The sequence below is a fragment of the Bradyrhizobium frederickii genome (assembly GCF_004570865.1).
GTDB lineage: Bacteria > Pseudomonadota > Alphaproteobacteria > Rhizobiales > Xanthobacteraceae > Bradyrhizobium > Bradyrhizobium frederickii.
In genome coordinates, this window is record NZ_SPQS01000034.1 from 1 (window position 1) to 55165 (window position 55165).

Below are 55165 nucleotides of genomic sequence, written 5' to 3' on the forward strand. Positions count from 1 at the left end.
GTCTTCGAGGAACCGCCAGTCGATCGAGCCCGACAGTCTGACCAGCGCATGGTCCGGATCGACGATTTGATCGAGCCTCGCCTTGAACAGATCGTTCTGTCCGCTCTCCCGCCGCGCCTTCGGCCGCATTGCAATTGCCCGTCGTTGATTAGCCCGCCGCGACAGAATCACAGCGATCGCCCAAGAGCAATTTGCAAGAAACTGCGGGCTCACCCGCCGAAATCCTGCGAACAGAACCATGTCTGTTCGCCAAAAATCGATTCTCTCTCAACGGCTTGCGTGTTCTTCACAACCGACTTGCTGGACAGCATCACCTGTCAAACCAGGAGATCGCTGAGGTCCCGCCATTCCGGATTATCGCGCTCGATCAGCTCGATCTTCCAGTCGCGCTTCCAGCGTTTGAGCTGCTTTTCGCGAGCGATCGCGTCTTCGGCGCGTTCATACGCTTCGGTGTAGACCAGCCGATGCACGCTGTATCGCTTGACGAACTCGGAGCCCTTGCCGCTTCGGTGCTGCTCCAGGCGCGTCTGGAGCGAGTTGGTCACGCCGATGTAGAGCGTTCCGTGATGGCGGCTGGCGAGGATGTAGACGTAGTACATGCTCGGGGGCGCCTGTCCGGGCTAGCTGGATGGGCCGATGGTTATGGGTCCCTGCGTTCGCAGGGACGACACCATCCTAGAGGCACGACTTCGCATCTCGCTCATGCCCCTTCACACCATCGCTTCGGCCACCACCATGTAGTTGACGTCCATATCCGAGGAGAGCGACCATTTGTCGGCGAAGGGCGAGTAGACCACGCCGGTCTGCTCGGTGATGACGAGACGGTTGTCGAGCAGATATTTCGTCAGCTCGTCCGGGGTGACGAACTTGTTCCACTCGTGGGTGCCGCGCGGCAGCCAGCGCAGGACGTATTCGGCGCCGACGATAGCGAGCGCAAAGCTCTTCCAGTTGCGGTTCAGCGTCGAGACCACCATGAGGCCGTTCGGCTTCAGCATCGAGGCGCAGCGCTTCAGGAAGACGCCGACGTCGACGACGTGCTCGACCACTTCCATCGCCAGCACGATGTCGAAGCGCTCGCGCGGGTCGATCTCCTCGACCGTGGTGCAGCGGTAGTCGATCGCAAGATGGCCCTTGTCGGCATGCAGCTTCGCCGCGGCGATGTTGCTCTGGGAGGGATCGACGCCGATGACCTGCGCGCCGAGGCGCGACAGCGGCTCGCACAACAGGCCGGCGCCGCAGCCGATGTCGAGCACGCGCAAGCCGGCGAGGCAGTTGAGGCTGCGCACATTGCGCTCGAACTTGCGGCAGGCGGCATCGCGAATATAGCCGAGCCGCAGCGGGTTGATCCGGTGCAGCGGCGCCATCTTGCCATTGGGGTCCCACCACTCTGCCGAGAGTTTCGAGAATTTGGCGATCTCGGCGGCATCGACGGTCGAGCCCGGCTGCGGGCTGGCGGAGAGGGAAGTATTTTGCTGCATGCTCATGGTTGCGCGCGGTCCTACCGCGTGGTGATCGAACTACGGAAGGCGAGCGGCGAGGCGATGGTCTTGATCGTCTCGATGCCCTCGCCGACGCCGCGAATCGTCACGTCGCCGTAGTTGAGAATACGTCCAAGAATGGTCTGGTCGACGTCGACGCTCTCGACCTTGTCCAGCGCCATTTCGAAGGTGCGGCGCTTGATGAAGCCGGTCTTGTGCACAACCCGGAGATTGGTGACGTCGGTCTCGGTGGTGAAGCGGTGGAACCAGCCCTTGACGGTCCAATACAGGGCCGCCAGCGCCGCGACAGCTGCGGCCGCGAGACAAAGCAAAACGAGCCAGTCGACGATCGCCTGGCGCGACAGGACCAGCAGGGCCAGCGTCACGATCCAGGCCAGGATGGCCGGAAAATAGAAGATCCAGTGCGCATTGGTCGAATACAGCACCCGCTCGCCCGGTTGCAGGATCTCGTCAATATAGCGCGCCATAACCTCGATTAACCCATTGCCCGGATTGGCCGGAGCAGGAACCCGCTTGCCCCCGGCCCCGCCCCTCTGTATACGCGCGGTCGGTGTTCGCCAGGCCCGTCCAATGCGGGTCACCATACTGATCCTTATGAGGGAATGCACGCGTCGTCATGAGCCGCCTCGTGATGAAATTCGGCGGCACATCCGTCGCCAACATCGAACGTATCCGCAACGTCGCACGCCATGTGAAGCGTGAGGTCGATGCCGGCCACGAAGTGGCCGTGGTCGTCTCGGCGATGTCCGGCAAGACCAACGAGCTGGTGGCCTGGTGCACCGAGGCCTCGCCGATGCACGACGCGCGCGAGTACGACGCCGTCGTCGCCTCGGGGGAGCAGGTCACCTCCGGCCTGCTTGCCATCGTGCTTCAGGGCATGGGCATCCAGGCCCGTTCCTGGCAGGGCTGGCAGATCCCGATCAAGACCAGCGACGCCCATGCCTCGGCCCGGATCGAGGGCATCGACGGCAGCGAGCTCATCAAGCGCTTTAAGGAGCGCAAGGAGGTCGCGGTCATCGCCGGCTTCCAGGGCATCGAGCCCAAGACCAATCGCATCACCACGCTCGGCCGCGGCGGCTCCGATACCTCGGCCGTGGCGGTCGCCGCAGCCGTCAAGGCCGACCGCTGCGACATCTACACCGACGTCGACGGCGTCTACACCACAGACCCGCGAATCGTGCCGAAGGCCAAGAGGCTCGACAAGATCGCGTTCGAAGACATGCTGGAACTGGCCTCCCAGGGCGCCAAGGTGCTCCAGGTCCGCTCCGTGGAACTCGGCATGGTCCACAACATGCCGATCTTCGTCCGCTCGAGCTTCGACAAGCCCGAGGATATCGACCCGCATGCCAACCAGCCGCCCGGCACGCTGATCTGCAGCGAGGAGGAGATCATGGAAAGCCACGTCGTCACCGGTATCGCCTTCTCCAAGGACGAGGCCCAGATCTCGGTGCGCCAGATCGAGGACAAGCCGGGCGTTGCGGCCTCGATCTTCGGCCCGCTGGCGGATGCCAACATCAACGTCGACATGATCGTGCAGAACGTCTCCGAGGACGGCAAGACCACCGACCTCACCTTCACGGTGCCGGCGGCCGATTATACCCGCGCCAAGGACACGATTACCGCCGCCAAGGGCAAGATCGGCTATGCCCGGCTCGATTCCGCCACCGACGTCGCCAAGATCTCGGTGATCGGCAGCGGCATGCGCAGCCACGCCGGCGTCGCCGCCCAGGCGTTCTCGGCCCTCGCGGGGCGGAATATCAACATCCGGGCCATTACAACCTCCGAGATCAAATTCTCGGTTTTGATCGACGCCGCCTATACCGAGCTTGCGGTGCGCACGCTGCACACGCTCTACGGTCTCGATCAGGCCTAGACGAATTTTCTCTTAGCGGTCGCAGCAAACGCCGAGGTGTCCACACTTTCGCGTTTGGCAGGCGTTTTGCTTGGCAAAACAAGCCCCAATTCGCTATACGGCGAACAGGGTGGGCTGCCAGAAACTGTGCCCCAGTTCAGGCGGTGCTGATTCGGCTCAGGCAACCGCCTGAGCCGGCGCCGGACGAGCAAACTTGTTGTTTTTCTGGATACTGGGCGAGCAGCCGCGGCCCCTTTCGGCCCTGGCAGACGGAGGAGATTGACGGTTCATGCGGAGCGCGTCGGGAGGTCCCCGCGTCTTGTTGAGACGGCTCCGCGAAACCATGGCGGAGCAGGTCTCGGCCCAGGAGCGGCTCGACAAGATCGTGGTGCTGATCGCCGCCAACATGGTGGCCGAGGTGTGCTCGGTCTATGTGCTGCGCATCGACAACACGCTGGAACTCTACGCCACCGAAGGTCTCAATCGCGAGGCGGTGCACCATACCGTGCTGAGCGCCCATGAGGGCCTGGTCGGCCTCGTCGCCAGCGAGGCGACGCCGCTCAATCTGAGCGACGCGCAGAGCCACCCGGCCTTCTCGTTCCGCCCCGAGACCGGCGAAGAAATCTACCATTCCTTCCTCGGCGTGCCGATCCTGCGGGCCGGCAACACGCTCGGCGTGCTGGTGGTGCAGAACCGCGCCAAGCGCAATTATGTCGAGGAAGAGCTCGAGGCGCTGCAGACCACCGCGATGGTGCTGGCGGAGCTGATCGCCTCCGGCGAGCTCTCCGCGCTGGCGCAGCCGGGCCACGAGCCGGCGGCGCGCCATTCCGCGCAGAAGGTCGGCGCCATCCTGTCGGAGGGCATCGCGCTGGGCCACGTCGTGCTGCACGAGCCGCGCGTCGTCATCAAGGACTACATCGCCGAGGACCTGCCGAAGGAGATCAAGCGGCTCGACACCGCGCTCGCCAAGCTGCGCGCCGATCTCGACCGCATGCTGGAGCGCGGCGACGTCGCCGAGGGCGGCGAGCATCGCGAGGTGCTGGAAGCCTACCGTATGTTCGCCAACGACCAGGGCTGGTCGCACAAGCTGCACGAGGCGGTCGCCACCGGCCTCACCGCGGAAGCCGCGGTCGAGCGCGTGCAGTCCGACACCCGCGCGCGCATGCTGCGCTCGACCGATCCTTACTTGCGCGACCGGCTGCACGATCTCGAGGATCTCGGCTACCGCCTGATGCGGCAGCTGGTCGGCCAGGACCACGCGCCCTCACGCGAACAGCTGCCCGACAACGCCATCGTCATCGCGCGCGCGATGGGCCCGGCGGCGCTGCTCGACTACGACCGCAAGCGCCTGCGCGGCATCGTGCTGGAGGAAGGCACCGCCAATTCCCACGTCTCGATCGTGGCGCGCGCGCTCGGCATCCCCGCGGTCGGCGAGGTCCCGAACGCGCCCGGCATCGCCGATCCCGGCGACGCCATCATCGTCGACGGCACCTCCGGCTCGATCTATGTGCGCCCCTCTCAGGAGGTCGAGGCGGCCTTCGCCGAGCGCGTGCGCTTCCGCGCCCGCCGCCAGGCGCAATATCTGGCGCTGCGCGACCGGCCCTGCGTCACCAAGGACGGCCAGAAGGTCGAGCTGATGATCAACGCGGGCCTCGCCATCGACCTGCCGCATATCGAGGACACCGGCAGCGCCGGCATCGGCCTGTTCCGCACCGAGCTGCAATTCATGGTGGGCCAGAGCCTGCCGCGCACCAGCGACCAGCTGGCGCTCTATCGCACCGTGCTGGATGCCGCGGGCACCAAGCCCGTCACCTTCCGCACCCTCGACATCGGCGGCGACAAGGCGCTGCCCTATATGGAAGCCGTGATCGAGGAAAATCCCGCGCTCGGCTGGCGCGCGATCCGGCTCGGGCTCGATCGCCCAGGCCTGTTGCGCGGCCAGATCCGCGCGCTGCTGCGCGCCGGCGGCGGCCGCGCGCTGCGCATCATGTTCCCGATGATCTCGGAGGTCGCCGAATTCGACGCGGCCAAGGCGCTGGTCGAGCGCGAGCTCACTTACTTGCGCCAGCACGGCCACACGCTGCCTGAGAGAATCGACATCGGCACCATGGTCGAGGTGCCCGCCCTGCTCTATCAGCTCGACGAGCTGCTGCGGAAGGTCGACTTCATCTCGGTCGGCTCCAACGATCTGTTCCAGTTCCTGTATGCGGTCGATCGCGGCAATGCCAAGGTCTCCGAACGCTTCGACACCATGTCGGCGCCGATCCTGCGCGCGCTGCGCCAGATCGCGCACAAGTGCCATACGGCGCAGAAGTCGCTCTCGCTCTGCGGCGAGATGGCGTCGAAGCCGATCGGCGCGCTGGCGCTGATTGCGCTGGGCTACCGCTCGCTGTCGCTGTCGGCGACCGCCCTCGGCCCGGTCAAGGCCATGGTGCTCGATCTCGACGCCAAGAAGGCCGAAGCTATGCTCGGCCCGCTGCTAGACGCGCCGGCCGGCAGCGTCTCGATCCGGCAGAAGCTGACGGAATTTGCCGAGGCCGAAGGCCTGGCCTTGTAGCGGGCCTGTCGCCGCTTCCTGCCGCCTCGCCTCTTTCCGCCATTTGAGACTGAACCGATGTCGTCACTGCCCGAAGCCAAACTGGACGTCCTGCTCGCCCATCACGCCTCGCTCGAGGCCGAATCACTGGGGCAGCTTGCCTCCGAGCGCTACGTGCAGATCACGCGCGAGCTCGCCGAGATCACGCCGCTGATCGAAGCGGTGAAGGCCTACCGCTCCGCCGTCAAGGAGCTCGCCGACACCGAGGCGCTGATCGCCGATCCCGCGACCGATGCCGAGATGCGGGCCATGGCGGAAGCCGAGCGCGACGAGCTGGCACCGAAGATCGAGGAGCTGGTCCAGAAGATTCGCGTGGCGCTCTTGCCCAAGGACGCCATGGACGATCGCAACGTGGTGCTGGAAATCCGCGCCGGCACCGGCGGCGACGAGGCCTCGCTGTTTGCCGGCGATCTGTTCCGCATGTACGAGCGCTTCGCTGCCTTGCAGGGCTGGAAGGTCGAGGTGATCTCGGCCAGCGAAGGCACCGTCGGCGGCTACAAGGAAATCATCGCGGAGGTGCAGGGCCGCGGCGCGTTCTCCAAGCTGAAATTCGAATCCGGCGTGCATCGCGTCCAGCGCGTGCCCGACACCGAGACGCAGGGACGAATCCACACGTCTGCGGCGACGGTCGCCGTGCTGCCGGAGGTCGAGGACGTCGATGTCGACATCAAGAACGACGATCTGCGCATCGAGACCATGCGCGCACAAGGCGCCGGCGGCCAGCACGTCAACAAGACCGAATCGGCGATCCGCATCACCCACATCCCGACCGGCATCGTGGTGATGATGCAGGACAGCCGCTCGCAGCACAAGAACCGCGCCTCCGCCATGAACATCCTGCGCTCGCGCATCTACGACGCCGAGCGGCAGCGCGTCGACGCCGCCCGCTCCGCCGAGCGCAAGGAGAAGGTCGGCTCCGGCGACCGCTCCGAGCGCATCCGCACCTACAATTTTCCGCAAGGGCGCGTCACCGACCACCGCATCAATCTGACGCTCTACAAGCTGCCGCAGGTGATCGCGGGCGAAGCGCTCGGCGAATTGATCGACGCGCTGACCACCGAGCACCAGGCCGCACAGCTCGCCGCACAAGGCGTGGCGGCGTGACGCGTGAGTAATCCCCTCACCGGACAATCCATCGAGAGCGCGCGGCGCTCGCTGGCTGGACTGCTGAGATCGGCGGGAGTCGAGGAGGCCGAGCTCGACGCCCGTATCCTGGTCGGCGCGGTCCTCGGCCTCGATCTGACCGGCCTGATCGCGCAAGCCGCCCGGCCGCTCACCGACGCCGAGGCCTCGCGGCTCACCCAGCATGCACAGCGCCGCAGCGCCGGCGAGCCGGTGGCGCGCATTCTCGGCACACGCGAATTCTGGGGCCTGCCGTTTCGCCTGTCGGAAGCAACCCTGGTCCCGCGCCCCGATACCGAGACCGTGGTCGAGCTTGCGCTCGAGATCCTTCGCGAACGGAAAGCGGCACCGCCTCCGCGCATCGCCGACATTGGCACCGGATCGGGTGCGATCCTGCTCGCGCTGTTGCACGAAATTCCCGATGCGTTCGGCATCGGCACCGATATCAGCCTGACCGCGCTCAGCACGGCGCGGGACAATGCCGTCGCTCTCGGTCTCGGCGGCCGCGCCGCTTTCGTCGCCTGCTCCTATGCGTCAGCGCTCCGCGGCCCGTTCGACCTCATCGTGTCGAACCCGCCCTATATTCCCTCGGCCGAAATTCCGACATTGAGCGTCGAGGTGCGCGAGCACGATCCGCATCTGGCGCTCGATGGCGGCAACGACGGATATGATGCCTACCGCGCCCTGATCCCGCAGGCGAGCGAGCGCCTCGCCCCCGGCGGAGCGCTGATCGTCGAGGCCGGCCGGGGCCAGGCGAGAAATATTGAAACCCTCATGGCGGCAGCGGGGTTAACGATGGACAGGCCACCCAAGGCCGACCTGGCGGGCGTTCCGCGGGCCGTTTCGGCCCGAAAAATGCCCCCATAAAAGCCGGATTGGCTTGCAAAAAGCTCTTGGAATATCCCTTGGGAACGACTACGTTCCGATCAACACATCGGTGCCGGCCCCGTAGACTTGCGGGTGAAAGCCGGGCTCTCGGGCGAGAGCTTTACTGATTATAGGTTCCAAGCCGCAGGTCCTGTGAAGCGCGATAGCCAGTGGAGCTGCGCTGCTCTCCGACCGCAACGTGAACGAAAGCCTGATATTGCGCTTGAAGACTTACGCAACACCGCTGGGCTTGTTTCGGCAGGCAAAATGAATGGATTCGCTGGCGATCAATGCTGGCGGGTGGGGAACGCGTCCTTGTTGAGCGCGAAGGTCGACGAACATTGGCAGGGTTGGATCCGCTCTTGCGCGCGGTGCGCGCATGCGACGTGAAACCGCTGTCGCCAGGTCACTCCTAGCAATCAGTAATGCGTGCAACCTTTAGGGCTGGAATTAAAGGCAGGACATGAGAAACGGTCAGAACAAGCAGCGGATGCGCAACCGCAACAACAATAATAACAACAACAACCGGCGCAGCCAGAACCCGATGACCCGGGTCTACGAGTCCAACGGACCCGACATCAAGATCCGCGGCACGGCTTCGCACATCGCCGAAAAGTACCTCCAGCTCGCGCGCGACGCCCGCTCCTCCGGCGACCCCGTTGCGGCGGAGAACTACTACCAGCATGCCGAGCATTATTTCCGCCTGATCGCGGCGGCGCAGGAGCAGTTCCGCCAGAACCAGCAGCCGCGCGGTGACGAGCCCATCAGCAGCCCCAGCGGCGACGATGAGGACGACGGCGAGAATTTCTCGAATTTCGGCCAGGAGCCGGGCTTCGTCCCGCAGCCGCCGCAGCAGCCTTTCGCGCGCGACCGCGACGGCCAGCGCGATCATCACCAGCGTGATCATCAGCAGCGCGACAACCAGCAGCAGCCCTATCAGCGCGACCAGCAGCCGCGCGAGCACCGCGAACGCGATCATCGTCCGCAGCCGCAATATCAGCCGCAGCCGCTGCCCGCCAACCAGCCGCAGCCGGTCATCGCCGATGCCGGCGTCGATCGCCTGCCGTCCTTCATCACCGGTCCGCAGCCGCAAGTGAATGTCGGCGCAAACGGCGGCCAGCCCGGCTTCGAGGCTGGCGGCGGCGGCGGTGGCGAACGGTTTCCGCGCCGGCGGCGCCGGCCGCATGGCCCGCGCCCCGAGCGCGAGGCAGCGCCAGCCGCCTCGAGCGACGATCTCGCGACCGGCGAGTAAGCTTTTTCTGATCTTCTGATCTGAACTCGTCCCGGCCTCGCCGGGACGAGTTTTTTCAGCCGCGCGTCACCGTCGAGGACGGCACCAGCACGGGCTTGGCGAGCGAGGGAATCAGCCGCGCCCGCTCGCGCTTGGCGGGGATCGCACGATAGACCTGCTTGGTGGCCTCGACGATGTGCACGCCGGCAAAAGGCAGCGACAGCGCCGCACCGGCGCGCTCCCACATCTGTGCCGATCTCAGCACCCAGCCGCCGGCATAGGGCGGCATGAACAACGCCTCGCCCCACGCGGTCGGCGTGAACCAGGTCTGGCGCAACAGATCGGTGATCTGCGAGCGCGAATAGGGCCGGCCGTGACCGAACGGCGTGCTGTCGGTGCGGGTCCACACCCCGCGCCGGTTCGGGATCACGGCGATCACGCGGCCCGAGGGCGACAGCACGCGCCACACTTCGCGCAGCAGCGCGGCCGGATCGTCCGACATCTCCAGCGCGTGAACCAGCAGGATGCGGTCGACCGCGGCGTCCGGAAGCGGCAGCGAGAATTCGTCGACCAGCGAGGCCAGCGCCGGCCGTCCCGTCGGCCATTTCAGGACGCCCTGGGCCGCCGGCATGAAGGCGATGCAGCGCTCGGCATCTTCGCGGAACAACCCCAGATAGGGCGTGGGATAGCCGAGGCCGAGCACGCGCTGGCCCTCGGCGCTTGGCCAGCGCTCCCTGATGCCGCGATTGATCATTTGTCGCGCCACGATCCCGAGGCGACGCGAATAGAACTCGCGGAGGTCGACGACGTCGATGGTCATGACCGCAATGTAACATGCGCAGGGCTGCGCCTGCGCGCGGAATATTGCATTGCCTGCGCAACGTTAACGCCATATCTGTCTGGCGGGGCTGAGCCCGATGGAGATGACATGGCCGCCGAAATTCGTACTTTCACCTGTTTAAACGACAATTTCGGTTATCTGATCCACGATGTGGAAACCAAGGCGACGGCGTCGATCGACGCGCCCGAGGCCGGCCCCATCATCAAGGCGCTGGAGCGCGAGGGCTGGCAGCTCACCGACATCCTGATCACCCATCATCACGGCGATCATGTCGGCGGGGTCGCCGAACTCAAGCGGAAATACGATTGCCGCGTCGTCGCGCCGCACGACAAGACCACCGCGATCGCGAACGTCGACCTGCGTGTCGCCAATGCCGACGTGGTCAAGATCGGCAATCTGCTGGCGCGCGTCCTGGAGACGCCCGGCCACACGCTCGACCACGTCTCCTACGTGTTCGACACCGAGAAGACGGTCTTCGCGGCCGACACGCTGTTCTCGATTGGCTGCGGCCGCGTGTTCGAGGGCACCTATCCGATGATGTGGGATTCGCTTCTGAAGCTGCGCGCCCTGCCCGACGACTTCAGGCTCTATTGCGGCCACGAATACACGGCCTCCAACGTCAAGTTCGCGTTGACCGTCGAGCCCGACAATGCGGCGCTCCAGGCACGCGCGGCGGAGGTGGCGAAGCTGCGGGCCGAGAACAAGCCGACCATTCCCACGCTGCTGGGCGAGGAGAAACGCGCCAACGTATTCCTGCGCGCCGACGAGCCACAGGTCGCCGCCAAGCTGCACATGAAGGGCGCGGATGCCGCCGCGGTGTTCGGCGAGCTGCGCGAGCGCAAGAATAAATCCTGACGCACAAGTCCTGAAGAACAAATCCTGACGGGGTTCGATGCCGACCGCAGCCGAGATCATCGCGCGCCTTGAACTGCGGCCGCATCCCGAGGGCGGCCATTATCGCGAGACGTTTCGCGACCAGGCCACCGATGCCAACGGCCGTTCGCGCTCGACCTTGATCTATTTCCTGCTCGCCCGCGGCGAGCGCTCGCACTGGCATCGCGTCGATGCGGTCGAGACCTGGCACTATTACGCCGGCAGCCCCTTGATGCTGCGCATCGCCCATGACGGCTGCTCGCAGCACGAGGTGCGGCTCGGCACCGACCTCGCCGGCGGCGAACGGCCGCAGGCGATCGTGCCGGCCAATGCATGGCAGATGGCGGAAACATCAGGCGAGTGGACCCTGGTCGGCTGCACCGTCGCGCCCGCGTTCGAGTTCGCCGGCTTCGAGCTCGCTCCGCAGGGCTGGGAACCGTAGCTTCGCACCGTCATTTCCGGGTTCGCGCTTCGCGCGCCCCGGAATGACAATCATCGCTTCCTCAGCACCATGTCCTTGGCCGCGATCAGGCCACCGCCGGCAATCAGGATCGCAGCGATGGCGATGTTGGCGCTGGCCTTGGCAAAACCGGCGGCGATGAGGAAGCCGGTCGAGAGCAGCGGGGTCGCGTAGGAGGCGGCGCCGAGCACGCGGATGTCGCCGCGCTTCATGCCGATGTCCCAGGCGTAGAACGCGGCGCCGACGGGGCCGATGCCGAGCGCGATCACCGAGAGCCATTGCAACGCGGTCTCCGGCCAGACGGTGGTTTCGAGCAGGCCATGCATCAGCGCGGCCAGCACGGCGGTGGCCAGGCAGAAGCCCGCGACCGCATCGGTCGGCACCGCCTTCAAGCGGCGCGACAGCACCGAATAGGTTGCCCAGACGAATGCGGCGATGAAGGCTGCGATCAGTCCCGGCACCGCTCCCGGCGCGAAGCCGGAGGTGTTGCCGGCGAACAGCAGCACGGTGCCGACGAGGCCGAGCACGGCGCCGACGATGTGATGCAGGGCGAGCCGCTCGCCGGGCAGGAACGACGAGAACAGCACGATCAAGAGCGGCCACATGTAGTTGAGAAGGCCGGCCTCGGCCGGCGGTGCGAAGCGCAGCGCGAGGAAGTACAGCGCGTGATAGCCGAACAGGCCGCCGACGCCGACGACCCAGACGACCAGCGGCTGACGCAGGCTTTTCGCCGCATCGCCGCGTCCGATCCAGGTGAGCAGGCCGACCAGGCCGCCGATCGCGAAGGTCATCGCGGCGAGCTGAAACGCCGGGATCTTTCCGGTCGCCACCGTCATCACCGAGAGCAGCGACCACATCAGGATCGCGGTCAATCCGATCAGCGTAGCGGTACGGGGAGTCATCGGCCCAATGTTTCCGTCATGGCCGGGCTTGTCCCGGCCATCCACGTTCTTCGTGGCGACGGCTGTTGTAAGGCCGTGGAGGCCCGGGACAAGCCCGGGCATGACGATGCGGGAAATATCAGCCGGTGTGATGCGCTCGCATCACACCATGTACTGGCCGCCATTGACCGTCAGCGTCGATCCCGTGATGAAGCCGGACTCGTCGGCGGCGAGGAACACGACCGCGCGCGCGATTTCCTCGGGCTCGCCGAGCCGAGCGGCCGGAATCTGCGGGATCACGTTCTTCTCCAGAACGTCCTTCGGCACCGCCTGCACCATTTCGGTGTTGATGTAGCCGGGGCAGATCGCATTCACGGTGATGCCGCCCTTGGCGTTCTCCAGCGCTAAGGCCTTGGTGAAGCCGATGTCGCCGGCCTTCGCCGCGGAGTAATTGACCTGGCCGAACTGCCCCTTCTGTCCGTTGATCGATGAGATCGAGATGATGCGGCCGAACTTGCGCGCGCGCATGCCCTCGATGACCTGGCGCGTCATGTTGAACAGCGATCCGAGATTGGTGTTGATGACGGCGTTCCACTGCTCGAGCGTCATCTTGTGGAAGGCGGTGTCGCGGGTGATGCCGGCATTGTTGACGAGCACCTCGACCGGCCCGAGATCGGCCTCGACCTTCTTCACGCCCTCGGCGCAGGCCTCGAAGCTGCTGACGTCCCATTTGTAGACGGCAATGCCGGTCTCGGCCTTGAACTTGTCCGCCGCCGCGTCGTTGCCGGCATAGCTCGCCGCGACCTTGTAGCCGGCCGCCTTCAGCGCCTTGCTGATCGCAGCACCGATGCCCCGCGTACCACCCGTGACCAATGCAACACGTGCCATGTCGTATTCCTTCCCTTGGACTCTTCGGACGTTTCTGACGTGATCGTTTTTAACGTTGGATTATGCGGTTGGTTTGACGGACATCAAGAGCAAAACGCCCGGCGACGAGCCGGGCGTTTGTATTTAGTCGAGGGCTGCGCGATTGCGAAGAATATTTGATTTGCAACCGCCGCCTTTTTAATCGCGTGCAACGCACTCACTGACGTGTGCAGCGCACGCGCAAACTGCGCGTAAGCTGCACGTCGGCTATCGTCAGTCGCGCGCGATGCACATCGCGATGCCCATGCCGCCGCCGATGCACAGCGTGGCGAGGCCCTTCTTCGAATCGCGCTTCTGCATTTCGTGCAGCAGCGTCACCAGCACGCGCGCACCGGACGCACCGACCGGATGGCCGATTGCGATGGCGCCGCCATTGACGTTGACCTTGGAGGTGTCCCAGCCGAGGTCCTTGTTGACGGCACAGGCCTGGGCCGCGAAGGCTTCGTTGGCCTCGATCAGATCGAGATCGCCGACATTCCAGCCCGCCTTCTTCAGCGCGGCGCGCGAAGCCGGGATCGGGCCCGAGCCCATGATCTTGGGATCGACGCCGGCCTGCGCCCAGGAAACGATCCGCGCCAGCGGCTTCTTGCCTTCCTTGGCCGCCTGCTTGGCGGTCATCAGCACCACGGCGGCAGCGCCGTCATTGATCCCGGACGCAGAGCCTGCGGTGACCGTGCCGTCCTTCTCGAAGGCGGGACGGAGCTTGGCCATCGCGTCGAGCGTTGCGCCATGACGCGGATATTCGTCGGCGCTGACGACGACGTCGCCCTTGCGGGTCTTGATGGTGACGGGGACGATCTCGTCGTTGAACTTGCCGGCCTTCTGCGCCGCCTCGGCCTTCTGCTGCGAGGCCACCGCGAACTCGTCCTGCTGGGCGCGGGTGATCTGCCACTGCCGCGCGACGTTCTCGGCGGTATTGCCCATGTGGTAGCCGTTGAAGGCATCCCACAGACCGTCCTTGATCATGGTGTCGACGAACTCGACGGGTCCCATCTTGACGCCGCCACGCAGATACTGGGCGTGCGGGGCCATGCTCATGGATTCCTGGCCGCCTGCAACCACGATCTCGGAATCGCCGTTGAGCAGCGCCTGGTAGCCGAGTGCGACCGTGCGCAGGCCCGAGCCGCAAAGCTGGTTGACGCCCCAGGCCGGGCTCTCCACCGGGATGCCGGCGGCGATCGAGGCCTGGCGGGCGGGGTTCTGGCCCTGCGCGGCGGTCAGGATCTGCCCCATGATGACTTCCGAGACCCGGCCGGGCTCGATGCCACCGCGCTCCAGCGCCCCCTTGATGGCGATGGCGCCGAGATCGTGGGCGGGAAGGGTCGCGAACGCTCCGTTGAAGCTACCGACCGGGGTGCGGGCGGCGCTGACGATGACGACATCGTCTGACATGGGCATCTCCTGAGGCTTGAGGTTTTTTAAAGGGGGCAGGCGGAGCTTTACGAGAACGGCTCGCCAGTGTCGTGAGCCATCCTGTTAACGTCGTTGAGGCATGTCAATCGGCCGGCGACCGAATTCGTGCCGCAGCGCATTCAAAATAGCGTTCTTGGCGCTTTCGCAAGCAAGATTTTGCTCTGCGATTAACCGTGCCGCACAAAACGGTAGCGTGACCCCTTTGAAAATGCTTATTTTGTTGCGTTGCGTACTCTTCCCGCCCTGCGGCATGGCCCGCCGGGTTCCCGTTCTCCGCGCTTGCAAGTGAGAGCCCATGGCGAAATCAGACCAACCCACCACCATCAAGAAATACGCGAACCGCCGGCTCTATAACACCGGAACGAGCACCTATGTGACGTTGGAAGACCTCGCCGCGATGGTCAAGGAAGGCGAGGATTTCCTGGTCTATGACGCCAAGACCGGTGACGACATCACCCGCTCGGTGCTGGCCCAGATCATTTTCGAGCAGGAGAACAAAGCCGGCCAGAACCTGCTCCCGACCACCTTCCTGCGCCAGCTGATCCGCTTCTACGGCGACAGCATGCAGATGGTGGTGCCGAAATATCTGGAGCAGTCGATCGCGACCCTGACCCAGGAGCAAGAGAAGTTCCGCAAGCAGATCGCCAATACGCTGTCCGGCACTCCTTTTGCTCCTTTGGAAGAACAAGTCCGCCGTAACATGGAGCTGTTCCAGCAGACCTTCTCGATGTTCAAGCCCTTCGTCCCGCCGCGCCCGGCGGCCACCGCCGAGGCGGGGTCGGACGCGAATGCTGAAACGCCGAAGGACAGCAACATCGACGATCTGCGCCAGCAGATGAAGGAAATGCAGGAGCGCCTGGAGCGGATGTCGAAGAAGGAGGAGTAGCTCCTCCTTCGTCCCGTCCCCCGCTTGAGCCGGAGGATATGAGATGTCCGACCGAAGCTCCCATTGGGACAGCGTCTACGCCACCAAGGGCGAGGACGAGGTCAGCTGGTTTCAGAATAGCCCGTCGACCTCGCTCGCGATGATCCGGGCGACCAATCCCGATCGCGGGTCGGCCATCATCGATATCGGCGGCGGCGCCTCGCGTCTGGTCGATGCGCTGCTGGCTGACGGATATCGCGACGTCTCTGTGCTGGATCTTTCCGCCCATGCGCTTGACGCGGCGAAGAAGAGAATCGGCGCAGCCGCTTCGATGGTCGACTGGATCGTTGCCGATGCCACCAGATGGCAGCCGGCGAAGACCTACGACGTCTGGCACGACCGCGCCGCGTTTCACTTCCTGACCGACCCCAAGGACAGGGCGGCTTACGTCGAGCGCCTGCGGTCTGCGGTTGCGCCCGGCGGCCACGTCATCATCGCGACGTTTGCGCCCGATGGTCCGGAGAAATGCAGCGGCCTGCCGGTGCAGCGCCATGACAGCGCCAGCCTCAAAGCGGAGCTCGGGCCGGAGTTCGAGCTGATCGAGACGCGCCGCGAGACGCATCAGACACCGTGGCATTCGACGCAGGCGTTTCAGTTCAGCCGGTTTCGGAAGCGCAGCTAAAAGCCGCTGTCATGCCCCGGCTTGACCGGGGCATCCAGTACGCCGCGACTTCTCGATTCTTTCACGACGGCCTCTGGAATACTGGATCGCCCGGTCAAGCCGGGCGATGACAGCGGAGAGCTCCGCACAAGCCCTCGAAAAACGGAGGAATCGGCGCCTACGCCGCCAGCTTCACCGCATGCGCAAAGTCCCAATAGAGGTTTCGCGCTTTTGCGTAGAACGGACCCGGCTTCAGCTCGCGCGCGTCGATGCGGATCACCGGGGCGACTTTGGCGAAATTGCCGGTGGAAAAGATTTCGTCGGCAGCGAGGAAGTCGGCATAGCGCAACGTCTTCTCGATCACGGTGACGCCGTCGCCGCGAAGCAGGCCTATGACGCGCTGGCGCGTGATGCCGTCGAGGAACGTGCCGTTGGGAACGGGCGTGTAGACCACGCCGTCCTTGGCCATGAACACGTTGGAATTGCCGAACTCGGCGACATTGCCGAGCATGTCCAGCATCAGCGCGTTCTGGAAGCCGCGCGAGGCGGCTTCCGCCAGCGCACGCGAATTGTTCGGATAGAGGCAGGCCGCCTTCGCCTCCACCGGCGCGCATTCGGCGGTGGGCCGGCGGAACGGCGACAGGGTGATGGCGTTGCCGACCGGCTTTGGCATCGGCGCCTCGTAGATGCACAGGCACCAATTGGTGGTTTCGGGATCGAACAGCACGCCGCCGCCCGAGCCGTTCTGCGCCCAATACATCGGACGGACGTAGAGCTCGGCATTGGCCGCGAAGCGTGCGATGCCTTCGGTCGCAAGCCCGAGCCAGGTGCCGGTATCGACCACCTGCTTCAGGCCAAAATTGATCGCGGATTGATTGGCGCGCGCGAGGTGACGGTCGAGATCGGGCGCGACGCCCTCGAACGCGCGCGCACCGTCGAATACCACCGAGCCGAGCCAGGCCGCGTGCGTGCGCGGGCCCATGATCGGCACGTTGCCGTCGTGCCATTTGCCCTCGAAGAAGGTCCAGCTCGGCGAATATTCGATCGGCTTCTTGATCTCGGCCATGACGGCCTCCCCTTGAAAATATCCGGGCACTATTGTCCCAATTTCTAAACGATTTGCTGCCGGACCTGCACCCTCCCCTGGAGGGTAAAACGCGCCAAACAGGCTATAATACGGGCGATGATACGGAGATTGCCATGCCGCTCGATCCGCTCGCAAAGCGCTTGTTGACCATGATGGCCGCGGCTGCGCCGCAGGCGAAAAGCCGGCCGAGCGTGGAGGCGCGGCGGCAATCGCTGGCCAAGCTGATGCAGTTCGCGCGTGCGGATGCGCCGGATGTGACGACGCGCGACGGCGTGCTGCCCGGCCGCGACGGCGAGGTGCCCTATCGCCTCTACACGCCTGCAAATGCCGACGAGCTTGCACCGGGCTTCGTGTTCTTTCATGGCGGCGGCCTCGTCGCCGGCGGCATCGCCACGCATGATCGCATCGCGGCGGCGCTGGCGCATGCCACCGGCTGCCGCCTCGTTTCCGTCGACTACCGGCTCGCGCCGGAGCACAGATTTCCTGCCGCCGTCGACGATGCCATCGCCGCCACCGAATGGGTCGCGCGCGAGGCCGCATCGCTCGGGATCGACCCGGACCGCCTGGTGGTCGGCGGCGATTCCGCCGGTGCAACGCTCGCTGCGATCGTATGCCAGGAGGCGGCGCAGACCGCGGGCCTTGCCATCGCCGCGCAATGCCTGATCTGCCCGGTGCTGGATTTCGAGGAAACCTCGCCGTCGCGCGAGGCCTTTGCCGAGGGTCATCTGATCGATCGCGTCACGATCGAGGCCGATCTTTCCGACTATCTGCCCGAGGGCATCGACACCGCCGACCCCCGCGTGTCTCCCCTGCGCGCCACCCGGCTCACGGGCCTGCCGACCGCGATCATCCACACCGCCGAGTACGACCCGATGCGCGATGAAGGCAATGCCTATGCCCGCAAGCTGCTCGCCGCGGGCGTCGCCGTCGAGCATGTCTGCCACGACGGCATGGTTCACAATTTCCACGCCATGGGCGCGATCCTGCCGCAGGCTCAGCTCGTGCTGTCGCAGATCGGCGAGCAGGTGCGGCGAGCGGTGGAGAGGTAGATCACACGCGCGCGCCGAGCACGGCCCTGGCCGCCATGACATAGTCAGGCCAATGCGCGTCCGCATAACGCTCCGCCTGGCGGGCGCAGGTGACGTCGGGCGCATGCGCTGCGGCAATCATGCGCGCAAAGCGTTCTTCGGCAACCGTCACATCATCGACCACTGGCGCCGGTGCGGCCGCCGCAGCGGTCGGAGCGAGGGCGAGCCCCGCCATTCCGGCGAGCAGGATGCGGCGTGACGTGGTCATGGCTGTCGTCCTCCGTTGTCTGGCCTGCACTCTGGCCGGCGAGAGTGTCGGTGCAGTCACGGCAGGGTAGCCGCGTGCGTCGATACAGTCCATCGTTTACGGATACCGCTTGACCGCGGGAGCGATCACGTTCCATCTAGCGTGCGCTTCCGCCACCAGAGCCTCACGCGTCGGATTGTCACGTGTCAACTCGTAACCCACCGCATCGTCCGGCTTTGCGCGCCGTCGCGCTGGGGCTGGCCTGCGTGACGGTTTCAGCAAGCGCGGCCTTCTCCGCCGAGGCGGACGAGGACGCACCGGCAAAGCCGACTGTTCCGAACATCTACCTCGACCTCCGCACCAGCTACGCGACGATCCCCGCAGGCACGCTCGGGCTCGGCTTCGGCAACACCTCGCTGTCGGCCGCGTTCCAAGCCCTGGCGGCGCGACGAAGCACGACGCTGCCGAACGGCTTGCCGGCGGCGAAGTCGATTGCCGTTGACCTGCCGCTGACTGTCGACGTCACCGACCGTGTCTCGCTCTATGGCGGCGTGTCCGGATCGACGACGGATATCGGCGGCGGCTGGTCGTCCTTCGACATCACCAGCTGGAACATCGGCGTGCAGGCCGACCTCCACCAGCAGAATGGCGGCAAGATCCCGACGATCACGCTGCAATCGACGCTGACGCAGTCGGTGCCGAACGAGCAGGGCATGACGAATTCGCTGAACAACATCCTGGAATTCGACTACGCGCTCGACGAGGACGAGACGCGGGGCTGGCTGACCGGCGTGCAACATACCTACACCACCATCGCCAGCCCGTTCGCCAGCATCCGGCCGAACACGATCCTCTATGCCGGCGGCTATTACCAATGGCCGAGCAATTGGAAGTTCACCGGGCGCGTTGGCATGCAGTCGTTCGGCGGCGCGCAGCTGGCGGGTCGGACGTTTGCGGAATCTTTCACGCAGCCGATCCTGCGGCTCGACCTTGATCGCATGGACGACAACGACAACCGCCTGTTCGGCATCACCGCACAGATCGCCTGGACGCCGAAGCCGTCCTATCAGCTGACGCTGCGAACACCGCTCTACGCCGTGCGCAATTGAGCGTGATCCCGGAAAAGGATCTGCTCAAACGAAACGAAGCCGCTGCTAATCCGGAACCGGCACGTCGAACGTGTTGAGCGTGACCGAGACCATGCAGTAGACGCCGACCAGATAGGACAGCTCGGCCGCACCGTGTTCGCCGAACTCCTTCACCGCCGCACGATAGGTCAGCTCCGGCAGCACGCCACCGCTGACCAGGGCCGAGGCCATGTCATAGGCGACCGCCTCCTGCCTGGTCAGATCGACAGGCCGCTGTCCGGCGACGATGGTCGCCAGCTTCTCGTCGGACAGACCGCGCTGCTCGGCGACCAGAACGTGGGCATAGAGCTCGTAACCGGACCGGAAATGCGAGCCGGTGACGAGGATCGCGACCTCACGCACCGGCGCCGGCAGCAGCGGGTTCGACGCGATCGCCTTGACCAGCTCCCACACCGGCCCGCCGAAGCGCGGCTCGCGAATCCAGGGGTTCCAGGGCCCGAGCAGCGCGCCGTCGTCGCGCATGTTCACAAAACCCTTGAAATGGTCGGTGATGCCGGCTCGCATGTCGTCATAGAGCGGCTTCTGTTCGCCAGTCAGATCCTTGGGATCGAGAATGGGAAGGCGCACGGCAGGATCTCCTCGTTGAGACCACAACCGTCACCTGCATGCGTGCGCAGGGCAAGTGAAGTTGCCGTGACGGTCGTGCCAATTTGGAAAACGGCAGGAAGACGCTGCTATGACGCGGCGGGACTTCGTACGCTCTGCGGATTGAAGACGTCGTCGACGGCAAGCGTCAACGGCTCGCCCGTCGTGAGAAACGACGACAGCGCCGCCTCGAACGGCGCCGGATCGAGCCCGCGCGCCTTCAGCCATTCGGGCTCGTAATAGGTTTGCCGGTAGCGCTCGCCGGAATCGCAGATCAGCGTCACCAGCGACCCCGCGACGTTCGCCTGGCGCATCTCCGAGGCCAGCCGGCACAGCGCCAGGAAATTGGTGCCGGTGGAGCCGCCCACCGGGCGACGCAGCCGGCGCGACAACACGTTCATCGCCGCGATCGTGGCCACGTCCGGAATCTTCATCATGCGGTCGACCACTTCAGGCACGAAGGAGGGCTCGCAACGCGGCCGGCCGACGCCCTCGATCAGCGACGGGCGGTCGCAGACATGCGAGCGGTCCTGCGAGCGGAAACAATCGAAGAAGGCGGAATGCTCGACATCGGCAACGCATAGCCGTGTCGGATACTGCCGGTAGCGCAAATAGCGCCCGATGGTGGCCGAGGTGCCGCCGGTGCCGGCGCCCATCACGATCCAATCCGGCAACGGGCGCGGCTCGCCCTGCAATTGCGTAAAGATCGACTCGGCGATGTTGTTATTGCCGCGCCAATCGGTGGCACGCTCGGCGAAGGTGAACTGGTCCATGTAGTGACCGTTCAGCCGCGAGGCGAGCGCGGCGGCTTCCGCATACAGCGCCCGGCCGTCGTCGATCAGATGGCAATGGCCGCCAAAATGTTCGATGGCGGCGATCTTCTCCGCCGAGGTCGTGCGCGGCATCACGGTGTAGAAGGGCACGCCGATCATCTCTGCGAAATAGGCCTCCGACACCGCAGTCGATCCCGACGAGGCCTCGACCACAGGTGTGCCTTCACGGATGTGACCGTTGCAGAGTGCGTAGAGAAACAGCGAGCGCGCCAGGCGATGCTTCAAGCTGCCGGTCGGATGGGTGGACTCATCCTTCAGATAGATGTCGATGCCTGATAGCGCCGGCACGATCAGCCGGATCAGATGCGTATCGGCGGTGCGGCACTGGTCGGCCTCGATCGCGGCCACGGCCTCATCGACCCAGCCGCGCCGATAGGCAGGCCCGGCCGGGTGGCGGAAGGGAAGCGGCTCCATCGGCATGACCAGGCGATTCCTTGAAAACTGATGTCCATCTAAAGCGCGATGCGACTAGGATGAATCGTCATCGCGCTTTAGGTTGTTGTTTAAGCATGATCTTTTCGGAAAACCGCTGCGCACTTTTCCGGATCATGCTTTAGCACGCGGGCGCCTTGTGTGCCGCGCTTAAAATTCCAGCGGCGCGTTGTCGACGACCTCCTTCATCACAAAGAAGGTTCGGGTCTGGCGCACGCCGGGCAGCGCTATGAGCTGCTCGCCGTGGATGCGGTTGAAATCCTCCATGTCGCCGACGCGGATCTTCAGGAAATAGTCGAAGTCGCCGGCGACGAGGTGGCAGTCGAGCACGAATTTCAGCCTGGCAATCGCCTGCTCGAAGCTGGCAAAGCTCTCCGGTGTGGAGCGGTCGAGCACGACGCCGACCATCACGAGCGTGCCCTTCGCCACCTTCTTGGGGGCGACCATGGCGCGGACGGCCGCGATGAACCCGTCCTCGAACAGGCGCTGGGTACGGCGATGGCAGGTGGCGGGGCTGATCGCGACTGATACGGCCAGCTCGGCATTGCTGAGCCGGCCGTTATTCTGCAGCAATCTCAGGATCTTAAGGTCAATACGGTCGAGCCGGGCTGACATGAATGAAACTTCCATTACTGGCCGATTTTCTGGAAGAATTATTAGCTAAAGGCGCTTCGACTGCAATACATGGCGCAATATGGTCGCAATATTCGAGAGCACATTTCTTTTGCGCGATGCTAGGCAGCTGCCGCCATCAACGCCAATCGGGATGACCCCATGAAGCTCGACAAATTTCCGCGCTACAAGCTGACCTTCGGCCCGACGCCCATCGAGAAGCTGGAGCGGCTGTCCAAGCATCTCGGCGGCAATGTCGAGATCTATGCCAAGCGCGAGGACTGCAATTCCGGCCTCGCCTATGGCGGCAACAAGCTGCGCAAGCTCGAATACATCATCCCTGATGCGATCGCCTCCAACGCCGACACCCTGGTCTCGATCGGCGGCGTGCAGTCGAACCACACCCGTATGATCGCCGCGGTCGCGGCCAAGATCGGCATGAAGTGCCGCCTGGTGCAGGAAGCCTGGGTGCCGCACGAGGACGCCGTCTATGACCGCGTCGGCAACATCATGCTGTCGCGCATCATGGGCGCCGACGTGCGTCTGGTCGACGACGGCTTCGACATCGGCATCCGCAAGAGCTGGGAGCAGGCGATCGAGGAGGTGAAGGCCGCGGGCGGCAAGCCTTACGCCATTCCCGCGGGTGCCTCCGTGCACAAATATGGCGGGCTCGGCTATGTCGGCTTCGCCGAGGAAGTGCGCAAGCAGGAGGCCGAGCTCGGCTTCAAGTTCGACTATATCATCGTCTGCACCGTGACCGGCTCGACCCATGCCGGCATGCTGGTCGGCTTTGCCGCCGATGGCCGCGCCCGCAAGGTGATCGGTATCGACGCCTCGTTCACGCCGGCGCAGACCAAAGCGCAGGTGCTCGAGATCGCGCAGAACACCGCTGAGCTCGTCGAGCTAGGCAAGGAGCTCGTCGCCGACGACGTCGTGCTGATCGAAGACTACGCTTATCCCGCCTATGGCGTGCCCTCGGAAGAGACCAAGGAGGCAATCCGCCTCAGCGCGCGTCTCGAAGGCATGATCACCGACCCCGTCTACGAGGGCAAGTCGATGCAAGGCCTGATCGATCTGGCGAAGAAGGGCTATTTCGAGAAGGGCGCGAAGATCCTCTACGCCCATCTCGGCGGCGCCCCCGCGCTGAACGGCTATGCTTATGCGTTCAGGAATGGGTGAGTGAAGGCGTAGCTCTCGCCTTGTACACAGCTGTCGTCCCGGACAAGCGCAGCGAAGCGAAGCGCTGATCCGGGACCCATAATCACAGGGAGATGTTTGGCGAAGAACGTCTCCTCGACTGCCTCAAGATAGATCACGCGGTATGGATCCCGGATCTGCGCGCGCCTTGGGCGCGCAGATCCGGGATGACGGCTGAGTTATTGACGGACTATCGCGTCCTGACGATCTGCAGCAGCTCGTCGCCGTAATGCTCCAGCTTCTTGTCGCCGATGCCGGGGATGTTGCGGAGCTCGTCGAGTGTCGTCGGCCAGGCCCGGACGATGCCGTCGATGGTGGCATCGTGCAGCACCACATAGGCCGGCACGCCGCGCTCGCGCGCGACCTCCGAACGCCACGAGCGCAGCCGCGCGCGCAGCTCGGGATCGACATCGCCTGGCGCGGCGTTGGCGGCGGGCGCAAGGTCGCCGCGGCGGGACTTGCCGCGGCTTGCGCGAATGCGCGTGCCCGGCGCTTCCTCGCGTAGCCACACTTCGGTTTCGCCGCGCAGCACGCCGCGCGCGGTCTCGGTCAGCTTCAGCGCACCGAACGCTTCGCTGTCGCTCTGCAAATGGCCCATCGCCACCAACTGCCGCAGCACGGTGCGCCACTGCTTTTCGTTGAGCTCGCGCCCGATGCCGAACACGGACAATTTGTCGTGGCCGAACTGCGTCACCTTCTCGGTCAGGCGACCGACCAGCACGTCGATCAGGTGCATCGCGCCAAAGCGCTGCCCGGTGCGATAGACGCAGGACAACAGCTTCTGCGCCAGCACCTTGCCGTCGCGCATCTTCGGCGGCGTCAGGCAATTGTCGCAATTGCCGCAGCTCTCGCCCATCAGGATCTCGCCGAAATAGGCGAGCAGCCGCCGGCGCCGGCAGTGCGGCGTCTCGGCAAGGCCGACCAGCGCATCGAGCTTGCCGATCGAGACCCGCTTGAATTCGTCGGAGGCGCTGGACTCGTCGTTCATGCGGCGCTGCTGCACGATGTCCGAGAGCCCATAGGCCATCCAGGCCGCCGACGGCTTGCCGTCGCGGCCGGCGCGGCCCGTCTCCTGATAATAGGCCTCGATGCTCTTGGGCAGGTCGAGATGGGCGACGAAGCGCACGTCGGGCTTGTCGATGCCCATGCCGAAGGCGACGGTCGCAACGATGACGATGCCGTCCTCGTTGAGAAAGCGGTCCTGGTTGCGCGAGCGCACGCTGCCGTCGAGCCCGGCATGGTAGGGCAACGCCGCAACGCCGGCGTCCTGAAGCGCGGCGGCGACCTCCTCGACGCGGTTGCGCGACAGGCAATAGACCACGCCGGCATCGCCCGCATGCCGCTCCCGGATGAACTCCTTCAGCTGCGACACCGCGTTGCGCTTGTCGACGATCTCGTAGCGGATGTTGGGCCGGTCGAAACTCGAGACGAATTGCGGCGCATCCGCGAGCTGAAGCCGCGCGACGATCTCCTTGCGCGTCAGCTCGTCGGCGGTCGCGGTCAGCGCGATGCGCGGCACGCCGGGAAAGCGCTCGGCGATGATGGAGAGGCCGACATATTCGGGCCGGAAGTCATGGCCCCATTGCGAGACGCAATGCGCCTCGTCGATCGCGAACAGCGCCACCTTCGCTTGCGCCAGCAGCGCCAGGCAGCGCGGCGTGACCAGGCGTTCCGGCGCGACATAGAGCAGATCGAGATCGCCCGCGAGCAGGCGGCGCTCGATATCGGAGGCCTCCTGCGGCGTCAGCGACGAGTTCAGCGCGGCGGCGTTGACGCCGGCCTCGATCAGCCCGGCGACCTGGTCGCGCATCAACGCGATCAACGGCGACACCACGATGCCGCAGCCTTCGCGCAGCAATGCGGGGAGCTGATAGCACAGCGACTTGCCGCCGCCGGTCGGCATCAGCACCAGGCAATTGCCGCCGTCCGTGACATGCCGGATGATCTCGCCTTGGGCGCCGCGAAAACCCGGCAGGCCGAACACCGAATGCAGCACCGACAACGCGTCGCGGCCGTTGGCCGGCGCAGGCAGCGGGGCGGTGGAGGGAACGGACATGAGGGAGCTGGAACCTGGGCCGTGAGATTGTCACAAGGCCAGTCGCATGGCGGCGGGGGGCGTGGCAAGTCCAACTTCTCGCTCCGGCAAGTGGTAGCGGAATCGCATATAGGACTGGGCACAGGCAGCACCCACAGCGTCATGGCCGGGCTTGTCCCGGCCATCCACGTCCTTCCACGCAGCACGGAGAACGTGGCTGCCCGGGACAAGCCCGGGCATGACGACCTCTGCTGAATGCTCAAATGGGATTGCCCCGCGCAAGCGAGGAGAGGTGAAGAGCTAAGCCCCAATCCTCCGCAAGGCCTCTGCGACCGTCACGATCGGCATGTTGCGCTCTCCGGCGGCCTCAAGCGCGTGACGCATCAGGTCCGGAGTGCAGCCATAGGGGCTCGGCGCACTCGCGACGTCGTGACCATAGAAGATCAGCCATCCGCCACTCGCGACCGCCTCGTCGAAATAGCGATCGACGCCCGCTTTATCGATCTCGCGATCGATTAAAGGCGAAGCGCGCAGGAACTGGAGGTCGATGACGCCGCTGTTGACGCCGGGAAGAATGCCGCGCGCCGAACGGAAGGCCTTGGCGAGCTGCGGCTTGCGCCAGACCGAGGCAAGCCCATAGGGATAGGCGAAGTTCTCCAGCCTGATGGAGGAATCGATCGCGCGAAAATACGAGCGGTTCCGCTCGATCTCGCGCGCCATGGCGGCCTCGTCGAGATTGGCCGAGCTCTTGTGCGAGAAGGTATGGCAGGCAATCTCATGACCGGCGCGATGCAGCCGCACGATCGCGTCGTCCGACAACCCATGCCAGTGGTCCGACGACTGACCGATCAGGCTACCGGCGAGATAGAACGTGCCCCGGCCGCCATGCCTCTCAAGAAGCTCGGCGCCCTCGCCTGCGGCGCTGTCGGGAGCATCGTCGAAGGTGAAGCTCACGATCGGCATATGCGACGCAGGCAGCCGGTGCGGCGCGGCGCGGAAATGCCGGGCCAGCCGATTGCTCACGCGTCCCTGGAGTGCCGACCACACGACTGCGTTTCCCGTAATTGACGTATGTCCGCACTGAAACATTCGCGCGCCTAGTGAGGCAAGCCTAACGCTTGGGTAATCCTAACGCGGAATCAATATCCATCGGCTAGCCCGCGGAGACCGACCCACCGGCTTCCACGCTGAGGTACCGCAACCAATTGCGAAAAAGCACTGCCGCCGCGCTGCCTGCACCGATATCAGCGCGCAAATTCAGTCCAGGCAGCTCGTTGGTGAGCGCCGGATGGCGTTGGTGCTCCGCCTTCTTCTGGAAGCGGGCCAGTTTCTCTTCCGTCGCTGCGTCAAAATAGCTCACGGGCAGGCGCGGATAGTTCTCGCGCTCCCGCGCCAGATAGCGGCCGACGTCGCGCAGATATTCGCGCTGGAGCGACAGCGCGTCGTATTCCGGATGGCCCTGGAAGAATACGAAGCGGCTGGCATATTGGCGAATGAAGACATCGACGCCCGCCTGAGCCGAGCGCGTCAGCACCTGATAACCGGCCTGGACCAGGTCGCTCTCCACGATCTCGTTCAGGCGCGAATGCGAGACCTTCAGCGGCGCCGGCGCGGTGCGCGTCAGCGGATCGCGCGTCACCACGTCGCAATCGAAGATGCCGTGGCATTTGCCCGGCAGCCGCCGCCGTACGATGCCGTCCAGGTGCAGCACCGCCGCGTGCGCGGCAAGGCACGACCAGATCGTCGAGCGCGTGTTGGCCTTGGCCCAGTCGATCAGCTCGGTGAGGTCGCGCCAGTACGGCTCCTGGTCGAGCTCGGCTGCGACCGGCTCCGCGCCCGTCACGATCAAGCCGTCGAATTTCCGGCGCTTGAGGTCAGACACGTCGGAATACTCGCTCTCGACATGCCACTTCGCTTCCGGCGAACGCTTCACGCTGGGAAGCGAGAAGCAGTGGAAGCGGATGCGGCACGGGCCGGCTGCGGCCTGGAGCAGCTTCATGAACTGCCGCTCGGTCGCCTTCAGCGCCGGATCCGGCATGTTGTTGACGAGCCCGATCGTGAGCTCGGCGCCGTGATCGCGCGCGAGATCGCGCTCGGTCGGCACCAATGCCGGGCCCGAGATGACTTGATCCCTGTCGATCAAGATCGTCATTGGCGAGGCGGCCTACTCCGCGGCCTCGAGGCGCGCCGACCGGCAGGCCTTGTCCAGCGCCTGGTCAATGTCCTCGATGATATCGGAGACGTGCTCGATGCCGATCGAGAGCCGGATGGTCTCCGGCAGCACGCCGGCAAGGCGCTGCTGCTCCGCCGACATCTGGCGGTGGGTGGTCGAGGCCGGATGGCAGGCCAGCGACTTGGCATCGCCAATATTGACGAGGCGGGTGATCAGCTTCAGCGCATCATAGAAGGTCTTGCCGGCCTCCATGCCGCCCTTGATGCCGAAGGTGAACAGCGAGGAGGCGTTGCCGTCGAGATATTTCTGCACCAGCGGATAATAGGGACTGTCGGCAAAGCCGGTGTAGTTGACCCAGGCGACGCGCGCATCCTTGCGGAGGAATTCGGCGACCTTGCGGGCGTTCTCGACATGACGCTCCATGCGCAGCGCCACGGTCTCGATGCCCTGGAGCAGCAGGAAGGCGTTGAACGGCGACAGCACCGAGCCCATGGTGCGCTGATAGACGCTGCGCGCCCGCTCGATGTAGGCGGTACGGCCGAATCGCTCGGCATAGACGAGGCCGTGATAGGACGCATCGGGCTTGTTGTAGGCCGGGAAACGTTCGGCATATTTGGCCCAGGGGAAGTTGCCGGAATCGACGATGGCGCCGCCGAGCGTGGTGCCGTGACCGCCCAGGAACTTGGTCAGCGAGTGCACGGCGATGTCGGCGCCGTAGTCGAACGGCTTGAGCAGGATCGGGGTTGCGACCGTGTTGTCGACGATCAGCGGCACGCCATGCGCGTGCGCGATTCTGGCCAGCGCCTCGATGTCGCAGACATTGCCGGCGGGATTGCCGATGGTCTCGGCGAACACCGCACGGGTGTTCTCGTCGATCAGCTTCTCGATCGCCTCCGGCTTGTCGCTCTCGGCGAAGCGGCCGGTGATGCCCTGCCTCGGCAGAATGTGCGAGAGCAGCGTATGCGTGGTGCCGTAAAGCTGCGGCACGGAAACGATGTTGCCGCCGTGATCGGCGACGTTGACGAAGGCGAAATGCAGGGCCGCCTGGCCGGTCGCGACCGCGAGCGCGCCGACGCCGCCTTCGAGCTGGGCGATGCGCTTCTCCAGCACCGCGCTGGTCGGATTGGCGATGCGGCTGTAGCGGAAGCCCTCGGCCTCGAGATTGAAGAGCGCCGCGCCGTGATCGGCGCTGTCGAAGGCGTAGGCCGCGGTCTGGTAGATCGGCACGGCAACCGCGTGCGTGGTCGCTTCGGGCTCGTAGCCGGCGTGAATAGCGATCGTCTCGTTGCGCATCGTGCCACCTCCGCGTGGAGCGGTCCGCACTTATTGGCCTAGAATGAGGCATGTGCGTTGTCCGCCGTCCCTCTGTTAGAGGCGGGTGGTAAAGCGGACAATAATTCGCTTAGAGATCGAGGAAGTAACCCTAACCGTTATTGGCGAATTGGCCGGAATTCGGGTTAAATTGCATTAATCAATCAGCGGCGGCGATGTCGGCCACCGATCCTCCATGGGATCAACGGAGCCTTACTCTGCAGCCAATGCCGCTTGCAGGTCCGGCTTCTCGCGCGAAGCCTCATGCATATCGTCTGCGGTCGGCTTGATGCGGAACCACGCGGCATAGAGCGCAGGAAGGAACAGCAAGATCAGAACCGTTCCGAGCGCAGTGCCGCCGATCAGCGTGTAGGCCATCGATCCCCAGAACACGGAATGGGTGAGCGGGATGAAGGCCAGCACGGCAGCCAAGGCGGTCAGGATCACCGGCCTCGTGCGTTGCACCGTGGCTTCGATGACGGCGTGATAGTCGTCAAGGCCCGCGGCAAGATTCTCCTTGATCTGTTCGGTCAGGATCAACGTGTTGCGCATCAGGATGCCCGCCAGTCCGATCAGGCCCAGGATCGCGTTGAATCCGAACGGCTGGTTGAAGATGAGCAGTGCCGGCACGACACCGACTAGGCCGAGCGGTCCTGTCAGGACGACCATCGCCATCGTCGAGAAGGACCGCACCTGCAGCATGACGACAATCAGCATCGCGGCGATCATGGCCGGGAAGATCGTCGCCAGCGCGTCGTTGGCCTTGGTTGCTTCCTCGATCGATCCACCCAGCTCGATACGATAGCCGGCCGGAAGGGATGCGATCAGGGGCTGCAGGGCTGTCTTGATCTCCTTGGAGACTTCCGGAGGTTGGGTCGCCTCATTGATGTCGGAGCGTATGGTGACGACGGGGGTGCGATCGCGCCGCTTCATGATCGGCTCTTCGAGTCGGATTTCCGAATGACCGACCTGGTCGAGCGGAATCGCGCGGCCGTCGCGGCTCATCAATGAGAAATCCGCCAGACGCGCCGGATCGAGCCGCTCGCCACCCGCGCTGCGTGCCACGATGGGGACATTGCGGATGTCCTCGCGGACCTGCGTCACGGCGATGCCGGTGAGCAGGAACTGGAGCTGGCGACCGACCTCGGCCGGCGAAAGGCCGATCAGGTTCAGTCGATCCTGATCCGGCACGAAGCGAAGCACAGGTGTGCGATCGCCCCAATCCCGATTTGCCTGCCGCGCGTCATGAACGCCACGCATCACTTCGAGAGCCTTTTGAGAGATGGCGTACAGTTGCGCGGGATCCGGCCCCATCACACGAAACTCGACCGGGAACGGCGTATAAGGTCCGAACACGAGTTGGGTGACGCGCACATTGGCCTCGGGTGCAAGGCCCTGCGACACGCTTTGTCGGAGCCGGTGCTTCAAAGCCTCGCGCGCTTCCGCGTCAGGCGTCAGGACGATGATCTTTGCGAAGGCCGGATCGGGCAGCTCGGGCGCCATCGCGAAGAAGAAGCGCGGCGCACCCTGGCCGACATAGCTGGTGATGATCTTGGCCTCGGGTTGATCGTGCAGCCAACCCTCGAGCTTCTCGACAGTGGCCGTCGTCGTCTCGATGCTGGTGCCCTCAGGCAGACGAACCTCCACCAGCACTTCCGGGCGGTCAGAGGTCGGAAAGAACTGCTGCTTGACACCACCCATGCCGACGACGGAAAGCGCGAAGGCGACGGCGACGATGCTGCAGGTCAGGAATTTATGGCGGACGGCGAGGGTGATCACGCCTCGCAGGCGCTGATAGTTGGGCGTGCCGTAGATCGCATGGTGACCGCCTTCGACCGGCTTGATCGCGGGCAGCATCTTGACGCCAAGATACGGCGTGAAGATCACCGCGACGATCCAGGAGACGATGAGGGCGAACCCCACGACCCAGAAAATGTTGCCGGCATATTCACCGGCCGTCGAGCGGGCAAAACCCACCGGCAGGAAGCCCGCGATCGTCACCAGCGTTCCGGACAACATGGGTGCCGCGGTGTGGCTCCACGCATAGGCGGCCGCCGAGATGCGGTCCATGCCCTCTTCCATCTTCACGACCATCACCTCGATGGCGATGATGGCGTCGTCGACGAGGAGACCGAGTGCCAGGATCAAAGCGCCGAGCGTGATGCGGTCGAAGAACCGGCCGGTCTCCAGCATGATCAGGAACACGACGGCGAGCGTCAGGGGCACGGCCGCCGCGACGACGATGCCGACGCGCCAGCCGAGGCTGAGCAGGCTCACCAGCAGCACCACGCCGAGCGCCATCGCGAACTTCATCATGAATTCGTCGACCGCCGAGGTGATGTTGACGGCTTGGTCGCTGACCTTGGCCAGGGTCATCCCGAGCGGCAGCGTCCGGGCGATCGCCGCGGACCTCTCCTCCAGCGCCTTGCCGAGCGCCAGACCATTCCAGCCCTCCTGCATCACCGCCGCGAGCATGATCGTGGGCTCACCCTGGTGCCTGATGATGTAGGTGGGGGGATCCTCGTAGCCGCGGCGGACCTCGGCGATGTCGGACAGCTTCAGCGTCCGCCCGGCAGCGACGATCGGCGTGTCGGCGATCGCCTGGACACTGTCATAAGCGCCGTCGACGCGGATGAAAACCTGCGGGCCCTTGGTGTCGATCGAGCCTGCCGGTGTCACCGTGTTCTGCCGCTGCAAGGCAGCAACGATGTCCGTTGCCGACACGCCCAAAGTTGCCAGTTTGGCAAAGGAAAACTCGACGAAGATCTGTTCGGGGCGTTCGCCGAGGATGTTGATCTTCTTGACGCCGGACACGTGCAGGAGATCTTGACGAATGACCTCGGCCTGCCTTGCGAGCTCGCGCATCGGCATGCCCTTGGCCTTGAGCGCATAAAGCGCGAAGCTCACATCCGAATATTCATCATTGACGAAGGGGCCGAGCACGCCAGAGGGCAGCTTGCGCGCTTCATCGCCCAGCTTCTTGCGGGCCTGATAGAACTCCTCCTGCACGCTCGATGGCGGCGTGCTGTCCTTCAGCGTCACCGTCATGTAGGCATAGCCGGGCCGCGTCGTCGTCTCCACCCGATCGTACCAGGTCAGCTCCTGAATCCGCTTCTCCAGGGGTTCGGCGACCTGGTCCTGCATCTCGCGTGCGGTGGCACCCGGCCACACGGTGGTTACCGTCAGGGTCTTGATGGTGAAGGACGGGTCTTCGGCCCGTCCGAGCTTGAAGAAGGCGTAGGCGCCCGCGGCCGCCAGCAGGAGGATGAAGAACAGGGTGACGGCCCGCTCGCGAACGGCGAGCGCGGAAAGATTGAAGCTCATCAGTTGCTCCTGCTGTCCGCGGCAGTCCTGACGTGGGCACCTTCGTGCAGGAGATGAGCGCCGAGTGAAACGATCTGGTCACCGGACCTCGATCCGGAGATAACGGCCGTCTCGCTGGTCGCACGCAGAAGCTTGACGGGCTGCAGGCGTACGGTCGAGGTCGCACCGTCGAAGACCCAGATGCCGGTCGTTCTGCCGTCGTCGAGCACGGCTCCCAACGGCACCTGGACTTCCGGTTGACTGTCCTGGCTTGCAAGCCGAATGGTGACCGTCGCGCCAAGCGGCGCCGCCGCGGCCTCACCATCGAGCACGTAGCGGGCCTCATAGGTCCGCGTCTGCGGATCGGCGGAATCCGACAACTGACGAAGATGTGCGGTATGGCGGCGTCCGTCGCTTCCATACAGACTGGCCTCCGCGAGCGAACCGATCGCCGGCCGGATCGTCTCTGGAAGTGCCACCACGGCTTCGCGAGGACCAGACTGTGCCAGCCGAACGACAGCCTGGCCGGCGGAGACGACTTGTCCGGGCTCACCAAGCGTCTGGGTGACCGTTCCGTCGGCATCAGCAACCAGGACGGAATAGGTCGCCTGGTTCTCGGCAACCCCTGCATCGGCTTCCGCCGCGGCAAGCTGCGCTTTGGCGGTGTCTGATGCGGCCTTCGCCTGCTCGTAGCGTTGCTTTGACGTCCATCCGTCGTTCATCAGATTGGCGTAGCGCCGCTCGTCGGCATCGGTCTGCACGACAATTGCGCGCGCAGCGGCAACGGCGTTGCGCTTCGCGGTGAGCGCGAGACGGAGATCGGTTTCGTCGATCCGCATCAGCGGCTGGCCGGATTTGACCTGCTCGCCGACATTCACGAGTCGTTCGACGATCTTCCCGGCGACGCGAAAGCCGAGATTGCTTTCCACGCGCGCGCCGATGGTCCCGGTAAAACCGCGTTCAGATCCGCCGACCCGATTGGGGGTCACCAGACGGACCATCGGTGGCTCCTGCCTGGGGTCGCTAACTGCGGAAGCTTCATGGGCGGGAATCGCAAGAGCAACGAAAGTCGCCACCCCCGCCGGAATCAGAATACCGGCGAGCACCGCAACACCCCTTTTCATGGCCGTCTCCATCGAGAGTTAGATTACATACGAACTCTATACATAGATTAGATTTCGTTCGCAATCTAAATTGCGGCGGATAACGGGAGCGTGATCCCCCGAGCGGGGGTTTTCCTCGGGCAGCGGTCAAATTCCTGAAGCTGATAGATTGCAGTTGAACTCTATACTTGTTATAGAGGTCAAACGAAATCCAAATGGAGGTCCACGATGCGAGTGAGTCGCACTCAGGCAGCCGAGAACCGTCAAACCGTGATCAATGTGGCCAGTCGCCTCTTCAGGGAGCGCGGCTTTGATGGCATCGGCCTCAAAGATCTGATGAAGGGAGCCGGCCTCACCCAAGGTGCCTTCTACAAGCAATTCGCTTCGAAAGAGGATCTGGCGGTCGAGGCGTCCAGGCGCGCATTGGAAAGCGCGTCCCGCCGATGGTCCGACGCGGCCACGGCACATCCCGATGATCCGCTCGGCGCGGTAATCTCGTTTTACCTCAGTGGCGACCATCGCGGAGAAAGGATGGACGGCTGCCCGATCGTGGCGCTCGGCGCAGATGCCGCCCGACAAGGCCCCGAGGTGAAGGCAGAATTCGAAGCGGGGATCAAGGCGCATCTCGACGTGCTCAGCCGCTTCCTAGCCGGAACCGGCGAGGAGGCCTCGCGCGGCAAGGCCATGGCCATCCTCGCGACGATGATCGGCGCGGTGACGCTGTCGCGCGTCGTCAACGACCCCGATCTGGCTCAGGCGCTGTTGGATGCCGCGGCCGAGCAGGTTCGCGACACCGCAGCCGCTTGAGTGGATGGGCCGGTGTTCCGATTGAATGGGCGAGAGCCCACTCGCTGACTCCAGATAGATGAGAAGAGAACGATGTCGAAAGAAGCAACGGATAGCTTCGCCGGAAAATGGGCGCTGGTCACGGGGGCGTCGAGTGGCCTCGGCCTCGAATTCGCAGATCTCCTGGCAGCGCAGAAGGTCAATCTCGTCTTGGCGGCTCGACGGCGGGAGGCGATGGACAAGCTTGCCTCCGATCTCCGCAGCAAATACGGGGTGGATGTGCTGGTCGAGGCGATCAATCTTGCCGCGCCGGACGCGGCCAGCCGCTTGAAAAGCAGTCTCGACGCGAGGTCCGTGACGATCGACATTTTGGTGAACAATGCCGGCTTCGGCTTGCACGGCGATTTTTTGGACACGCCGATCGAGCAGACCGCGAACATGATCCAGCTCAACATCACCACGCTCACAGAGCTGACCTATCTATTCGGCCGCGACATGGCTCAGCGGCGATCCGGACATATCCTTCTGATCGCCAGCCTCCTGGCCTTCCAGGCCGTTCCCAGCTATGCGGCCTATGCGGCGACCAAGGCTTACGTGCTGGCCTTTGGCGAGGCCCTGCATGACGAACTCCGCCCACATGGTGTGGTCGTGACCAGTCTTTGCCCGGGACACACGGCGACAGGCTTTGATGCGGCAGCCGGCGCAACCGCATCGGGCTTGCTTCGGCTCCTCACCATGAAGCCGCGTCCGGTCGCCACGAGCGGCATTCGGGCGCTCATGCAAGGAAAGGACACCGTGATCGCAGGCCTGTCGAACAAGATGGCTGCCTTTTCAAATCGTTTGACGCCGCGATCAATGCAAAGGGCCACGATGAAGAGGATAATGGACGCCTAACGCCTAGAGCGGCGGCATGTGGGCGCTTGTCGACCCGCGTTCTACCCACGTGGTTCGGACGCGGCTAAACCGACATATGCGACTGTCTCGATCTAGCTCTTCAGCGCAGCAGAGCTTCAGCTTGCCGAGACGCCGCCCGCGAGCCACCCTCTCCCGCAAGGAGATAGGGGTAAGATCATCGCCCTACCCCATTTTCTCCCACAGCCGATGCGTGAGCACGCCAACCCGCTTCTCGATCGCGCCAGCGGCATCGAGCGCAAGATCCTCGCGATAGCGCCCGGCAATGAGCTGCACGCCGATTGGCTTGCCGTCGTGGAGGGCCACAGGCACCACGGCGCCGGGAAGGCCGAGCACGTTGATCGCCGAGATGAAGCGGATCTCGCCCCAGAAGATCTCGCGCACGCGCTCGGCGCTGACGGCGTCCTCGCGCGGGCCCGGCGTCGGCTTCACCGTGGTCGGCGCCAGCACGACCGGATAGTCCTCGAAGAACAATTGCCAGGCGCGGATGTGGCCGTTGCGCGCGGCGGTCGCCTGCATCCAGGCCTTGAGATCGAGCACGTTGGCCTTGGCCTTCATGCCGCCCCAGGCCTTGTGAAAGTCCTCCGAGGTCACCTTCAGCATGGCGGCTTCCTGCATCATCACCGTCTCGTTGGTGATGATGTCGCACCAGGTCTGCCAGACGCCGTTGATGTCGGGCACCTCGACCTCGCTGACGCGATAGCCGGAGCGTTCGAGATGATCGGCGGCCTGGCGCAGCGCCGCGGCGACAGAGGGATCGACGTCCATGTCCTCGGGGATCTTCGCCAGCGCGACCTTGATCGGCCCCTTCGGCTTGGGTCCGATCAGCGGTGCCGGCACCCACCAGGGATCGCGCGGATCGCGCTGGCTCATCGCCTCCAGCGCGAGGCGGACGTCGGCGACATGGCGGGCGAGCGGCCCCTGCGCCGACATCAGATGCGCCAACATCGGCCGCTCGGCCGTTGCGCTTCCGTTGAAGGCGGGGATGCGGCCCTGCGTCGGCTTGATGGTGGCAACGCCGTTGCAATGCGCAGGCCAGCGCAGCGAGCCGCCGATGTCGTTGCCGTGGGCGATGGTGCCGATGCCGGCGGCGACCGCCGAACCCGCACCGCCCGACGAGCCGCCGCAGGTGATGTCGGGATCCCAGGGATTGAGCGTCAGCCCGTGCAGCGGATTGTCGGTGAAGCCGCGAAAGGAGAATTCCGGCGTGTTGGTGAGCCCGATGACGATGGCGCCGGCCTTCTTCAGGTTGCGCACCACGGGCGCATCCGACGGCGCGATCAGGTCCTTGTTGGCGGGCACGCCGTTGAAGTTCGGCCGGCCCTGGTAATCGACGTTTTCCTTGATCGTGATGGGCACCCCATGCAGAAGGCCGAGCGCACCACCCTTGGCGCGTTGCTTGTCCGCGGCGTGCGCCGCCTTCAGCGCCTCCTCCGAGAGATCGACGACGACGGCATTCAGCTTCGGATTGACCACGCGCATCCGTTCGAGATGCGCCTCGACGGTCTCGGTTGCGGAGATCGCGCCGGAGCGGATCGCAGCGGCGGTCTCGACCGCCGACCATTGCCAGATCGACCCCTTGGGACGGCGTGCCGCAGTCGATTTGCGCGCGGCGACCTTCTTGGCTGGCTTGATCGTTTTCGCAGCGACGCCCTTTCGGGCTGAGGTCTTCTTGCTCGATGCCTTCTTGCTCGTCTTCGTTGCCGCTTTCCTGGAAGCACTTTTCTTCTTGGTTGCCGTCTTCTTCGCCACGTCGCATCTCCTGAAATTGTGCGGCGGAGGTTACGGACGACGATGAGGCGTGTACAGCCGCGTTTCTGCATGACGCATTGCGACGGTACACCGATGCGACGAATTGCCTGCGTCCCTGGCCTAAACAGGCGGCGGATTCAGCCGGGCAAAGCCCTGTTGGATGCGATAGGGGTAATAGGGATAGGGCGGCATCACCGCGCTGGCGTCGTCGAGACGCTTGATCTGATCCGCGCTCAGCGGCCAGCCTACTGCGCCGAGATTGTCGCGCAGCTGCGCTTCGTCGCGAGCGCCGATGATGACGGAGGCGATCGTGGGGCGGCTCAGCAGCCAGGCGATCGCGACCTGTGGCACGGTGCGGCCGGTCTCCATCGCGATCGCGTCCAGCACGTCGACGACGGCGTAGAGCGTCTCCTCGCGCACCGGCGGACCGAACTGTGCGGTCGCGTGCAGGCGGCTGTTCGGCGGCAGCGGCTGGCCGCGCCGGATCTTTCCAGTAAGGCGGCCCCAGCCGAGCGGACTCCACACCAGCGCACCCACCCCCTGGTCGCGCGCGAGCGGCATCAGCTCCCACTCGTAGTCGCGGCCGAGCAGCGAGTAGTAGACCTGGTGCGCGACATAGCGCGGCCAGCCATGCCGGTCCGCAATGGCGAGCGACTTCATCAGCTGCCAGCCGGCGAAATTAGAGACGCCGACATAGCGCAGCTTGCCGGCGCGCACGAGCGTATCGAGCGTGGACAGCACCTCCTCGATCGGCGTGAAGGCGTCGAAGGCGTGGAGCTGAAGCAGATCGATGTGGTCAGTGCCAAGCCGGCGCAGCGCCGCGTCGACCGAGGTCAGCAGTCGCTGCCGCGACGAGCCGGCATCGTGCGGCCCCTCGCCCATCGGCAGGCTCATCTTGGTCGAGATCAGCACCTTGTCGCGGCGGCCCTTGATCGCAGCACCGAGAATCTCCTCGGAGGCGCCGTTCGAATAGACGTCGGCGCTGTCGAACAGATTGACGCCGGCTTCGAGGCAGATATCGACGAGCCGGCGGGCCTCTTCGACGCCGCTGCGTCCCCAGGCGGAGAACAGCGGGCCTTGGCCGCCGAACGTGCCGGTGCCGAAGCTGAGGACGGGAATTTTGAGCCCGGAAGCGCCGAGATTGCGGTATTCCATGATCGCTCTCCTATTCCGCCGGGCACGCCGCAACGACGGCCTGCCTGCGGTCGAGCTGAAGGCTCCACAGCGCCAGCACGAGGCCGATCGCGGTGATGCCGGACGCGACCAGCGGCAGCGCGGAAAGGCTGAACCCGCGATCGATGGTGACGCCGCCGGCCCAGGCGCCGAGCGCGTTGCCGAGATTGAACGCGGCGATGTTGAGGCTGGAGGCGAGCGTGCGGCCACTGGGACCGGCAGCTTCCAGCACGCGAAGCTGAAGCGGCGCGACGGTTGCGAAAGCGGCGACGCCGAGCAGCAGGATCAGCACGATCGCGGGGATCTTGGCCGACAGCACCGCAGCAAGGCCGAGCAGCACGATGGCGAGCGCGGCGAGCGTGCCGATCAGGGCGCGCGCAAGACCGCGGTCGGCGAGCTTGCCGCCGGCGACATTGCCAATCGCGAGCCCAACGCCGAACACCAGCAGGATCGGCGACACCGCGGCCTCCGAAAAGCCGGTGAAGCGCGTCAGGATCGGCTGGATGTAAGTGAACACGACAAACAGGCCGGCGAAGCCGAACACGGTCATGGCAAGGCCGAGCAGGACCTGCGGACGGCCGAGCACCGCGGCCTCGTCGGCGAGCGAGACCGGCTTGTCGCCACGGCCGACGTGACCGGGGACGAGCACGGCGACCACCGCGAACGCAATCACGCCGATGGCCGTCACCGCCCAGAATGCCGCGCGCCAGCCGAGCATCAGACCGAACCAGGCGCCGAAGGGCACGCCCAGAAGGGTCGCCACCGTCAGGCCGATGAACATGGTGGCGATCGCGGAGGCGCGCTTGTCCTCGGCGACGAGGCTGGTGGCGACGACCGAGCCGACGCCGAAGAACGTGCCGTGGGCGAGCGAGGTCAGCACCCGCGCCGCCATCAGCAATTCGTAAGTGGGCGCCAGCGCACAGGCCGCATTGCCGAGCGTGAAGACCGCCATCAACGCCAGCAGCACTGCTTTCCGCGGCATTCGCCGCATCGCCAGCGTCAGCACCGGGGCACCGACGAACACGCCGAGGGCATAGCCGGAGATGAGCAGGCCTGCGACAGGCACCGAGACATGCATGTCGGCCGCGACCTGGAGCAACAGGCCCATGATGATGAATTCAGTGGTGCCGATGCCGAAGGCACCGGCGGTGAGAGCTAGAACGGCGGGAGGCATGCGTGGCTCCAATGGATGAGACGAGCCATGCAGATAGCGGCACTGCCGCAGAACCATTAGAATGTCCGCAATCCAATCATTTGTGACGTGAATTCAATATGGCCCGTTTCGACACCAACCGCTCGGCCGAGATGGAGGTCTTCGTCCGCGTCGTCGATCTCGGCGGCTTCACCCAGGCCGCGAGAAGGCTGCGGCTGACCCCGTCGGGCGTCAGCAAGCTGATCTCGCGGCTGGAGGCGCGCCTCGGCGCGCGGCTCGTCAACCGGACCACGCGCAAGCTGACGCTGACGGAGGAAGGACGGGCCTTCTACGAGCGCGCGGTGCGCATCCTCGCCGAGATGGAGGAGGCCGAGCGCGAGGCGGCATCGGGGGCGGCGCCGCGCGGCCGCCTCACGGTCAACTGCAACATTCCCTTCGGCATGCTGCATGTGATGCCGCTGATCCCGCGCTTTCTGAAGCAGCATCCGGACGTCACGCTCGATCTCGTGCTGACCGATACCGTGATCGACCTGATGCAGGAGCGCGCCGACGTCGCCATCCGCGTCGGCCCGTTGCGGGCATCACGTCTGATCGCGCGAAAACTCGGCACCAGCCGCATGGTCGTGGTCGGCGCGCCGGACTATCTCGCTCGCTGCGGCACGCCGAAGATTCCGGCCGACCTCGCCGAGCACCGCGGCATCGGCTGGACCTTTCCACGCAGCATCCGCGGCTGGCCGTTCAGGCGCGGCGACCACGCCGAGGAGGCCCTGCCCCCGCCCGTCGCGCGCGTCAGCGACGGCGAAGCCGCCCGCCGCCTCTGCCTCGGCGGCGTCGGTCTCGCCCGCCTCGCCCTCTTCCACATCGGTCCCGACATCGAATCCGGCCGCCTCGTCCCGGTGCTGCAGAACTACAATCCCGGCGACCGCGAAGACATCCACGCCGTCTATGTCGGCCACACCGCGCCGTTGCCCGCGCGCGTGCGCGCGTTCATCGATTTCCTCGCCGAGCATGTGCGGGTGAGCGATCCCGCGCTGAAGCGCGCGGGAGATGGGAGGTGGAGGGTGGCGGGATGAGGCAGATGGCGGAGGGTTCAGAAGAAAGTTCGACGCCGGCGTGCCAAGCCGAAGCAAACGGCGACGAGCCCGCCTTCGCCTTGCGGACTTCGGCGCGACAGCCTTGCGCAAACTGCTTTTTTGAAGGCATGGCGGCTTCGAGAGGGCGGACGACAACGCAAAGCTCGGGCGAGATCAGCCGCGAGAATGCGAAGGCGTGTCTGCGAGTTGGAGAATTACGATTCCGCCGGCTTTGCCGGGCTGCGCGGCAAATAAATCCTGACGGTCGTACCGAGTCCTTCCTCACTATGAATTGTGATGTGTCCGCCCGACTGCTTGACGAAGCCAAACACCATGCTCAGCCCAAGGCCCGTCCCCTTGCCGACCTCCTTGGTGGTGAAGAACGGATCGAAGACTCGTTCCAGAAGTTGAGCGGCTATGCCGACGCCGGTGTCGCGGACAGCGATCATGAGATAGTCGCCGGCCACCACATCCCCATTCGTGCCGAGGTCGCGCTGGTCGAGCGAGATGTTGCGCGTCTCAAACATCAGCGTGCCACCATTCGGCATGGCGTCGCGGGCGTTGAACGCGAGGTTCAACAGTGCCGTCGTGAGCTGATCGGGATCGGCGCGCACGGTCCAGACGCCCTCGGCCAGCCTCGTGCTGATGATAATTCGCTCGCCCAGGGTGGGCCCGAAGAGCTTTCCGGCCTCACGCACCAGCGCGTTGGCGTCGATGTCCCGCGGCTGGAGCGGCTGCTTGCGAGCGAAGGCAAGAAGATGCTTGGTCAGCCCGGCCCCCCGTTCCGCCGCTTCATCGATCAGCCGCGTGATCGCCAGCAGATCGGGCCGGTCCGCAACGGCCCGTGCCAGGACGCCGATCGTGCCGGTGATCACGGTCAGGATGTCGTTGAAGTCGTGGGCGACGCCGCCGGTAAGCTGACCGATCGCTTCCATCTTCTGCGCCTGCCGCAGCTGGGCTTCCATGGCGTTGCGATCTGTGACGTCTCTGATCGCGGCCACGACCGACGTCGTGCCGGCGAATTCGATCGGGCTGATGCTGATCTCGGCCGGGAATTCCGTTCCGTCCTTGCGCCGGCCGCAAAGGGCAACCCCGGCGCCCATCATCCGCGTCCGCGGACCCGCGAAGAACCTGTCCACGTTCTCGAGGTGACCGATCCAGAACCGCTCCGGGATCAGGACATTGAGCGGCTTTCCCAGCAGTTCTGCAGATGCATAGCCGAAGACGTCAACGACCCGCTCGCTTGCAAATTCTATCGAGGCTGCCTTGTTGACCACGATCACCGCGTCCGGGCTGGCGATCACGGCACTGCGGAATTTGGCTTCGCTCAAGCGCAGATCGGCTTCCGCCCGGCTTCGCAGCTCGAGCTCCTCGTTCAGCACCTGCAATATCCGATCGACCGTCTCTTCTCTGACACCGTGCTTGAAAGCCGCCCTGAGCTCGTCCCAAATCATTCGACACCCTGTCGCGCCAGCGTCCTCGAAACGACCTGCTTGTGGACCGAGAGTCCGATGCACACATCCGAAGAAGACGGATCTCGACCAGTGTGATCGATATCGGGCCGAGATGGAAAGGACAGGCTCCCACCCGGCGGCAGTTGAGAACAGCGAAGTGCTTGATCCCTGTTATTAACCTGCATCAAATTCGCAGCGTAACCATGTACCTCTCGAGACCAGCCTGGTCGCTCGTGTCCTCTCCTCCGACCGGCACAGCGCCTCGTATCGGACATTTGCGGATTGCCATTCAATCCGGCCTAGCCGAAAATGAGATGCAGTATCCGTCGATGCCTGCAGCGATTGAAAGCGCTGCACCTCCCAGTGAAGCGGCCTTCCGGTTGATCGAACGTGTGGGCGATAGTGCAGTGAGCATGAGGATGCCTTCCAATCCGGAGCCGATTACCAGCCGTGCCGCTAACGATCAGTCCCGAGCAGGTCCCGCTCTACGCGCCTGGTGAAATCCTCGCTCAATCCGACAACGGGGATCCGCGCCGACGCGTGGTCTTTCGTGAGTTCCGCTACGGGCCCCTCTTCGTCGAGGGGCCGGCGATCGATAGCCTTCTCATCGTCGTCTATCGCCACGGCCAGTCCCGCATGCGCCGACTTTGCGAAGACGGCTGGAAAGATGCCCTCGTTCGCCCGCGCATGATCTCGATCCTGGGTACGGGGACACCGTCGCGCTGGGAATGGGATCAGCCGATCGAAGTCTCGCATCTTTACCTTTCGAGCGAACTCCTCAGCGAGACATGCGCAAGTGCATTCGAGCAGGATTACCGGCGGCTGAACGCGAAAGATGCGCTCGAGGTCGACGACGGCAAGCTGCTCGCGCTTGCGGACGTGTTGATCGACGAACTGCGAGTCCCTTCAGCCGGAGGAACGCTGCTTATTGACACGCTGGCGCAGGCGCTGTCTGTTCGCTTGCTCCGGGATTATCATCAAGACCGCAAGCAGAAATCGGCGCCCGCCTGGCAGCTGACCGCCGCCCAGAAGCTGCGGGCGCTCGACTTCATCGAAGCGCACCTGTCGCGAGACTTCGATCTGGAGCAGCTTGCGCGTGAAGCGGGCATCAGCGAGTACCATTTCATTCGCTGTTTCAAGGTGTCCTTCGGCCTCAGCCCCCACCAATTCGTCATCAGAAAACGTCTCGATCGTGCGCTCGAAATGATCCGGACCTCGCCTGCACCGCTTTCGGAGGTTGCCGTTTTGTGTGGATTCAGCGACCAGTCGCATATGACCCGCGCGTTCAGGCGGATCTTGAAGACGACGCCGGGCGTCATTCGGTCGTCGGCCAAATCGCAATAATCGTCCGAATGATCGCAATATTGTTCTATTTCCGCCCCGCTCGTCCCTAGCACTCTAGCGCGATCCTTCATCCGCCAGTAGGAGCCGCGGGCGCAGCGTGGCGTGTTCTCTCCAAGCATGAACGTCGATCTGTGCGTCTCCTGTCCGAATAGAGGTCGAGGTTTCTGCGGTGCCGCAATGGCCTTGGAGAGTGGCGTTGCTCGCGGGAATTTGGGCAAGCACTTCAAGGTGGCGCGCAAAGGCCACATCGTCTCGCTGGCAAAGCCGCGCCCGGACCAGGTCATCATCGTCTGTGAAGGCTGGGCGTTCGAATATCTCCCATTGACCAAAGGCCGCCAACAGATTCTGGCTTTTCTCTCTGCGGGAGACATGCTGTTTCCGGGCGATATCCTGGGCCAGCAAGGCGAGTCCTCAGCGCGCGCGCTGACCGACGTTCAGTTCGGCATTTTCTCGATGGCCGCGATCAAGGACCGCATTGTCCGGGAACCTCAACTGGCGATGGTGATCTCCGAACTGCTCGGCGAGCGGCTTCGCGAAGCGAACCAGCTTCTGACCGCGGTTGCGCAGAAGTCGGCGGAGGAGCGCGTTGCGTGGTTCCTGCTGCATTTCACGTCTCGACTGCGAAAGTGGAGTGCGGATGAATCCGAGCGCTATTTATTCCCATTTCTGCAGCAGCATATCGCGGATACGGTTGGGCTGACGGCGGTCCATGTCAGCCGAACCATGGCGACTTTTCGCGCGCGCGGTTGGCTGCGGCTTGACACCGGCTTCCTGGAGATTTTGAACCGCAGGGAACTGGAGCAAATCTGCCAATTCACTTCGAGCAGGTGATACGGGGCAATGAGCGGCGCACAGTTAACATGGATCAACTGCCGCATATGGCTCCTTAAGCAAATGGCGCGAGGGTGAACCGGTCGGCCGACTGACGACGCATTTGGGGGGCCCAGGCGTGTGGGGAAGGCGAGGGGATCAAATGAACGTCGTTCAACTGTCGAGCAGGCAGCCTGCAAATAGGCCGCCGGACACCTGTGCAGAAGTGGGAAGTGCGGACGAGGCTGCCTTTCGACTGACAGTCGCATCGAAAACATCGGCTGCGCTCGCAGCGGCATCGCGTGCAGTGTTGGCAACTGCGAGGTTGATTCAGGACCTCTCAAGGCAGCCGCAGTTAGTCGACAAGGCGGTTCTAGCCCAGGCCCTGCACCGACTGGATCAGCAGCTCGAGGCACTGAAGCGCCTCCATGAGCGGATCAGGACCCTCTGAAGAGGTGAGCCCGTAGCGCTCTGGCTTCATTGGCAGTGCGGCCTCTTCGGAGCTCCTGCTCCGCTTACCGTCTCGCGCCGCCGTTTCTAGGAGAACAACTGTGCTGAAAATTGTTCGAAGCATCAACACCCGGATCCTTTGTCTTCCCGTGCTGGCCGTGATTGCGCTGCTTGTGGCGGGCTGGCTCGCGATCACGTCGATCGGCGAAATCACCCGGTACGAGCGTAGCGCGCGCGCTCGCTCGGTAACGGAAGCGGCGGCCAAGATCGTGGAGATGTACGAGAGCAAGGCTGCAAGAGGTGAGATGAGCGAGCAGGCAGCACAGACCGCTGCCAAGGATGCCATCCGTGCCATTCGCTACGACGGGCGCGAATACGTCGCTGCCATGCAAGCGGACGGTGTCTCGATTGCTAACGGCATGTTTCGAGAGATGGAAGGCAGGCAAATGGCCGACGTCAAAGATTCCAACGGCACCGCATTCGTCCGCGAAATGATCGCGGCCGCCCAGCGGGGCGGCGGTTTTGTCTACTATGTCTGGCCGACAGCACCGAACACGCCTCCAATAGACAAAGTCGCCTACAACAAGCTGACAGCCGGATGGCACTGGGTCGTCACTTCGGGCGTGTATCTGGACGCCGTCGAGGCCGCTATTTGGTCGAGCACGCAGCGCATCGGCGGAATTGTCGCTGCGTTGGCTCTCGTTTCGTTCTCCCTGGCCCTCTGGATTGGCCGCCGCATAACCCGGCCGATCCTGAAGCTCGCCGAGGCCACCCATCGACTCTCCGATGGCGACCTCTCCGTCGACGTGCCCGGCACAGGTCAGCAGGACGAAGTCGGCACGCTTGCACAAGCCATTGCGGTGTTGAAGCAGCGCTCTGCGGAGGCTGTGCGGCTCGCTGGTGAGCAGGACCAACTCAAGGAAGCCGCTGCACACGATCGTCAGCTGGCCATGCGAAAGCTTGCCGACGGCTTTGAAGCATCCATCAAGGCGGTCGCGGACGGGATAGCCGCTGCGGCCAGCGGCATGGAAGCCTCTGCCAACTCCATGACGATCGCAGCGAAGACCACTAGCGGAGCGACGAGCGCAGCGGCAGTTGCCGCCGACCAGACCAGCTCCAATGTTGGAATGGTAGCTGCGGCGACGGAGGAGTTGTCCTCGTCGATACACGAGATTTCGCGCCAGGTGGCTCATTCCTCGCAGATTGCCGCGGGGGCGGTCGCAGAAGCGGCTCGGGCAAATACGACCATGGCGAATCTCGCCAACTCCGCCAAGCGGGTTAGCGATATCGTTGAGCTCATCACCGGGATCGCCGCTCAAACCAACCTGCTTGCGCTCAACGCCACAATCGAGGCTGCGCGAGCGGGGGAAGCCGGGCGGGGCTTCGCAGTCGTCGCCTCGGAGGTCAAATCCCTGGCGACACAGACCGCGAAAGCGACGGACGAGATCCAGTCGATGGTGGCTGAAATCGAAGCGATGACCGGAAGCGCGGTCAGCACCATCGAAGGGATCGGTGGCACCGTGGCTCGCATGAACGAAATTACCGCGACAGTTGCGGCGGCTGTTGAAGAGCAGGGATCAGCGACGCAAGAAATCGCGGGTAATATCCAGCATGCCGCGGCCGGCTCGCGCGAGGTGTCCGGGAACGTGTCTTCGGCGCAAAAAGCGGCGTCCGAGACGGGCGCGATCTCGGAAGATGTTCTGACAGCGGCAAACCGGCTCTCCGCCGAAGCTGAACGGCTGAAATCGGAAGTGGCAAACTTCCTTTCAGGTGTACGCGCCGCTTGACGCCGAGTACAGATGGAGCTGTTGCAATATGAGCCATGAGACTGGCTTGTCGGAGCTTCGCGACGTCAATGAGGAGCGGGAGACGCGGTTGCGCTTTATGCGCATTGATTCCCAGACCTCCGAATTGTTGCGCGATTTCTGGAATGTGCTGGAGCACAATCTACCGGCGGTCCTCGACCGGTTCTATGAGCATGCCGCAGCCACGCCGCAGCTCGCGAGGATTATCGGAAGCGATATTCCTCGTTTGAAGGGAGCCCAGGGCGCTCATTGGGCCCGTCTGTTCAATGGACGGTTCGATGAAGAATATATTCGCGGTGTCCGCAACATCGGCTTGGCTCATAACAAAATCGGCCTGGAGCCTCGGTGGTATATTGGGGGATATAATCTGGTGCTTGGGGAGCTTACCTCTCTTGCCGTCAGAACATATCGCTGGAGTCCGTCGCGCCTCGCCAAGGTTCTCGTGGCCATCAACTCGGCTGTGATGTTGGATATGGACGTCGCGATTTCCGTCTACCAGGAGGCTTTGCTGGCGGAGCAGCGAAGGCGCGAGGAGATGAACAGCGCGATCGAGAGCTTCAGGAATCGTGTCGACCGGTCGCTTGCGACCGTGAGCAATTCGGCGGCTTCTCTTCAAAGCGCAGCCAACATGCTTGCGGCGAATGCGCAGCAAGCGACAAGTCAGTCGACGGCTGTAGCGGCGGCATCAGAGAAGGCCTTCATGAACGTTCAAGCCATTGCCGCTTCGGCGGAGCAGTTTACGTCTTCGATCAAGGAAATTGGTCGTCAAGCCCTTGAGTGTACGAGAGTCACTGGCGACGCGGTAGAGGAAGCAACCCGATCGGGAGCGTCGATCGACGGTCTTGCCCAATCGATCCAGCGCATTGGCGACGTGATAGAATTGATAAGCAGCATTGCAGCTCAAACCAATTTGCTCGCATTGAATGCGACGATCGAGGCCGCGCGTGCCGGGGAGGCAGGTCGGGGCTTTGCGGTGGTCGCCTCCGAGGTGAAGGCTCTCGCGGACCAAACCGCGAGGGCAACCGGCGAAATCGGGCTGCAGATTTCGTCGATCCAGGAGGCGACGCGGAAATCTGTCGGCACCATGAAGCAGGTCGGCCTCACGATTAGTAGGGTCAATGCAATCGCCGGCGCGATATCCGACGCCGTTGACCAACAGGGATTGGCAAGTGCCGAGATTTCGCGGAACGTCCGAGAAGCTGCCGAAGGCACGCATCAAGTTGCCGACAACATCCGAGGGGTCAGTCAAGGAGCGGGAGAGGTCGGGCAGACGGCTTCCCAGTTTTTAACCGCTTCGAGCGATCTGTCGAAAGAGGCGACGATGCTTCAGTCAGACGTCGAGCGGTTCTTCGCCCAGATCTCAGTCTCAGGGGCGTAACCGGCCGCGCAGCGCCTCAAGCCGAAACTCATTTAAGGACCCGCCGAACCGACGCGCGAGCCGGTGTGCCTCGGACTACGCTTTCGTTTGCTGTGCCGCTATTCGGCTTGGGCTACACCAGCTTGAGCCCACTTTGGCCCCGGTGCTGCCTTGGGCATGGGGTCCACTCACAGCATTGCGCTAACTGACGTTCAAGCTTGAGCTTTATCTTTTCCAATCTGGCATCACGCGATCGAGGAGCTGAAGGAAGGCGGGCCCGTGGTGATTGTGGCGCATGTGGCAAAGCAAATTGCGGCTGGCTTGAGCGTGGCGGTGGGAAGAAATTTGTGGGGTGATTTGCGGAACGGATGGCGCGCTCCGAAGAAATATGTGTAATTGCCGTAACTTAGGCTGATTTCTGGCGGAGGGAGAGAATTTAGAAAAAAACTTGCTCGACCGCTGCGCCTCAGATGCTCTCCCTAGGGGGACAGAAGGTGCAACTTAAGCTTCTCTCCAGAGTATATTGGAGGAGGAACGGTATAAGAGTGCCTCGCCGAAGCAGTGGCACGACCCTTTTGCCCGACAGAAGGGCCAATCCGCCTCCGTCCGCCCTCAGGTAATCCCAAGACGCGAAACCGCGAATGGGCGGATGCTTCGCCCATATCCTCGAGCCGGTCTGCTTGTACCTCAGACTACCTTAAACTCCACCTTGTGTCCTGCCATAGACGACTTTGCGGTGAAGTCCCTGCCCGCCTTTTTGCTTTCCGTCCATTGGATTGGGCTGATGGAATTGTTTTCAACTTGCAAATCCAGGGAGGTTATTACGATCGGTGCCGTCGGGTAGTCCGCAGGGGTGACGGTTACTTTGTAACTTTCGACAGCACACACGGCGTAAGTCAGCTCAGGTATATCGTCCATTTTCAGTCTGGTGTCCGACTGAATTTGATTGTTACGCGAGAGCGAGCAGACATAATTGAACTTTCCGCCAGTATCTCTGCCGCCCTCAATAGAGCCGGTAATTATATCTCCTGTCGTGACTGGGATTGCCTTAGAGTAACAGCGGTTCTCGTCACTCAGGTGATCTTGGCCAACCGCCGAGCCTGGATCAGGCAGGTTCGGGTACTTCATAGGGTCGAAATCAGCACTCACGTACCAGCTCCGGATGAACCAACCATTGGTGGTCCACTGGAGGACCGGCTGTAAGATTCCTCCCGTTGCATTTGGTCCCGATACGCTCTCCAGACCATTGAAGATGAATATGATCTGCCCTTCATCGTTCGTTGGTGGCGAGGGCACCACCCAATTGGCTTCGAACTTCGTAATGTGGTCGCTCGTAGATCTGTTGCGCCAGAGCGTGTAACCTTGCCATCCGCCGTCGGGACAATCGATGTTGATGGTTAGCCCATTCAATCGAAGATTTGGATTAGTTCCGGGCTGCGGCGCAGGGTCCCATTCGGTCGTAAGACCGTGATGTCGTCTGCGATTCTTATTCACTTTGATCTTTATCGGTACTTCGTAGTCCCACAGCGCAATGCGAATAACCTCGTCTAGATGCTCCAACAGATTGGCCGCGGTCTGCCTGGTGTCGAATGGATTCATTGCGTTTTTCGGATCAGCGAACCTCGCCGGCTGCTTCTCCAGGTCATCACGAGCCTCCTGAGAAAAATCGGGCCAATGGTCGAACGCGGCCTGTCCAATTTGCGGTGTGCGGCCCCATTTTTGGGGATCCGGCTCCACGTCACGCTGGTAGAGTCCCCACTTAAGGTCGCTCCTGTTCGGAAAATTATTCCTAATCAGAACGTGAACATTATGGATATTGCCAGGCGAGTAGGCATGGTTGTTGAACGTCTTTAGATACTCAGGATCCATGTAGATTGCACCGCGGGTTTCTATTCCGCCAGCACCCTTTGGCTGAGCAAGCGCCGCTCGCGGGAGAGCGACCGTCGCCGCGGTGGCAACGCCACCTGCTATTACGGTGCGCCGATTGAGCGTGTCTTGCTTCTCAGTCCTGCCGTCTTCTTCTTCAGACATGACGTTCCTCCTTGTTAGCTCGCCATCTGAGAACGATCCAACACCCTTGAAAGCGTGCGATGAACTTCGCGTTGCGTTCCTAGGGCCCCGATTTGCTTTGCTATTTGCTCGGCTCTGTTTCGGTCCGCCGAAGATTCAACTCCAGATGGGCTATTCAGAGCGGACTTGATAAGCAATGCTTCCAGCTCTAGGGGTTGGTACCCGCTCTGTTGAGCGCTCTGCTCACATCGGCAAACCATCTCTATTGCTACGTTGCGTTGGGTTGTCGATGCTGCCTCACAGAGCGCTAGACCTAGCTCTGCGCGCAATGCAGCCGACCGATGCCCAAGCAGTTCGGCCTCTCCACGGGCCATTTCAAACGCCGTTCGCGCTTCTGTCACGCGCCCTAGTCGCAAGAGTGCAAGCCCATGCTGGTTGGCAAGCACGGGTATGAAAAGGTGCACTTCATGCTGATGCGCGAGCTTGAGGGAGTGTGCCAGCGCCGTTTCCGCCGCCTGCGGCTCATCTCTTGAGAGCAGAAGCACTCCGCGGCTAAATCCCCCTGCTATCGCCGCAGCGGGACCTTCATTCTGAGCCGCAATCGCATCTGCCCGTGCTTGCGCCGCGACAGCGCCTTCCTCGTCCCCAAGTGCTACTTTACTGACGCAGATCATCATACAGCTAAGCAGTGCAGCTTGTGCTGCTCCGCCTCCGGGTGGCGGTGAAGCACCTTCAAAATAAAACCGCTTGTAAGCTCTCTCCAAAATCTCTACGGCCTCTACGAAGTGACCGGCGATAAACCGCGCCTGCCCCAATCCGTATTCTGCATAGGCCAACCATCCAGGCTCGCCGCTCTGGCCTGCTTCGCGCACTGCAGCCTCGCCCGCGTCGATCGCTTCGGCCGGCGCGCCATAGAAGTTCAACGCCGCCGCACGCATAGCCAACGCAGGAATTCGTCGTCTATTGTCGCCGGAGGCGAGTGCGCGCGCCTCGGCTTCTCTTGCCAAGTCGAGCCAACGACTCACCTTTCCCAGGTTTCCGTAAGCCATTCGCGCCTCAATCCTAAGATCAATCGCGGTTGCTTCACGTTGCGGTGACGGCGGCAGCTTGTCGACCGACGCTATTGCCAGTTCGAAATGCTTCATCGCATCCGAAAACGCAGATTGGCCAAAGCAGCGACGCGCGATCGTTGCCGCCAAATCGGCTGCACGCGCCCATTCCCTGGCTTGAACAGCGTGGTGCACCATTATGGCTGCCAGCTCGTGCGCGTTCTGAGCAGCAGCCGCCTCGGCCTCGACCTCGGTCAGAACACGCTTGTGTAGTTTCACCCTGTCGGATTCCAGGGTGGCATCGTATGCAACCTGGCGAACGCATTCGTGCGGGAACGTGTTTTGCCCCTCTCCCGCCTGCGGGACGCACACCAACATACCCGCCGCCAGTAGTGCGGTATGGATTTGACGGAAGACCGCCTCCTCCAAACCTGCGATCACCCGTAATAAACGGCTTGGCACTTGAGGACCGATCGAGGCGGCTACTTGCAACACCCGCTTCTCGCGTGGGGCCAGTCGATCAATACGACTCGCGATCACACCTTGAACTGTCAAAGGAACGCCGAGCTCTGTCCCCTCTAAGGCCGGCTCGAATTCACCCCACGCTCCCCTTATTCGACCGGCTTCTATAAGCCCACGACACACTTCCTCTACGAACAACGGCATCGCACCCGTGTGCTCTAGAATTCGTTCCTTTAGAAGCTGAAGGCGAGGCGATGGACCAAGCAACTGATTAAGCATTGCAAGGCCTTCATCGGGCGCTAGTGGGGCTAGTACCAGTCTGGCATCCGGCTCACACCAAGAGGGCAGCTCATCTGTTCGAGCAGTGATTAACACGAAAAGTGGAAGACGCTTGGCCAACGCCACTATTGCGTCAAGGGCAGGGGCGCTTGCCTCATCAGCCCATTGCACATCCTCAATGAGAAGCAATGTCGGCTGCCCACCAACCCGACGCGCCACGACCGAACAAGCCATATCGATGATGGCGCGAGTTCGCGCGCGGGAGGCTAGCTTTGTCCACACGGGAAGGCTTTCTGCAACTACTCCATCGAGCAGAATCCGCAGCGCAGCCGATTGTACGTCTGGCAGGTCGGTGTCGAAGCCCGCTCTAACAGCCTCACTTAGCTCCGAAATAGATTTGACCAGGATATCCTTGAGGAGGGAAAACGGCGAATCTCCAATGATGGGGCTACATTCCGCCTCCACGGAGTGCCAGCCGCGCTGATGCAGCACGTGCACAGCCTCGCGCACCAAGCGCGACTTGCCCACGCCCGGTTCCCCCGAAACAAGCGCAACGCGACCGGGGCCATTCGCAGCCGCGACACCAAGCGCAAGCAAGTTTGATAATTCCGCCTCACGACCGACGAATGCTGCTGTACCTCGTCCCAGGGTCACTTGCCATTTCGATAGCTCACCAACCCCTTTTATGGGATGAACCATCACTGGCTGGGCAAATCCCTTTAGAAGGTGCCTTTCCGGGGCTTTGAAATGGATATAGCCTCTAGCCAGCATCCAACACGCTTCGGACGCGAGCGCCTGGCCGGGCTCCGCCACTGCTTGCAAGCGCTCAGCCATGATCAATGGAGGGCCGTCAAAATCGTACATCTGGTTGTAGTCGAGCTTCCGAGGCCCGGCCACGACCAAGCCTGAGTGCACGCCAACCCGCACGCGAATGCTACCGTCCGCAAGCGCTTCAATCCGGCGCAGAAGATCGAGCGCAGCGAGGCAAGCCATGACCGCGTGCATGTCGTTGGCGATCGGCGCACCGAACACCGCGAATATGCCATCACCCATTTCCCGATGGATAATGCCGCCGTACTGATGCACGGCCGACCGCATCTGCTCCATTGCTGGGGCCAGCCGCGCGATCGAATCTTCTAAATCGAGGCCTGTCACGAGATCGGACGAGCGGTGCAGGTCGGCTCGCAAGATGGAGACATACTTCCGTTCGGTCGCCAGATTCTGCAAACGGTTCTTGCGGTTTACCCGGGACGGAGATGCTGGCGTTCCATCTCTAGCCGAAGCACGCCCGGCCACCCTGTCCCACCGGACGTTCGTGCTATTCTGCCCAGCGATCGAGGTGCTCGCGATAAATCCAGCGTTCGAGGGCCTGGACGGCGCACCAGCGCTTATGCCTGGATCAATCGAGCGGTAATGCCGGCGTGCCACTGGCGTTGCCCCCTTCACTCGGGACCAAACGCGCCGAGCGGAGCTCAATTTCAGGTAAATTAGTCCCCAGATTACCCTTAGGAGTCAAGGCGCAACCGGCCATGTCCGCGCCTCTATAAGCGCAAGCCACACAACCCGTTTACCCGTTGCTCAACCTTGACAAGAATCCAATCGAGAAAGGAGGACGTCAATTCCACCAGCGGCAGCCGTCGTTTGATCCTCTCGACTTCCGCGGCTTCGCTCAGCCGTCCTGTAGTTCGATCACTTCAGAGAGCAGATCTGCTGTGACGCGCAAGCTATCTCGTATTTTTGGCGAGCCTTCGTCGCAGAACGGCTGGCCCATGCGATAGCCTCAAGACCAAGTCGAGCACCCTATCCGAATTGCGCATTCCACGTTGAGCTTCTCTCTACCGTTCAACCGCGAATAATCTGACGCTGTCGGTAATGCCCTTTAAGGAATGATGACCTTCGTCATGGAACCGAATGTTTGATCCTGCCACCAGGTCACGGACCGTATTCGAGACCAAAACCTGTCCGGGCTTCGCCATCGTCGCAACGCGCGATGCGATGTGCACGGCGATTCCGCTGACATCGTCATCGGCAACTTCAATCTCGCCCGTGTGAAGGCCCGCCCTCACCTGCAGCCCGAGCGGCTCGACGCTTTCATTTATGGCAAGAGCGCACCGGATCGATCGGGCCGGACCGTCGAAAGTTGCTAAGAACCCATCACCCAATGTTCTCACTTCACGGCCGCGATGCCGCAACAGTTCTCGTCGCACGATCGCATTGTGGTGGCCCAGCAGGTCGTGCCATGCGCGGTCGCCGATCTTCTCCGCGCGTTTGGTTGAGTTCACAATATCGGTAAACAGAACAGTGGCGAGGACGCGGTCAGCTTCGACGGCCGATCGCGACCCAGTCAAAAACTCCTCAACCTCATCTAGTACGCAATCCGTGTCACCGGTCCACAACAAGTGGTCATTGCCCTGCAGTTCGACGTATTTCGCATTCGGGATCTTCTCCGCCATGAATCGCCCGGCCTCAACGTTTACCCGAACGTCGCCTTGGCGATGAACGATGAGCGTCGGCACTCGAATGGACGGGAGAATGGGACGAACATCGATTTCGCTGTTCATTCGCATAAGCGCCACAACAGCAGACGGACTGGCGCCGAGCCGCTCAAAACGTGCCCAGGACTGTCGAAAATTCTCATCGGCTGCCACGCTTGGAGCAAACAACGCAAGGCTCTCACCAGTCCCCCACGCCTTCTCCATGCGCTCAAGCGCACCTTCGATCCTATCCGGTGGTAGCACCCACGATCGGAAGTGCCCGTACGTTCCATAAAGCGCCAGAGCTCGCGTGCGCTCTGGATAGGTGGCCGCAAACAACACGGACATCGCGCCGCCTTCAGAGATGCCGAATAGCGCAGCCTGTTGCGAGCCGACGGAATCCATGACAGCCCGAACGTCGTCCATACGTTCCTCGAGAGTCGGCACGCCGACAGTCCGGTCAGAGAGGCCAGTGCCGCGCTTGTCAAACATGATCAGCCGGGAGAAAGCAGCCAGACGCGTCCAAACGCGGGCACGATGAGGCTCGTCCCAGGCCACGTCTAGGTTCGAGATGAAGCCAGGCACAAGCACAAGGTCGAAAGGCCCATCCCCCACAACCTGATAGGCGATCTTAATATCACCGCTCTTTGCGTACCGCGTCTTCGGAACCATCGCACATCACTGCACGTAGATTGGCGTGATTGGGAGCTATCGGTTGAGTTGATGCTTCTAGCGAGCAGGCCTTCGAGAATGGTAACAGCTTGCCTTGCTCTGCGGAAGCTAAAAGACCGGCGCGACCGACAAGGAGGCGCAGCCCGTGCTTGGGGCAATGGCACTGCCGCAGCACGCAAGGTGGCGGACGCCGCTGCAGTTTGGTGGCCGGTGTCTCCGGTGGCTCGCGTGCCGGCCACGCACGACGGACATCAACGCAGTGCTTCACGTTTGAAGTGAAGGCGGGACATTCGCGTATGCGTTGTTATGGAAGAACTCGGGCAGAGGCCGAGGTCTGCTTTGATCCGTTTAGCGGACCTGTCGGCATCCAGAGAATACGTCAGCAAAGGGCCCGATTTTGTTGCAAAAGTCGGTTGAGACAAATCACGAAGCGTGATTCCGTTGTGTTGACGCGAATCTCGGCGAGGTCGATCCATGATGGGCCGTCTGAAGAGTGACCAAGGTCAACTGTTCTACGAGTTTCGTCTTGGTTCCTGAAGATCATCTGGTGCGGAAGATCGATGCTGCTCTCGATCTATCCTGGCTTCGCGGTGAACTAGCATCTCACTATTCGTCGCTGGGGCGCCCGTCGATTGATCCGGAACTGATGATCCGGATGCTGGTCGTGGGGTATGTCTTTGCGATCCGCTCGGAACGGCTGATCTGCCGTGAAGTGCAGGTGAACCTCGCCTATCGCTGGTTCTGCAAGCTCGGTATCGAGGACGCTGTCCCGGATCATTCGGCGTTCTCGCGGGCCCGCAACGAGCGCTTCCGCGGTGGAGATGTTCTCCGCCGGGTGTTCGAACGGGTTGTCGAGACATGCATTGCCGCCGGTCTGGTTGGTGGCGAAGGATTTGCAGTCGATGCGAGCCTGATTGCGGCCGACGCGAACAAGCAGCGCTCGATCGCAGGTCAGGACTGGCGCAGGG

General features: G+C 63.4%; 45 protein-coding genes and 2 pseudogenes. 20 read left to right on the plus strand and 27 right to left on the minus strand.

Translation table 11 applies throughout. From position 1 onward, the window contains the following. From E4K64_RS35115 to E4K64_RS35130, 4 genes are all read right to left on the minus strand, one after another. Positions 1–240 (minus strand): hypothetical protein (locus E4K64_RS35115; RefSeq protein ID WP_135167358.1); only part of this gene is annotated, 240 nt, incomplete at its 3' end. Positions 241–317: 77 nt separating this feature from the next. Further along, entirely contained in the window at positions 318–599 is a 282-nt protein-coding gene (locus E4K64_RS35120) for a GIY-YIG nuclease family protein (protein ID WP_135167359.1), read from the minus strand. Positions 600–710: 111 nt separating this feature from the next. After that, entirely contained in the window at positions 711–1484 is a 774-nt protein-coding gene (gene ubiG, locus E4K64_RS35125; RefSeq protein ID WP_167772422.1) for a bifunctional 2-polyprenyl-6-hydroxyphenol methylase/3-demethylubiquinol 3-O-methyltransferase UbiG, read from the minus strand. Between the two features lie 14 nt (positions 1485–1498). Continuing rightward, positions 1499–1966, minus strand: a complete 468-nt coding sequence (locus tag E4K64_RS35130; RefSeq protein WP_135167401.1) for a PH domain-containing protein — start codon at positions 1964–1966, stop codon at positions 1499–1501. 149 nt (positions 1967–2115) lie between these two features. Here E4K64_RS35130 and E4K64_RS35135 point away from each other — a divergent pair, with 149 nt between their 5' ends. From E4K64_RS35135 to E4K64_RS35155, 5 genes are all read left to right on the plus strand, one after another. After that, complete coding sequence (locus E4K64_RS35135; protein ID WP_135167360.1) at positions 2116–3372, plus strand: aspartate kinase; 1257 nt, start codon at positions 2116–2118, stop codon at positions 3370–3372. Between the two features lie 268 nt (positions 3373–3640). Beyond that, on the plus strand, positions 3641–5908 hold the full coding sequence (gene ptsP / locus E4K64_RS35140; RefSeq protein ID WP_135167361.1) for a phosphoenolpyruvate--protein phosphotransferase: 2268 nt from the start codon (positions 3641–3643) through the stop codon (positions 5906–5908). Between the two features lie 57 nt (positions 5909–5965). After that, positions 5966–7051 (plus strand): peptide chain release factor 1, encoded by a 1086-nt coding sequence (gene prfA, locus E4K64_RS35145; protein ID WP_135167362.1) that lies wholly within the window; start codon positions 5966–5968, stop codon positions 7049–7051. A gap of 3 nt (positions 7052–7054) precedes the next feature. After that, the gene (gene prmC, locus E4K64_RS35150) at positions 7055–7936 is read left to right on the plus strand and encodes a peptide chain release factor N(5)-glutamine methyltransferase (RefSeq protein WP_135167363.1); all 882 of its coding nucleotides are present in this window, start codon (positions 7055–7057) and stop codon (positions 7934–7936) included. Between the two features lie 463 nt (positions 7937–8399). Beyond that, complete coding sequence (locus tag E4K64_RS35155; protein ID WP_135167364.1) at positions 8400–9188, plus strand: DUF4167 domain-containing protein; 789 nt, start codon at positions 8400–8402, stop codon at positions 9186–9188. 55 nt (positions 9189–9243) lie between these two features. Here the strand turns inward: E4K64_RS35155 and E4K64_RS35160 are convergent, their stop codons facing one another. After that, on the minus strand, positions 9244–9987 hold the full coding sequence (locus E4K64_RS35160) for a methyltransferase domain-containing protein (protein WP_135167365.1): 744 nt from the start codon (positions 9985–9987) through the stop codon (positions 9244–9246). 108 nt (positions 9988–10095) lie between these two features. On the opposite strand from E4K64_RS35160, the gene gloB reads away from it, so the two are divergent. Continuing rightward, positions 10096–10863, plus strand: coding sequence for a hydroxyacylglutathione hydrolase (gene gloB, locus E4K64_RS35165; RefSeq protein WP_126260695.1), 768 nt, complete (start codon positions 10096–10098; stop codon positions 10861–10863). 37 nt (positions 10864–10900) lie between these two features. Continuing rightward, the gene (locus E4K64_RS35170) at positions 10901–11323 is read left to right on the plus strand and encodes a cupin domain-containing protein (RefSeq protein ID WP_135167366.1); all 423 of its coding nucleotides are present in this window, start codon (positions 10901–10903) and stop codon (positions 11321–11323) included. Between the two features lie 50 nt (positions 11324–11373). On the opposite strand, the gene yddG is transcribed toward E4K64_RS35170, so the two are convergent. The 3 genes from yddG to E4K64_RS35185 all read right to left on the minus strand — a co-directional run bounded on the left by yddG (position 11374) and on the right by E4K64_RS35185 (position 14541). Next, positions 11374–12243: an aromatic amino acid exporter YddG gene (gene yddG / locus E4K64_RS35175; RefSeq protein WP_135167367.1), complete on the minus strand. Its 870-nt coding sequence runs from the start codon at positions 12241–12243 to the stop codon at positions 11374–11376. 141 nt (positions 12244–12384) lie between these two features. Beyond that, a complete protein-coding gene (phbB, locus tag E4K64_RS35180) occupies positions 12385–13110 on the minus strand; it encodes an acetoacetyl-CoA reductase (RefSeq protein ID WP_135167368.1) in 726 nt (241 codons plus the stop codon). Between the two features lie 252 nt (positions 13111–13362). Continuing rightward, positions 13363–14541 carry an acetyl-CoA C-acetyltransferase gene (locus tag E4K64_RS35185; RefSeq protein WP_135167369.1) on the minus strand — a complete coding sequence of 393 codons (1179 nt, stop codon included), beginning with the start codon at positions 14539–14541 and terminating at the stop codon, positions 13363–13365. A gap of 316 nt (positions 14542–14857) precedes the next feature. Between E4K64_RS35185 and phaR the strand changes: the two genes are divergently transcribed. Both phaR and E4K64_RS35195 read left to right on the plus strand, forming a co-directional pair. Next, positions 14858–15448, plus strand: a complete 591-nt coding sequence (gene phaR, locus E4K64_RS35190; RefSeq protein ID WP_135167370.1) for a polyhydroxyalkanoate synthesis repressor PhaR — start codon at positions 14858–14860, stop codon at positions 15446–15448. 43 nt (positions 15449–15491) lie between these two features. Then, positions 15492–16109: a class I SAM-dependent methyltransferase gene (locus E4K64_RS35195; protein ID WP_135167371.1), complete on the plus strand. Its 618-nt coding sequence runs from the start codon at positions 15492–15494 to the stop codon at positions 16107–16109. 157 nt (positions 16110–16266) lie between these two features. On the opposite strand, the gene E4K64_RS35200 is transcribed toward E4K64_RS35195, so the two are convergent. After that, positions 16267–17154: a branched-chain amino acid aminotransferase gene (locus tag E4K64_RS35200; protein WP_135167372.1), complete on the minus strand. Its 888-nt coding sequence runs from the start codon at positions 17152–17154 to the stop codon at positions 16267–16269. 134 nt (positions 17155–17288) lie between these two features. Between E4K64_RS35200 and E4K64_RS35205 the strand changes: the two genes are divergently transcribed. After that, positions 17289–18224, plus strand: coding sequence for an alpha/beta hydrolase (locus E4K64_RS35205; protein ID WP_135167373.1), 936 nt, complete (start codon positions 17289–17291; stop codon positions 18222–18224). A 1-nt stretch (position 18225) separates the two neighbouring features. On the opposite strand, the gene E4K64_RS35210 is transcribed toward E4K64_RS35205, so the two are convergent. After that, positions 18226–18471 (minus strand): hypothetical protein, encoded by a 246-nt coding sequence (locus E4K64_RS35210; protein ID WP_135167374.1) that lies wholly within the window; start codon positions 18469–18471, stop codon positions 18226–18228. 215 nt (positions 18472–18686) lie between these two features. Between E4K64_RS35210 and E4K64_RS35215 the strand changes: the two genes are divergently transcribed. Then, the gene (locus E4K64_RS35215; protein ID WP_135167402.1) at positions 18687–19559 is read left to right on the plus strand and encodes a hypothetical protein; all 873 of its coding nucleotides are present in this window, start codon (positions 18687–18689) and stop codon (positions 19557–19559) included. Positions 19560–19604: 45 nt separating this feature from the next. Here the strand turns inward: E4K64_RS35215 and E4K64_RS35220 are convergent, their stop codons facing one another. The 3 genes from E4K64_RS35220 to E4K64_RS35230 form a co-directional block, all read right to left on the minus strand. Next, the gene (locus E4K64_RS35220) at positions 19605–20165 is read right to left on the minus strand and encodes a carboxymuconolactone decarboxylase family protein (RefSeq protein WP_135167375.1); all 561 of its coding nucleotides are present in this window, start codon (positions 20163–20165) and stop codon (positions 19605–19607) included. Between the two features lie 107 nt (positions 20166–20272). Next, entirely contained in the window at positions 20273–21430 is a 1158-nt protein-coding gene (locus E4K64_RS35225; protein ID WP_167772425.1) for a PLP-dependent cysteine synthase family protein, read from the minus strand. A 168-nt stretch (positions 21431–21598) separates the two neighbouring features. Next, positions 21599–22063 (minus strand): Lrp/AsnC family transcriptional regulator, encoded by a 465-nt coding sequence (locus E4K64_RS35230; RefSeq protein WP_135167377.1) that lies wholly within the window; start codon positions 22061–22063, stop codon positions 21599–21601. Between the two features lie 159 nt (positions 22064–22222). Between E4K64_RS35230 and E4K64_RS35235 the strand changes: the two genes are divergently transcribed. Then, positions 22223–23239: a 1-aminocyclopropane-1-carboxylate deaminase gene (locus E4K64_RS35235; protein ID WP_135167378.1), complete on the plus strand. Its 1017-nt coding sequence runs from the start codon at positions 22223–22225 to the stop codon at positions 23237–23239. A 208-nt stretch (positions 23240–23447) separates the two neighbouring features. On the opposite strand, the gene recQ is transcribed toward E4K64_RS35235, so the two are convergent. The 6 genes from recQ to E4K64_RS35270 form a co-directional block, all read right to left on the minus strand. Next, entirely contained in the window at positions 23448–25313 is a 1866-nt protein-coding gene (gene recQ / locus E4K64_RS35240; protein ID WP_135167379.1) for a DNA helicase RecQ, read from the minus strand. Between the two features lie 279 nt (positions 25314–25592). Further along, positions 25593–26339: a polysaccharide deacetylase family protein gene (locus E4K64_RS35250; protein WP_135167381.1), complete on the minus strand. Its 747-nt coding sequence runs from the start codon at positions 26337–26339 to the stop codon at positions 25593–25595. A 106-nt stretch (positions 26340–26445) separates the two neighbouring features. After that, positions 26446–27444 carry a homoserine O-succinyltransferase MetA gene (gene metA, locus E4K64_RS35255; RefSeq protein ID WP_135167382.1) on the minus strand — a complete coding sequence of 333 codons (999 nt, stop codon included), beginning with the start codon at positions 27442–27444 and terminating at the stop codon, positions 26446–26448. 12 nt (positions 27445–27456) lie between these two features. Next, complete coding sequence (locus tag E4K64_RS35260) at positions 27457–28758, minus strand: O-acetylhomoserine aminocarboxypropyltransferase/cysteine synthase family protein (protein WP_135167383.1); 1302 nt, start codon at positions 28756–28758, stop codon at positions 27457–27459. Between the two features lie 231 nt (positions 28759–28989). Then, complete coding sequence (locus E4K64_RS35265) at positions 28990–32100, minus strand: efflux RND transporter permease subunit (RefSeq protein WP_135167384.1); 3111 nt, start codon at positions 32098–32100, stop codon at positions 28990–28992. Next, the gene (locus E4K64_RS35270; RefSeq protein WP_135167385.1) at positions 32100–33203 is read right to left on the minus strand and encodes an efflux RND transporter periplasmic adaptor subunit; all 1104 of its coding nucleotides are present in this window, start codon (positions 33201–33203) and stop codon (positions 32100–32102) included. The genes E4K64_RS35265 and E4K64_RS35270 overlap by 1 nt, the downstream gene beginning before the upstream one ends. A gap of 207 nt (positions 33204–33410) precedes the next feature. Here E4K64_RS35270 and E4K64_RS35275 point away from each other — a divergent pair, with 207 nt between their 5' ends. Continuing rightward, entirely contained in the window at positions 33411–33989 is a 579-nt protein-coding gene (locus tag E4K64_RS35275; protein ID WP_135167386.1) for a TetR/AcrR family transcriptional regulator, read from the plus strand. A gap of 72 nt (positions 33990–34061) precedes the next feature. Further along, on the plus strand, positions 34062–34862 hold the full coding sequence (locus E4K64_RS35280; RefSeq protein ID WP_135167387.1) for an SDR family NAD(P)-dependent oxidoreductase: 801 nt from the start codon (positions 34062–34064) through the stop codon (positions 34860–34862). A 183-nt stretch (positions 34863–35045) separates the two neighbouring features. Here the strand turns inward: E4K64_RS35280 and E4K64_RS35285 are convergent, their stop codons facing one another. The 3 genes from E4K64_RS35285 to E4K64_RS35295 all read right to left on the minus strand — a co-directional run bounded on the left by E4K64_RS35285 (position 35046) and on the right by E4K64_RS35295 (position 38979). After that, positions 35046–36632 (minus strand): amidase family protein, encoded by a 1587-nt coding sequence (locus E4K64_RS35285; RefSeq protein WP_135167388.1) that lies wholly within the window; start codon positions 36630–36632, stop codon positions 35046–35048. Positions 36633–36752: 120 nt separating this feature from the next. Then, on the minus strand, positions 36753–37787 hold the full coding sequence (locus tag E4K64_RS35290) for an aldo/keto reductase (RefSeq protein ID WP_135167389.1): 1035 nt from the start codon (positions 37785–37787) through the stop codon (positions 36753–36755). Between the two features lie 10 nt (positions 37788–37797). Beyond that, positions 37798–38979, minus strand: coding sequence for an MFS transporter (locus tag E4K64_RS35295; protein WP_167772423.1), 1182 nt, complete (start codon positions 38977–38979; stop codon positions 37798–37800). 98 nt (positions 38980–39077) lie between these two features. Between E4K64_RS35295 and E4K64_RS35300 the strand changes: the two genes are divergently transcribed. Next, positions 39078–40031, plus strand: a complete 954-nt coding sequence (locus E4K64_RS35300) for a LysR family transcriptional regulator (protein WP_135167391.1) — start codon at positions 39078–39080, stop codon at positions 40029–40031. Between the two features lie 239 nt (positions 40032–40270). On the opposite strand, the pseudogene E4K64_RS35305 reads toward E4K64_RS35300, so the two are convergent. Continuing rightward, a pseudogene (locus E4K64_RS35305) lies at positions 40271–41485 on the minus strand (ATP-binding protein); the annotation flags it as partial. A gap of 450 nt (positions 41486–41935) precedes the next feature. Between E4K64_RS35305 and E4K64_RS35310 the strand changes: the two are divergent. The 4 genes from E4K64_RS35310 to E4K64_RS35325 all read left to right on the plus strand — a co-directional run bounded on the left by E4K64_RS35310 (position 41936) and on the right by E4K64_RS35325 (position 47272). Further along, positions 41936–42829 (plus strand): helix-turn-helix domain-containing protein, encoded by an 894-nt coding sequence (locus E4K64_RS35310; protein ID WP_135167393.1) that lies wholly within the window; start codon positions 41936–41938, stop codon positions 42827–42829. A gap of 117 nt (positions 42830–42946) precedes the next feature. Next, positions 42947–43660: a Crp/Fnr family transcriptional regulator gene (locus E4K64_RS35315; protein WP_135167394.1), complete on the plus strand. Its 714-nt coding sequence runs from the start codon at positions 42947–42949 to the stop codon at positions 43658–43660. Positions 43661–44190: 530 nt separating this feature from the next. Then, positions 44191–45876 carry a methyl-accepting chemotaxis protein gene (locus E4K64_RS35320; RefSeq protein ID WP_135167395.1) on the plus strand — a complete coding sequence of 562 codons (1686 nt, stop codon included), beginning with the start codon at positions 44191–44193 and terminating at the stop codon, positions 45874–45876. Between the two features lie 46 nt (positions 45877–45922). Beyond that, on the plus strand, positions 45923–47272 hold the full coding sequence (locus E4K64_RS35325) for a globin-coupled sensor protein (protein WP_167772424.1): 1350 nt from the start codon (positions 45923–45925) through the stop codon (positions 47270–47272). Positions 47273–47476: 204 nt separating this feature from the next. On the opposite strand, the gene E4K64_RS41965 is transcribed toward E4K64_RS35325, so the two are convergent. From E4K64_RS41965 to E4K64_RS35345, 4 genes are all read right to left on the minus strand, one after another. Next, positions 47477–47548, minus strand: coding sequence for a DUF45 domain-containing protein (locus tag E4K64_RS41965; protein ID WP_209312011.1), 72 nt, complete (start codon positions 47546–47548; stop codon positions 47477–47479). Positions 47549–47938: 390 nt separating this feature from the next. After that, positions 47939–49282, minus strand: a complete 1344-nt coding sequence (locus E4K64_RS35335; RefSeq protein WP_135167397.1) for a hypothetical protein — start codon at positions 49280–49282, stop codon at positions 47939–47941. Positions 49283–49296: 14 nt separating this feature from the next. Continuing rightward, on the minus strand, positions 49297–52278 hold the full coding sequence (locus E4K64_RS35340; protein WP_135167398.1) for an ATP-binding protein: 2982 nt from the start codon (positions 52276–52278) through the stop codon (positions 49297–49299). A 608-nt stretch (positions 52279–52886) separates the two neighbouring features. Then, entirely contained in the window at positions 52887–54197 is a 1311-nt protein-coding gene (locus E4K64_RS35345) for an adenylate/guanylate cyclase domain-containing protein (protein ID WP_135167399.1), read from the minus strand. 474 nt (positions 54198–54671) lie between these two features. On the opposite strand from E4K64_RS35345, the pseudogene E4K64_RS35350 reads away from it, so the two are divergent. Beyond that, positions 54672–55165: pseudogene (locus tag E4K64_RS35350) on the plus strand (transposase); the annotation flags it as partial.

Coding starts and splice junctions, on each gene's coding strand:
- E4K64_RS35120 (WP_135167359.1), bottom strand. CDS start 599: ATGTACTACGTCTACATCCTCGCCAGCCGCCATCACGGAACGCTCTAC.
- ubiG (WP_167772422.1), bottom strand. CDS start 1,484: ATGAGCATGCAGCAAAATACTTCCCTCTCCGCCAGCCCGCAGCCGGGC.
- E4K64_RS35130 (WP_135167401.1), bottom strand. CDS start 1,966: ATGGCGCGCTATATTGACGAGATCCTGCAACCGGGCGAGCGGGTGCTG.
- E4K64_RS35135 (WP_135167360.1), top strand. CDS start 2,116: ATGAGCCGCCTCGTGATGAAATTCGGCGGCACATCCGTCGCCAACATC.
- ptsP (WP_135167361.1), top strand. CDS start 3,641: ATGCGGAGCGCGTCGGGAGGTCCCCGCGTCTTGTTGAGACGGCTCCGC.
- prfA (WP_135167362.1), top strand. CDS start 5,966: ATGTCGTCACTGCCCGAAGCCAAACTGGACGTCCTGCTCGCCCATCAC.
- E4K64_RS35155 (WP_135167364.1), top strand. CDS start 8,400: ATGAGAAACGGTCAGAACAAGCAGCGGATGCGCAACCGCAACAACAAT.
- E4K64_RS35160 (WP_135167365.1), bottom strand. CDS start 9,987: ATGACCATCGACGTCGTCGACCTCCGCGAGTTCTATTCGCGTCGCCTC.
- gloB (WP_126260695.1), top strand. CDS start 10,096: ATGGCCGCCGAAATTCGTACTTTCACCTGTTTAAACGACAATTTCGGT.
- E4K64_RS35170 (WP_135167366.1), top strand. CDS start 10,901: ATGCCGACCGCAGCCGAGATCATCGCGCGCCTTGAACTGCGGCCGCAT.
- yddG (WP_135167367.1), bottom strand. CDS start 12,243: ATGACTCCCCGTACCGCTACGCTGATCGGATTGACCGCGATCCTGATG.
- phbB (WP_135167368.1), bottom strand. CDS start 13,110: ATGGCACGTGTTGCATTGGTCACGGGTGGTACGCGGGGCATCGGTGCT.
- E4K64_RS35185 (WP_135167369.1), bottom strand. CDS start 14,541: ATGTCAGACGATGTCGTCATCGTCAGCGCCGCCCGCACCCCGGTCGGT.
- phaR (WP_135167370.1), top strand. CDS start 14,858: ATGGCGAAATCAGACCAACCCACCACCATCAAGAAATACGCGAACCGC.
- E4K64_RS35195 (WP_135167371.1), top strand. CDS start 15,492: ATGTCCGACCGAAGCTCCCATTGGGACAGCGTCTACGCCACCAAGGGC.
- E4K64_RS35200 (WP_135167372.1), bottom strand. CDS start 17,154: ATGGCCGAGATCAAGAAGCCGATCGAATATTCGCCGAGCTGGACCTTC.
- E4K64_RS35205 (WP_135167373.1), top strand. CDS start 17,289: ATGCCGCTCGATCCGCTCGCAAAGCGCTTGTTGACCATGATGGCCGCG.
- E4K64_RS35210 (WP_135167374.1), bottom strand. CDS start 18,471: ATGACCACGTCACGCCGCATCCTGCTCGCCGGAATGGCGGGGCTCGCC.
- E4K64_RS35225 (WP_167772425.1), bottom strand. CDS start 21,430: ATGGAGCCGCTTCCCTTCCGCCACCCGGCCGGGCCTGCCTATCGGCGC.
- E4K64_RS35230 (WP_135167377.1), bottom strand. CDS start 22,063: ATGTCAGCCCGGCTCGACCGTATTGACCTTAAGATCCTGAGATTGCTG.
- E4K64_RS35235 (WP_135167378.1), top strand. CDS start 22,223: ATGAAGCTCGACAAATTTCCGCGCTACAAGCTGACCTTCGGCCCGACG.
- recQ (WP_135167379.1), bottom strand. CDS start 25,313: ATGTCCGTTCCCTCCACCGCCCCGCTGCCTGCGCCGGCCAACGGCCGC.
- metA (WP_135167382.1), bottom strand. CDS start 27,444: ATGACGATCTTGATCGACAGGGATCAAGTCATCTCGGGCCCGGCATTG.
- E4K64_RS35260 (WP_135167383.1), bottom strand. CDS start 28,758: ATGCGCAACGAGACGATCGCTATTCACGCCGGCTACGAGCCCGAAGCG.
- E4K64_RS35265 (WP_135167384.1), bottom strand. CDS start 32,100: ATGAGCTTCAATCTTTCCGCGCTCGCCGTTCGCGAGCGGGCCGTCACC.
- E4K64_RS35270 (WP_135167385.1), bottom strand. CDS start 33,203: ATGAAAAGGGGTGTTGCGGTGCTCGCCGGTATTCTGATTCCGGCGGGG.
- E4K64_RS35275 (WP_135167386.1), top strand. CDS start 33,411: ATGCGAGTGAGTCGCACTCAGGCAGCCGAGAACCGTCAAACCGTGATC.
- E4K64_RS35280 (WP_135167387.1), top strand. CDS start 34,062: ATGTCGAAAGAAGCAACGGATAGCTTCGCCGGAAAATGGGCGCTGGTC.
- E4K64_RS35290 (WP_135167389.1), bottom strand. CDS start 37,787: ATGGAATACCGCAATCTCGGCGCTTCCGGGCTCAAAATTCCCGTCCTC.
- E4K64_RS35295 (WP_167772423.1), bottom strand. CDS start 38,979: ATGCCTCCCGCCGTTCTAGCTCTCACCGCCGGTGCCTTCGGCATCGGC.
- E4K64_RS35300 (WP_135167391.1), top strand. CDS start 39,078: ATGGCCCGTTTCGACACCAACCGCTCGGCCGAGATGGAGGTCTTCGTC.
- E4K64_RS35315 (WP_135167394.1), top strand. CDS start 42,947: ATGAACGTCGATCTGTGCGTCTCCTGTCCGAATAGAGGTCGAGGTTTC.
- E4K64_RS35335 (WP_135167397.1), bottom strand. CDS start 49,282: ATGTCTGAAGAAGAAGACGGCAGGACTGAGAAGCAAGACACGCTCAAT.
- E4K64_RS35345 (WP_135167399.1), bottom strand. CDS start 54,197: ATGGTTCCGAAGACGCGGTACGCAAAGAGCGGTGATATTAAGATCGCC.